The 57,671-nt window shown below is 68.3% G+C and carries 43 protein-coding genes and 1 other RNA gene (2 of these 44 running past the window's edge); 31 read left to right on the top strand and 13 right to left on the bottom strand.

Annotated elements, in window-relative coordinates; translation table 11 throughout:
- A protein-coding gene (locus SD37_RS35345; protein WP_418189835.1) for a sigma-70 family RNA polymerase sigma factor crosses the window boundary here: on the bottom strand, nucleotides 1-180 show its start. Its footprint begins 333 nt before the window's first position; 180 of the gene's 513 nt are visible here — the first part of the coding sequence; its start codon is at nucleotides 178-180; the stop codon falls past the left edge of the window.
- A 301-nt stretch (nucleotides 181-481) separates the two neighbouring features.
- Here SD37_RS35345 and SD37_RS35340 point away from each other — a divergent pair, with 301 nt between their 5' ends.
- The 14 genes from SD37_RS35340 (at nucleotide 482) to SD37_RS35275 (ending at nucleotide 14,458) form a co-directional block, all read left to right on the top strand.
- Nucleotides 482-1,132 carry a DUF4142 domain-containing protein gene (locus SD37_RS35340; protein ID WP_044854719.1) on the top strand — a complete coding sequence of 217 codons (651 nt, stop codon included), beginning with the start codon at nucleotides 482-484 and terminating at the stop codon, nucleotides 1,130-1,132.
- On the top strand, nucleotides 1,129-1,938 hold the full coding sequence (locus SD37_RS35335) for a 4Fe-4S domain-containing protein (protein ID WP_065913045.1): 810 nt from the start codon (nucleotides 1,129-1,131) through the stop codon (nucleotides 1,936-1,938). The genes SD37_RS35340 and SD37_RS35335 overlap by 4 nt, the downstream gene beginning before the upstream one ends.
- Complete coding sequence (locus tag SD37_RS35330) at nucleotides 1,935-3,218, top strand: NAD(P)/FAD-dependent oxidoreductase (protein ID WP_044854721.1); 1,284 nt, start codon at nucleotides 1,935-1,937, stop codon at nucleotides 3,216-3,218. Before SD37_RS35335 ends, SD37_RS35330 begins: the two co-directional genes overlap by 4 nt.
- On the top strand, nucleotides 3,139-3,726 hold the full coding sequence (locus tag SD37_RS35325) for a COG4315 family predicted lipoprotein (RefSeq protein WP_236725195.1): 588 nt from the start codon (nucleotides 3,139-3,141) through the stop codon (nucleotides 3,724-3,726). Before SD37_RS35330 ends, SD37_RS35325 begins: the two co-directional genes overlap by 80 nt.
- A 14-nt stretch (nucleotides 3,727-3,740) precedes the next feature.
- Nucleotides 3,741-4,139, top strand: an RNA gene (rnpB, locus tag SD37_RS35320) — RNase P RNA component class A.
- A 170-nt stretch (nucleotides 4,140-4,309) separates the two neighbouring features.
- Nucleotides 4,310-5,173, top strand: a complete 864-nt coding sequence (locus SD37_RS35315) for an SCO6745 family protein (protein WP_044854723.1) — start codon at nucleotides 4,310-4,312, stop codon at nucleotides 5,171-5,173.
- Nucleotides 5,174-5,615: 442 nt separating this feature from the next.
- Complete coding sequence (locus SD37_RS35310; RefSeq protein WP_005166545.1) at nucleotides 5,616-5,882, top strand: hypothetical protein; 267 nt, start codon at nucleotides 5,616-5,618, stop codon at nucleotides 5,880-5,882.
- 13 nt (nucleotides 5,883-5,895) lie between these two features.
- Nucleotides 5,896-6,372: a hypothetical protein gene (locus SD37_RS42285; RefSeq protein ID WP_081736522.1), complete on the top strand. Its 477-nt coding sequence runs from the start codon at nucleotides 5,896-5,898 to the stop codon at nucleotides 6,370-6,372.
- A gap of 3 nt (nucleotides 6,373-6,375) precedes the next feature.
- Nucleotides 6,376-9,336, top strand: coding sequence for an ATP-binding protein (locus tag SD37_RS35300; RefSeq protein ID WP_044854724.1), 2,961 nt, complete (start codon nucleotides 6,376-6,378; stop codon nucleotides 9,334-9,336).
- Nucleotides 9,333-11,423, top strand: coding sequence for a hypothetical protein (locus SD37_RS35295; RefSeq protein ID WP_044854725.1), 2,091 nt, complete (start codon nucleotides 9,333-9,335; stop codon nucleotides 11,421-11,423). Before SD37_RS35300 ends, SD37_RS35295 begins: the two co-directional genes overlap by 4 nt.
- 3 nt (nucleotides 11,424-11,426) lie before the next feature.
- Nucleotides 11,427-12,023, top strand: a complete 597-nt coding sequence (locus SD37_RS35290; protein ID WP_044854726.1) for a hypothetical protein — start codon at nucleotides 11,427-11,429, stop codon at nucleotides 12,021-12,023.
- 4 nt (nucleotides 12,024-12,027) lie between these two features.
- Nucleotides 12,028-13,026, top strand: a complete 999-nt coding sequence (locus tag SD37_RS35285; RefSeq protein ID WP_044854727.1) for a C40 family peptidase — start codon at nucleotides 12,028-12,030, stop codon at nucleotides 13,024-13,026.
- Between the two features lie 93 nt (nucleotides 13,027-13,119).
- The gene (locus tag SD37_RS35280; protein WP_418189795.1) at nucleotides 13,120-14,226 is read left to right on the top strand and encodes a hypothetical protein; all 1,107 of its coding nucleotides are present in this window, start codon (nucleotides 13,120-13,122) and stop codon (nucleotides 14,224-14,226) included.
- Between the two features lie 34 nt (nucleotides 14,227-14,260).
- Nucleotides 14,261-14,458: a hypothetical protein gene (locus SD37_RS35275; RefSeq protein ID WP_037303447.1), complete on the top strand. Its 198-nt coding sequence runs from the start codon at nucleotides 14,261-14,263 to the stop codon at nucleotides 14,456-14,458.
- Between the two features lie 584 nt (nucleotides 14,459-15,042).
- On the opposite strand, the gene SD37_RS35270 is transcribed toward SD37_RS35275, so the two are convergent.
- Entirely contained in the window at nucleotides 15,043-16,008 is a 966-nt protein-coding gene (locus SD37_RS35270) for an ATP-binding protein (RefSeq protein ID WP_044854729.1), read from the bottom strand.
- A 134-nt stretch (nucleotides 16,009-16,142) separates the two neighbouring features.
- Here SD37_RS35270 and SD37_RS35265 point away from each other — a divergent pair, with 134 nt between their 5' ends.
- Both SD37_RS35265 and SD37_RS35260 read left to right on the top strand, forming a co-directional pair.
- The gene (locus tag SD37_RS35265) at nucleotides 16,143-17,552 is read left to right on the top strand and encodes an RNB domain-containing ribonuclease (RefSeq protein ID WP_044854730.1); all 1,410 of its coding nucleotides are present in this window, start codon (nucleotides 16,143-16,145) and stop codon (nucleotides 17,550-17,552) included.
- On the top strand, nucleotides 17,549-18,310 hold the full coding sequence (locus tag SD37_RS35260) for a helical backbone metal receptor (RefSeq protein ID WP_044854731.1): 762 nt from the start codon (nucleotides 17,549-17,551) through the stop codon (nucleotides 18,308-18,310). The genes SD37_RS35265 and SD37_RS35260 overlap by 4 nt, the downstream gene beginning before the upstream one ends.
- Nucleotides 18,311-18,363: 53 nt before the next feature.
- Here the strand turns inward: SD37_RS35260 and SD37_RS35255 are convergent, their stop codons facing one another.
- Together SD37_RS35255 and gabT are read right to left on the bottom strand one after the other, a co-directional pair.
- Entirely contained in the window at nucleotides 18,364-19,794 is a 1,431-nt protein-coding gene (locus SD37_RS35255) for an aldehyde dehydrogenase family protein (RefSeq protein ID WP_044854732.1), read from the bottom strand.
- Nucleotides 19,791-21,122, bottom strand: coding sequence for a 4-aminobutyrate--2-oxoglutarate transaminase (gabT, locus tag SD37_RS35250; RefSeq protein ID WP_044854733.1), 1,332 nt, complete (start codon nucleotides 21,120-21,122; stop codon nucleotides 19,791-19,793). Before gabT ends, SD37_RS35255 begins: the two co-directional genes overlap by 4 nt.
- Nucleotides 21,123-21,230: 108 nt before the next feature.
- Between gabT and SD37_RS35245 the strand changes: the two genes are divergently transcribed.
- Nucleotides 21,231-22,706: a PucR family transcriptional regulator gene (locus tag SD37_RS35245; protein WP_044854734.1), complete on the top strand. Its 1,476-nt coding sequence runs from the start codon at nucleotides 21,231-21,233 to the stop codon at nucleotides 22,704-22,706.
- On the opposite strand, the gene SD37_RS35240 is transcribed toward SD37_RS35245, so the two are convergent.
- Both SD37_RS35240 and SD37_RS35235 read right to left on the bottom strand, forming a co-directional pair.
- Entirely contained in the window at nucleotides 22,687-23,424 is a 738-nt protein-coding gene (locus tag SD37_RS35240; RefSeq protein WP_044854735.1) for a cache domain-containing protein, read from the bottom strand. The genes SD37_RS35245 and SD37_RS35240 overlap by 20 nt on opposite strands.
- Nucleotides 23,425-23,456: 32 nt before the next feature.
- The gene (locus SD37_RS35235; RefSeq protein ID WP_044854736.1) at nucleotides 23,457-24,200 is read right to left on the bottom strand and encodes a FadR/GntR family transcriptional regulator; all 744 of its coding nucleotides are present in this window, start codon (nucleotides 24,198-24,200) and stop codon (nucleotides 23,457-23,459) included.
- A gap of 164 nt (nucleotides 24,201-24,364) precedes the next feature.
- On the opposite strand from SD37_RS35235, the gene SD37_RS35230 reads away from it, so the two are divergent.
- From SD37_RS35230 to SD37_RS35205, 6 genes are all read left to right on the top strand, one after another.
- Nucleotides 24,365-25,786: a gamma-aminobutyraldehyde dehydrogenase gene (locus tag SD37_RS35230; protein ID WP_044854737.1), complete on the top strand. Its 1,422-nt coding sequence runs from the start codon at nucleotides 24,365-24,367 to the stop codon at nucleotides 25,784-25,786.
- Complete coding sequence (locus SD37_RS35225) at nucleotides 25,783-26,901, top strand: ABC transporter ATP-binding protein (RefSeq protein ID WP_236725194.1); 1,119 nt, start codon at nucleotides 25,783-25,785, stop codon at nucleotides 26,899-26,901. Before SD37_RS35230 ends, SD37_RS35225 begins: the two co-directional genes overlap by 4 nt.
- A gap of 27 nt (nucleotides 26,902-26,928) precedes the next feature.
- Nucleotides 26,929-28,134 (top strand): ABC transporter substrate-binding protein, encoded by a 1,206-nt coding sequence (locus tag SD37_RS35220; protein ID WP_044854738.1) that lies wholly within the window; start codon nucleotides 26,929-26,931, stop codon nucleotides 28,132-28,134.
- 133 nt (nucleotides 28,135-28,267) lie between these two features.
- Complete coding sequence (locus SD37_RS35215; RefSeq protein ID WP_044854783.1) at nucleotides 28,268-29,152, top strand: ABC transporter permease; 885 nt, start codon at nucleotides 28,268-28,270, stop codon at nucleotides 29,150-29,152.
- Between the two features lie 9 nt (nucleotides 29,153-29,161).
- Entirely contained in the window at nucleotides 29,162-29,968 is an 807-nt protein-coding gene (locus tag SD37_RS35210) for an ABC transporter permease (protein WP_044854739.1), read from the top strand.
- Between the two features lie 132 nt (nucleotides 29,969-30,100).
- Nucleotides 30,101-36,172, top strand: a complete 6,072-nt coding sequence (locus SD37_RS35205; protein WP_052675073.1) for a polymorphic toxin-type HINT domain-containing protein — start codon at nucleotides 30,101-30,103, stop codon at nucleotides 36,170-36,172.
- 663 nt (nucleotides 36,173-36,835) lie between these two features.
- Here the strand turns inward: SD37_RS35205 and pip are convergent.
- The 3 genes from pip to panB all read right to left on the bottom strand — a co-directional run bounded on the left by pip (nucleotide 36,836) and on the right by panB (nucleotide 39,985).
- Entirely contained in the window at nucleotides 36,836-37,810 is a 975-nt protein-coding gene (gene pip, locus SD37_RS35200; protein ID WP_044854740.1) for a prolyl aminopeptidase, read from the bottom strand.
- A gap of 89 nt (nucleotides 37,811-37,899) precedes the next feature.
- Nucleotides 37,900-38,874: a right-handed parallel beta-helix repeat-containing protein gene (locus SD37_RS35195; protein WP_044854741.1), complete on the bottom strand. Its 975-nt coding sequence runs from the start codon at nucleotides 38,872-38,874 to the stop codon at nucleotides 37,900-37,902.
- A gap of 235 nt (nucleotides 38,875-39,109) precedes the next feature.
- Nucleotides 39,110-39,985 carry a 3-methyl-2-oxobutanoate hydroxymethyltransferase gene (gene panB / locus SD37_RS35190; protein ID WP_037303432.1) on the bottom strand — a complete coding sequence of 292 codons (876 nt, stop codon included), beginning with the start codon at nucleotides 39,983-39,985 and terminating at the stop codon, nucleotides 39,110-39,112.
- Between the two features lie 248 nt (nucleotides 39,986-40,233).
- Here panB and lysX point away from each other — a divergent pair, with 248 nt between their 5' ends.
- Nucleotides 40,234-43,551 (top strand): bifunctional lysylphosphatidylglycerol synthetase/lysine--tRNA ligase LysX, encoded by a 3,318-nt coding sequence (lysX, locus tag SD37_RS35185; protein WP_044854742.1) that lies wholly within the window; start codon nucleotides 40,234-40,236, stop codon nucleotides 43,549-43,551.
- A 144-nt stretch (nucleotides 43,552-43,695) separates the two neighbouring features.
- Nucleotides 43,696-44,292, top strand: coding sequence for a DinB family protein (locus tag SD37_RS35180; RefSeq protein WP_044854743.1), 597 nt, complete (start codon nucleotides 43,696-43,698; stop codon nucleotides 44,290-44,292).
- Here SD37_RS35180 and SD37_RS35175 read toward each other — a convergent pair.
- Nucleotides 44,289-44,825 (bottom strand): methylated-DNA--[protein]-cysteine S-methyltransferase, encoded by a 537-nt coding sequence (locus SD37_RS35175; RefSeq protein WP_044854744.1) that lies wholly within the window; start codon nucleotides 44,823-44,825, stop codon nucleotides 44,289-44,291. The genes SD37_RS35180 and SD37_RS35175 overlap by 4 nt on opposite strands.
- Nucleotides 44,826-44,932: 107 nt before the next feature.
- On the opposite strand from SD37_RS35175, the gene SD37_RS35170 reads away from it, so the two are divergent.
- Nucleotides 44,933-45,559 carry a VOC family protein gene (locus SD37_RS35170; RefSeq protein WP_044854745.1) on the top strand — a complete coding sequence of 209 codons (627 nt, stop codon included), beginning with the start codon at nucleotides 44,933-44,935 and terminating at the stop codon, nucleotides 45,557-45,559.
- Here the strand turns inward: SD37_RS35170 and SD37_RS35165 are convergent.
- Nucleotides 45,530-47,287, bottom strand: coding sequence for an NAD+ synthase (locus SD37_RS35165; RefSeq protein ID WP_044854746.1), 1,758 nt, complete (start codon nucleotides 47,285-47,287; stop codon nucleotides 45,530-45,532). The genes SD37_RS35170 and SD37_RS35165 overlap by 30 nt on opposite strands.
- A 223-nt stretch (nucleotides 47,288-47,510) precedes the next feature.
- Complete coding sequence (secA2, locus tag SD37_RS35160) at nucleotides 47,511-49,838, bottom strand: accessory Sec system translocase SecA2 (protein ID WP_044854747.1); 2,328 nt, start codon at nucleotides 49,836-49,838, stop codon at nucleotides 47,511-47,513.
- A gap of 150 nt (nucleotides 49,839-49,988) precedes the next feature.
- On the opposite strand from secA2, the gene SD37_RS35155 reads away from it, so the two are divergent.
- Both SD37_RS35155 and SD37_RS35150 read left to right on the top strand, forming a co-directional pair.
- The gene (locus SD37_RS35155; protein ID WP_201788933.1) at nucleotides 49,989-51,560 is read left to right on the top strand and encodes an alpha/beta hydrolase; all 1,572 of its coding nucleotides are present in this window, start codon (nucleotides 49,989-49,991) and stop codon (nucleotides 51,558-51,560) included.
- A 52-nt stretch (nucleotides 51,561-51,612) separates the two neighbouring features.
- Nucleotides 51,613-53,172 (top strand): alpha/beta hydrolase, encoded by a 1,560-nt coding sequence (locus SD37_RS35150; protein ID WP_044854749.1) that lies wholly within the window; start codon nucleotides 51,613-51,615, stop codon nucleotides 53,170-53,172.
- Between the two features lie 77 nt (nucleotides 53,173-53,249).
- Here SD37_RS35150 and SD37_RS35145 read toward each other — a convergent pair whose 3' ends face one another.
- Entirely contained in the window at nucleotides 53,250-53,930 is a 681-nt protein-coding gene (locus SD37_RS35145) for an LppX_LprAFG lipoprotein (RefSeq protein ID WP_044854750.1), read from the bottom strand.
- An 89-nt stretch (nucleotides 53,931-54,019) separates the two neighbouring features.
- Between SD37_RS35145 and SD37_RS35140 the strand changes: the two genes are divergently transcribed.
- From SD37_RS35140 to SD37_RS35130, 3 genes are all read left to right on the top strand, one after another.
- Complete coding sequence (locus SD37_RS35140) at nucleotides 54,020-55,285, top strand: MFS transporter (RefSeq protein WP_145926807.1); 1,266 nt, start codon at nucleotides 54,020-54,022, stop codon at nucleotides 55,283-55,285.
- Between the two features lie 68 nt (nucleotides 55,286-55,353).
- On the top strand, nucleotides 55,354-56,697 hold the full coding sequence (gene glnA, locus SD37_RS35135) for a type I glutamate--ammonia ligase (protein ID WP_037303423.1): 1,344 nt from the start codon (nucleotides 55,354-55,356) through the stop codon (nucleotides 56,695-56,697).
- Between the two features lie 14 nt (nucleotides 56,698-56,711).
- Nucleotides 56,712-57,671, top strand: partial view of an amidase gene (locus SD37_RS35130; RefSeq protein WP_044854752.1) — the 5' portion only. 603 nt of this gene lie beyond the right edge of the window; the window shows 960 of its 1,563 coding nt (coding positions 1-960); its start codon is at nucleotides 56,712-56,714; its stop codon lies beyond the right edge, outside the window.

Below are 57,671 nucleotides of genomic sequence, written 5' to 3'. Positions count from 1 at the left end.
CATTCCCGGCTCGCGGTTCAGTGTGTCCGAATGTTGCCAGGCGCGAATCAACGTCTCCTGGACGACATCCTCGGTCCACTGTTGGTCATGGCCGGTCAGGTACATCACCTGGCTGAACAGAGTCTCCCGAAAATCCTTGTACAGCAACGAAATAAGCTCGCCGGACGGATCGTCGGGCATGTCGGCGGCCTGGCGATCGTGGCCGAACCGGCACCCTCTGCCCAGTGCTTCCATAAAGTTTGCAACCTCCCCAGCGGTGGAGGATTTCACGAGTCCGTACACCGTAGCGCAGACTATCGCCGTGGACCATGTGCAGTAGTGGTTCATTTACCATTAGTTGCCCGGTACGTACGGCGGCGATAAACGGTTCTAAATGTGTCGTGTGATGCACGTCACACTGGCCTGCCTGGTGGAGATCGAACCGGCCGCTCCGGTTTCCCGTACTCCCAGTGAGGCACTTTGCTGAACGGGGACGGGTGAAATGATCTATCGACTGCTCGGAGTGGTGATCGCCTGCCTGGCGATATGGGCGGGAACGCCCGCCCATGCCCACGCGGAAATCGACGCCCATGATCGGGAACTGCTCGTCCGCGTCCGGCAGGCCGGTCTGTGGGAAGGCCCGGTCAGCCGTCAGGCGGAACAGCGCGGGACCGGGCAGCGGGTGCGCGAGGTCGGCCGCAAACTCGCGGACGACCACGATCGGCTCGACGTCCAGGTCCGCGAACTCGCGTCGAAGATCCGGGTCGAACTTCCCAGCGAACCCACCGAAGAACAGCGGTCCTGGGTCGAGGAGGTCACCGGTGCCGCCGGCGCCGACTTCGACCGTGTTTACGTCAACCGCGCCCGCGCCGCGCACGGGAGCATCTTCGGGCTCGCCTCCCAAGTCCGGGCGGCCACCCGCGACGACGCGATGCGGTCCTTCGCCCAGACGGCCGTCGACACCGTCATGCGGCATATGACCCTGCTCGAAAGCACCGGTATCGCCGAGACGACCTCGCTGATGGTCGTGCCCACCGGCGGCAACGAACTCGACGGCGGCGACATCGCGATCGGCGTGCTCATGGCGGGCCTCGCCGGGGGCGCGACCTTCGGCCTGGTGCGGGTGCTCGGCTCACCGGGCAGGCGCGCATGACCGCCTCGCTCCTCGCCGTCATCCCGGCCCCGTCGCCACACGACAGCGGGGTGCGGGACATCGCCACGCTCTCGGCCCGGTTCGCCTACGTGACGATGTGCCTGACGCTGGCTTGGGGCGTCTTGAGCGCCACCGGCTGGATCCGGCGGGGCACCGGGCACGAGGCACTGCGCGGCGGCCACATCGTCCTCGCCGCGTTCACCCTCGCCACCGGCGTGGTCCACGGGTTGTCCTATCTCTTCCTCGACGACGATTCCTTCGGTTTCTTCATGCTGCTGATCCCGTTCGCGGGCGGCGGGTTCGCGCGGCACGCGGCCGGGGTCGTCGGGCTGGAACTGTTCGTCGCGGTCTCGGTCACCGCCGCGCTGCGCCGCAGCGTGGTCAACCGCAGCTGGCAGCGTTTCCACCAGGTCAGCTATTTCTCGGTCGGCCTGCTGGCGATCCACTCCTGGCTCGGCGCGGTCGCGAACGGCAGCCTCGCGACGGTGTGGCTCGGCGGGATCACCGTGCTCACCCCGGCCGTCGTACTCACCGTGCTCCGGGTGCTCCCGCCGCGGGCGCTGGTCCGGCTCGGCCTGCTCGACGGCGACACCGGCCGGGCCAAACCGGTCCGGATCTCCGTCGACGACAAGAAATGCCACCGCTACGCGATCTGCCAGGCCGAAGCGCCGCAGGTCTTCCAGCTCACCCGTGACGGGCAGCTGCGGTATCTCCGGAAACCCGGCGCCAAACAGGTGTCGCGGGTCCAGGCCGCGGCCAGAGCTTGTCCGATGCGAGCCATCCAACTGCAAGGGGCGGGACAATGAGCGAACGGATCGTCGTGGTCGGCGGCGGACTCGCCGGGCTGCGGTGCGCGGAACGGTTGCGGGAACTGCGGTTCGACGGCGAACTGGTGATCGTCGGCAACGAGCCGGATCTGCCGTATCACCGGCCGGCGCTGTCCAAGCAGCTGCTGACCGGTGCCACGCATCCCGGCGAGATGATGCTGGCCCGGCTCGACGAGATCGACGCCGAATGGCGGTTCAGCACCCCGGCCACGCATTTGCAGCCGGGCCGCCAGGTCGTCCATCTGCCCGGCGCGGAGGAACTTCCTTACGACGGGCTCGTCATCGCCAGCGGCGTCGAACCGCGGCGGCTGTCCGGGATCCCGCATGGGCATCCGCGTGTGGTCGTCGTCCGGACGCTGGCCGACGCCGCCGCGCTGCGCGACAACCTCGCCGCCGACCGCGGGCCGGTCGCGGTGCTGGGCAGCGGTTTCATCGGCTGCGAGGTCGCCGCGAGCCTGTGCGAGATCGGGCGGGAGGTCACCATCATCGGCCGGTCGGCGAACCTGCTCGGCGAGGTCGTCGGCAAGCACATCGGACAGAAACTCTCGGCGCTGCACCGGTCGCGAGGGGTACGGCTCGCGCTCGGCGCGTCCATCGACAGCTGGCAGACCACGGCGGCGGGGCTGCGGCTGCATTCCTCCGACGGCTGGATCCTCGACGTCTCCTGCGTCGTCGTGGCCGTCGGCACGGTGCCGTCGATCTCGTGGCTGCGGGGCTCCAAGCTGCCGCTCGACGACGGCGTCGTCTGCTCGCCGACCTGTCACGTGCTGGGGATGAGCAACATCGTCGCCGCCGGCGACGTCGCGCAGTGGCCGAACCTGCGGTTCGACGAAACGCCGAGACGGGTCGAGCACTGGCTCAACGCCGTCGAGATGGGCCGCGCGGCGGCGGAGAACCTCCTCGCCGGGCCACAGGCTTCGCGGCCCTTCGCACCGGTGCCGCGGTTCTGGTCCGAACAGCACGGAGTGCGGATCCAGGCGGGCGGCATCCCCAAGCTCGGCACCGACACCGTCGCGCTCGCCTCACCGCTCGGCGGCGAGAAACCCGTCACCGGCTTCGTCCGCAAGGGCCGCCTCGTCGGTGTCGTCGGCCTCGACAGCCCGTCCGCCGTCCTCCACTGGACCAACGAGATCGCGGAGCAGAACCCCGTCAACCACCCAGGAGAAACGGAGAAGCCGGATGCGCCGATCGCGGTTGACCATGCTCGCCGTCATCGCGGCGCTCGTCGTGGGCGCCGCGATGTGGTGGCAGGCGGTTGATTCCGGGGATCAGGCGGCGCTGACGGCCGGGGCTCCGGTCACCGAAGCCCTGCCCAGCCCGCGCGTCCCGCCGTCCAGCACTCCCCGGCGAACCGGCACGAGTCCTCCTCCGGCGACTTCGGAGGCTCCGCCAGGTAGGCAGCTGACCGCCGTCTACATGACGAAGATGGGTCAGGCCGTCCTCGACGACACCGGCGCCGTCCTCTTCCGCTTCGAACGCGACAACCCGCACAAGGCGCGCTCGGCTTGTCTTGGCGACTGTGCCGCGGTGTGGATCCCGATCACGACCTCGGGCACGCCGCGGGTGACCGGCATCGATCCGGCGCTCGTCGGGACCGTCAAACGACCCGAAGGCGTCAAGCAGGTGACGTTGGCGGGCTGGCCGCTCTACAAATTCGCCAACGCGCGGCCCGGCGAGTGGACCGGGCAGGGCACCGACCACCTGTGGTTCGTCGTCAAACCCGACGGGCAGCGCAACCTGAACTGCCTGCCCGCACCCGTGCAGTAGGATTCGCCGACGGACGAGTCGGCGGGGCGGCCGCGAGCCGGGAGACCGGTTCGAGGAAAGTCCGGACTCCACAGGGCAGGGTGGTTGTTAACGGCAACCCGGGGCGACCCGCGGGACAGTGCCACAGAAAACAGACCGCCTCCGTGCGCTTCGCGGGCGGAGGTAAGGGTGAAACGGTGGTGTAAGAGACCACCAGCGTGCTGGGTGACCAGGACGGCTAGGTAAACCCCACCCGGAGCAAGGCCAAGAGGGAGCCGCGAGGCTCCTGCGCAGGCGATCGAGGGCTGCCCGTCCGAGCCTGCGGGTAGGCCGCTCGAGCCCGTCGGCGACGGCGGGCCTAGATGGATGGCCGCCACTCGCGGAGCCGCAAGGCGAAGCGAGGACAGGATCCGGCTTACACGCCGGCTCGTCCGTACTTCTTCCCTGGGACGCAAGTCCGTGAAGGCCTCCTTGAGGGACCCAGAGTCCCTCAAGGAGGCCTTCACGGACTTGCTTCTGGGAAGTGATAGCAAAGGTCCCTTGCTCCCCAGCTCGGCCCCTTTGGCCGCTGCGCCCTCTGTCTACTTGCCGGTAGGGTGCCCACATGGGTGAAGCGAGTCGGGTCACGGGACGGTTCCGCGGGACGTTCGATGTACTGCATTCCCTCACTTACTTCGCGCCCGAGACGGAGGCCGCGCTCACGGACGCGGGTCTCCGGCCGGGGCGCATGACCTACTTCGCGGGCCGCGCGGCGCCGATGGGCCCGGTGAGCCCCGGGGTCGTCGCCGCCACCTTCTACAACTTCAACCCCGAACTGGTCGCCCGCCACATCCCGCGCGCGTGGACGCTGGCGTCCCCCGACCGGATCATCGAGGCCCGGTTCGAAGCCGTCGACGCGGCGCTGACCCGGCTGCTCGGCAAGGACGTTCTGGACTCCGAAGAGGTCGCCGAAGCCGCCGAACTCGCCCGCGAGGCGACAGCGGGCTGCCAGGCCGACGGCCGCCCGCTCTACGCCGGGCACGCCGACCTCGACTGGCCGAGCGAGCCGCACCTCGTCCTCTGGCATGCCATCACCCTGCTGCGCGAGCACCGCGGCGACGGCCACATCGCCGCGCTCGTCCTCCACGGCCTCGACGGGCTCAGCGCCCTCGTCTCGCACACCGCCACCGGAAAGGGCTTCCTCGCCGAGGCGGCCAAGTCGTCCCGGGGCTGGAGCGACGAGCAGTGGAACGCCGCGGCCGACGCCCTCCGCGAGAAGGGTCTTCTCGACGCCGACGGCGGCCTGACCGAGGCCGGGAACGATCTCCGCGAGCAGATCGAAGCCGCCACCAACGCGGCTTCGGCCGGACCCTGGCAGCGCCTCGGCGAGGAGAAGACGAAACGCCTTCACGAACTGTGCGGACCTTTGAGCCGTCGGGCCGTCGAAGCGGGGGCTTTTCCCGCGAATGTGTTCTCGAGCCGCCGGTAATCACGCTATGTAGTGAAAATGCCCGGCCCGATTTCGCGTTGGGTAACGGAAGTGTGACTTTCCCTTGATCGGCACCCATGATTTTTGTCAAAGGCGAGCTCACCCAGCGGACTCGGAAGAAGCCACCGAACGAGTCATGTCACACTGGTCGCGGCCGGATTCTCCTCGGCCGGCCCGTACTCACAGTGAACAGGAACCTCGCAACCGGGTGAGTTCGTCAGCACACTGCGAAATACGGGTGGCCGGGGTTAATCCAGACGACCCTTGCAACGATGATGGAGACCGAGGATGGTCGTGGTGCTGTGCCTCGCTCTGTGATCAGTGGACAAATCGATATCTACAGAGCGCGCTTTGACCACTACCCCTCGTGACGCCATGATGTTCGAAGCACCACCGAGCCAGAACCGCGCGAACCCCCTCTCCGCGCACCGGGAGTAATGCGATGATGACCTTGACCACCCTCGACACGCTGGCCGCCGGCGAGCTCGGCACCGGCAACGTCCGCACCTGGCTGATCGACAACATCATCCCACTGGTGCTGCTGGCCGTCGCGCTCCTTCTGCTGTGGCTGGGCGGTGGCAAAGGGGACAACGCCGGTGTCATGCGCCGTCTCGCCGGTGTCGTGATCGCGCTGGCGATCATCGGCCTCGCGGTGAGCGGTGCCGGAGTCAACGTGGGCCAGTGGATCGCCGGCCTCTTCACGGGCTGAGGCAGGGCTCGCGTTGCGTATCCGCACCGATGACGAGGTTTACCGGGTCGATGCCGTGTGGCTCGGCCCGCCGAAAGCGACTTTTCCCTGGAGAGCCCGCTACGTCGCGTGGCTCGTCGGTATCCCGGTCTTCCTGCTCGTGCTCACCGTCGAACGGTGGGCGGGCTGGAGCTTCGGGTTCTTCTCGACCGCCTGGGCTTTCGTCGCCACAATCGTGATCACCAGATTGATCACGGCCAAGATCAGCCACGAGCGTCCGCTGGGCGCCGTGGCCGCGATGGCGGCGAAAGAGCTCAACACACCTAGAGAACGGACCACGGGCACAGGGGGCGCGGCCAGCGCCTCCCGTGTCCGGGTGCGGGCGACCCGCCCGCTGCCGAAGCACCGCAGGAGACGGCAATACCAGCACCACGGCTACGGCGGCGGCGCCGGAGCTCAGGGAACACCACGAGCGCGTCGGAGCCGCCCTGCGGCTCAGGCCGGGAGGTAGTCGTTGTTCGGTCGCGGCGGAAGCCGAGGAAAACGTGATCGTGACCTGCACCAAGGGGCCTGGAACCCGCCCCAGCAGGTTCGCTCCGCGCAGCCCAAAAAGGCTTCGGGCAAGGGGAGGCGGCTGCCCGGCGAGGCGGCCATACCGACCTATACCCCGTCGATCGCCGCGCGAAGCATCGACGGGCACCTGTTGCGCACCGGCTATGAGGTCTACGCCTGGTACCGGCTCGCGCCGCAGCGCTGGTCGTTCCGGTCGGACTCCCAGCGCCGCGACCTGATCGCGGCCATCGCCGGTCAGTACGCGGAGCTTCAGGGCCGCTGGCTGCACCTGCGCGTGACCAACCGGCCGTATCCGATCCGGATGTGGGCCGAGGCCCACGTCCACAACGCCGTCGGCCGTCCCCAGGATGTCCCGGGCGCGCTGTCCTTCGACGACTACCTCATCGGCGAGCAGCAGCAGCTGATGGGCCGCTCGATGGCCGAGAAGGAGGTCTATCTCGGCGTCCAGGTGCAGACGCGGCGGATGATCGACCGCGCGGTCGAGAGCGCCGCCCCGGTGCTGCGCAAGATCCTGCCGGAGGCCGTCGACGCCGAACTGGCCGCGCTCGACTCCGAGGTCGAGCATCTCGACCAGGTGATCGGCTCGGCGGGTCTCGAAGGCCGCCCGGTCCACGCCGAAGAGATGTCCTGGCTGATGCACCGCTCGTGCTCGCTGGGGCTGCCCGCGCCGCGCAACATGCCCGCGGTCCCCGGCGCCGCCTGGGAGCCGGAAGACCTCGCCAGCTTCACCGACGCGGCGGACTTCCACGCCGAGCCGTACGCGCCGACGGTCACCGTCCGCGGCCGCACCGGCTCGAACGCCGGGGTCTCGCGGCATCTCGCCGTCCTCACCGTCGGCCAGATGCACGGCCTGCAGATCCCCGAGGTCGACGACCCGTGGATCCAGCACGCGGACAGGCTGCCCGCGGCCGTCGAGGTGTCCGCGCGGATCTACGTCCGGCGCCCCGAGGAGGTCGCCGGTGAGCTGCAGCGCCAGATGAACAAGGTGCGCTCGCAGGTCAAGCACTACACCGACGAGCACGAACTGGAGCCACCGCAGTCGCTGGCGCGGCAGGCGGGCCGGGTGCTGGAGATCGACGACGAGATGACGTCGGGCTTCACCGCGCTGGCCACCCGCGTGCGCTCGTGGTGGCGGCTGGCGGTGTCCGGGCCGACCGAACGCGACGCGCTGCGCCTGGCCCAGCAGCTGCTCGACCTCTACAAGCCGAAGATCGCCGTCGAACATCCCGAAGCCCAGTACGCGCTGGCCAGGGAGTTCATCCCCGGCGAGCCGCTGGCCTCGGCGGCGTACATGCGCCGCGGTTCGGTCGTGTGGGCGTCCTCGGCGGTGCCGACGGCGACGGCCGAGGTGGGCGACCGCCGCGGCATCCTGCTCGGCGAGACGGTGACCGCGACCCGGCGCCCGGTGGCGTGGGACCCGTGGATGGCGCAGGAGATCCGCGACGGGTCCGGGCTGACCGCGATGGTCGCCGGACTCGGTGGCGGTAAGTCGTTCCTCGGCGGCGGCATCGTCTACAAGACGCTCCGCGCGGGCGCGCACTGGACGATCCTCGACCCGTCGGGCCCGCTGTCGCGGTTGTGCGACCTGCCCGAACTGCGGCCGTACGCGCGGAACATCAACCTGCTCAACGCGCAGCCCGGCATCCTCAACCCGTACCGTGTGGTCGCCGAGCCGCAGCTCGAACACTTCATGGACGAGGACGACCCCGAGCGCTCCTGGCGGCGGGAGAAGGCCCTCGCGGGTGCGACGCGACGCCGTCTCGTGCTCGACGTCCTCACCGGCGTCCTGCCGTACGAGGTCTCGCGGATGGCGCAGACCCGGATCGTGCTGCTGCGCGCCGTCCGCGCGGTCGGCGGCCGGTTCGAAGCCGATCCCGGCCAGGTCATCGACGCGCTGCGCCGGGACTCCAGCGAGCACCACGAGCACGCCGTCGTCGTCGCGGACTTCCTCGACGAGATGCGCGAGCGGATGGCGCTGCTCATCCCGGAGACCGACGCGGACCCGTACGCCGAGACCCGTGACGACCGGATGACCGTGCTGACCATGGCGGGGCTGACCCTGCCCAAGGACGGCGTCCCGCGCGAATACTGGACGGACGCGGAATCCCTCGGCGTCGAGATGTTGAACCTCGCGGCGTGGCTGACGCAGCGGTCGGTGTACGAGAAGCCGAAGGAACTGCGCAAGGGCGTCTGGATCGACGAGGCGTTCTTCCTGTCCGAGGTCCCGACAGGCCGCGTGCTGATGAACCGCTTCGCGCGTGACTCGCGTAAGTGGAACGTCCGGGTGCTGCTGTCCTCGCAGATCCCCGCGGACTTCCTGAAGATCCAGGGTTTCGTGGCGCTGCTGGACTCGGTGTTCGTCGGCCGTCTCGACGACGACGACGCCCAGGCCGACGCGCTGCGCCTGCTGAAGGTCCCGGTCGGCGTCGGCTACGAACAGGTCGTCGCCGCGCTGGGCCGCCGCCCCGGCTCGTCCCGCGATCTCCAGCGCGACGTCGAGCCGCGCCAGTTCATCTTCGGCGACGGCGCCGGTGGCGTGGAGCGGATCCGCGTCGACTTCTCCGGCCCGCACCTGGAACACCTGCGCCGGGTCATGGACACCACGCCGGGCTCGCCCGACGCCAAACCGTCCCGGCCGGGCAACGAACTGGCCGTTCCGGCGGAGAAGCAGTTCGTGGCGTCGCCCCCGGAGGAAGACGACTTCGAACTCGAAGAGGATCTCGAACTGGCGGCCGAACTCGAGGTCGGCCTCACCGACGAGCAGATGCTCGGCGCGCCCGACCCACTGGCCGCCGAGACGGGCGAAGTGCAAGGCACCGTCCAAAATGGACACAATGGTGACGGAGGAAAAGGCGAGCACGCGCGGGCCGGCAAGGGTGGCACCGGCAGGGATGCCGCATGAACACGGTGATCACGCTGGCGAGCGTTCTCGCGTTCGCCGCCGGTTGGCACGCGCTGCGCCGCCGTCTCAAAGAGGGGCCGAGACCGGGCAAGGCCACGCCGAGCCGCCGCGCGACCATGTTCGTCGTCGTGCTGATCCTGGGCCTGCAGGCCGTGGCGACCGCTCCGGCGGCGTCGGCCGCGGCGTGCGGTGAAGCGCCGAACCCGGAACGACCCGGCGCCGGCATGGTCGGAGCCATCGATCCCGCCGAGGGACATGGCGAGGCCGGAAGTCCCTATCTCGACTACAGCTACGCCGGCTTCGTCTGGCACACCTTCGAGACCGACTGCGGCCCGATGGCCGGGATCACCTCGCCGGATTCGACGATCGACACCTGGGCGGGCGGCCAGCTGTTCAACATCGGCAAGAACATCGTCGGTGCCACGAACTCGCTGCACTACACCGTGCTCGAAGGCGGTCTGCTCAACCCGATCTACAACGCGGTGAAGGCCGGCGCAGAGAAGGTCTACAACAACATCTACGCCCAGCTGTTCGGCTTGGCCGCGCTGATCATGTCCATCATGTTGTTCCGCAACATCTGGCGTGGCGACCTGGCCGCTGTCAGCAAAAAGGCGTTGTACGGCTTGGCCGGGGTGTGGCTGGCGGCGTCGTCGCTGGCCTTGCTGAGGTACTACGACCCGATCGACAGGGCGATCGTCCAGACCACGACGAACATCCAGGCGGGCTTCGTCGACGAGTCCTCGGACCGGGTCGTGCGGCACGTCCTGCCGACCAACCTGCACAACGAGGTCGTCTACAAGAACTGGCAGCGTGGCGAATTCGGCGCGCCCGACTCACCACAGGCGAAGGAGTACGCCCGCAAGCTCCTGGACGCGCAGGCCTTCACCTGGGCGCAGATCCGCAACGGCGATGACGCCAATGTGGCGGTGGTCGACGGTAAGAAGGCCGCCTACAAGGACATCTCGACGAAGCTCGGTCCCGCCACCGGGTACTTCACCGGTGAGGACGGCAGCCGGACCGGCGCCGGTTTCCTCGGCCTCGGCCAGAGTCTCGTCTACTCGCTGTTCCAGTTGCTGGCCAAGGCTTCGGTGCTGCTGGCGCAGGTGCTGATCCGGGTGTTCACGCTGACCGCGCCCCTGATCGGCCTGGTCGCGTTGTTGCAGCCCGAAATCCTGCGCCGGGTGCTCAAGGTCGCGGGCGCGGTGGCGTTCAACCTGATCGTGCTGTCGGTGCTCGCCGGCATCCACTCGTTGTTGCTGCAGGCCATCTTCGACGCGGGCAACAGCCTTTCGATGCTCACCCAGATGGTCATGGCGGGCATCGTCACCGTGCTGCTGTTCATGGTCGGCCGTCCCGTGCGGCGGCTGTGGCAGATGGTCGAGATGTCCGTCGGCATGGTCGGCGGTGCGGTGCCCTCGCCCCGCGGCGGCCTCTTTTCCCGCTTCCGCAGGAAGAACAACGAGCCAACACCGCAGGACGCGTTCTGGCAGAACGTCCGTGACACCGACGACGTCGTCGACGGTGACCTCCGCGGTCCGGTCGGCGCGACGGTCGGTGGCGGCCGGTTCCGGCCCGAGGCGACGATCTTCGCCAGTTCCCAGCGGCTCGACAACGGTTCCGGGGCGATCAGGCCCGCCGCGGCCTGGTCCGGGGCGCCGTGGCCGGGCGCGGTCGGCGGTGGCGGCGGTATGCCCGCGCTTCCCGCCGGTGGTGGCGGCGTACCGGTTTTCGGCCAGTACAACCCGTCCGCCGGTAACCCGGGCGACTCCATGTTCACCTCCGGTGGGCGGAGCCCTGTCCAGGTCCCGAGCCGCCGGGTCGACACCTCACCGGTCGCGGACAGGCGTTGGAGCGACGAGCCGGAGCCGGTCGTGGTGCCGTCGCGGATGAATTCCGCCGGTGGCGGCTACGCCACACCGGACTACTCGGGGGCCGTGCCGGTGCAACCGGGGCCGTCGACGCCGCATCCTCGCCGCGTCGATCCCGAAGTCGTCGCGGGCAAGCCGGTCTTCGTGCTGTACCGGCCCTCGCGCGGGCTCGAAGTCCGCGAGGAAGTCCGCGACACAGACCACGCAGTGGGTCGGTGACCCATGCCGATCCGGACCAATCGCGGGCGTGCCGCGGTCTACCGCAGACTGTGGGGCTGGCCGCTGCGCTCGCCCCGGCACCTCATCGGCACGCTGGTGGTCCTCGCGGTGGTGCTCACCGCGGTGGGCATCCTGCTGCCCAAGGCCATCGACAAACCGGGGCAGACGGCCGGCGGGCCGGGCACTTCGGCGACCGGCACCTCACGTCCCGGCGTCGCCGCGCCGGTGACCGTGACGTCGACGTTGCCGCCGAGGCTGACCACCCAGCCGCCGCCGTCGTCCGCACCGATCGACCAGGACGGGACCAGGGTCGCCAAGGAGTGGGTGACGGCATGGGCGAACCATCCGGACGGTACGACGACCGAACGCTGGCTGGCCGGATTGCGGCCTTACACCACCGAGGAATACCTGGCGGGGGAACTGACGACGGTGGACCCCGCCAACATCACCGCGACCAAGGTGACCGGCGAGCCGCAGGTCGTGTCCTCGGTCGTCGGGTCGATGGACGTGGACGTCCAGACCGACGGGCCCAAGGTCCGGGTCACCGTCGTCAAGACGAACCCGGGGTGGCGGGTCACCAAGTTCACTCAAGCGGACTGACCCGATGAAGATCGGGATCATCGTCGGCGTGCTGATCGCCGCGGTCTTCGCCGCGGTGGTCACCACGGGCACGGTCACCAAGGTGGTGACCGACCATATGGAGGCGCAGGCGGGCGGCGTCGTCAAGACCTCGTGCGACGCGTCGATCGGGCCGACTCTGCCCGGCCAGGTGGACCGCGGTTCTTCGGACATCAACAAACTGGACGAGGAGCAGAAGGGGATCGTCGCGCTGATCATCTCGATCGGCAAGCAGCGGTCGCTGTCCCCGCGCGCCTGGCAGGTGGCGATCCAGGCCGGGATGACGGAGTCCAAGCTGCGGAACCTGAACCACGGCGACCGCGACTCGCTCGGCATCTTCCAGATGCGGCCGTCGATGGGCTGGGGCACCGTCGCGGAGGTCACCCATCCGCCGTACCAGGTCAACAAGTTCTACGACGTGCTGCTCGGGGTGCCGGACTGGGAGAACATGCGTCCCGGCGACGCCGCGCAGCGCGTGGAGCGGTCCGGTTTCCCCGACCGGTATCACAACTGGGAGCCGATGGCGGCGCTCCTCGTGCAGAACGAGGGCCAGATCGTCGACGTCGTCGGCTGCGGTTCGAGTGTGGGCAGTGTGGTGCCGCCGAGCCAGGCCGCCGCGCAGGCCATCAAGTTCGCCCTCGGCGAGCAGGGGAAGCCGTACGTGTGGGGCGCCACCGGGCCGAACACCTATGACTGTTCCGGGCTGATGCTGCGGGCCTACGAGTCGGCCGGGATCGTCCTTCCGCGTGTTTCGCGGGACCAGTACAAGGCGGGCGCGATGCTCCCGGTCCGCGAGGCGCAGCCGGGTGACCTGCTGTTCCTGGCCACCGTCCCGTCGAATCCGGCGACCATCCACCACGTGATGATGTACCTGGGCGACGGCAAGATCGTCGAGGCGCAGCAGACCGGCGTGCCGGTGCACATCCGCGACTTCTCCTTCGACGAGGCCGAAGTGGTCGCGCAGGCGGTCCGTCCTGGCGTTTAGCATGGTGAACGGGTGGTTCCGCGACCGCGGGACCATCGGATTCACCCGAAGTGGCGGCCTGTCCACCGGCGAGCGGCCGCACACTGGCAGAGGATGAAGAACGTGGCACGGAAATTCGGAAGGCGAGGCAAGCCCGCGGCGGGCGTCGGCCCGGAGGTCGATCCCCGCGATCTTTTCGGTACCCCACAGCCCGCGCGGCAGGCCGCGCGGCCGGCGTCGAGCACGCCGCTGGCCGATCACCTGAACCGGGGCTGGCCGGGTGTCGACCCCGGTTACGTCGTGTTGCCGCGTTCCCTCGCCGAGGGGATGTCGCTGCCCTGGCAGCAGCAGATGGCGGCGTTGCTGGCGCAGTTCCACCACGAGAACGCCCAGCTCGCCTGGCCGATCTACCGGGTCGTCCCGTCGCGCTACGAAAAGCTCGTCGACCTCGATGAGGAACAGCTGGCGGAGGCCGGCTACCTGGTCGAGATGGACACCGAAGGCGAGATGATCTACCGCGAGCGCAGCGGGCGGAAGATCGAGGACCCGGCGAACACCACGGTGCTCGTCTCCTGCCTCGACCCGATCCCGAAGCCCGCGCAGCGTCAGGCGCCGCCGCCGTCCCAAGCCGCCCCGCCCGCGGCCGGTCAGCCGCCGAGGGCCCCGGCGCCGATGAACATCGGCCCCGCCCCGGTGTGGCGCACGGTCACCCCGCCCGCCGCTCCGCCGTTGCCGGGTCCCGCCGCATCCCAGGCGCCGCCGCCCGCGCAACCGCAAGCCGGGCCGCCTGTCCTGCCCCAGACGACGGCCGCGCCACCGCCCGCCGTACTCCAGACGCCTCCTCCGGCCGTCACGCCTCCGCCTGTCCAGCCTCCCGCCGCTCAGGCGCCGCCTCCGGCCGTGAGCGCGCCTCCGGCCACGCCGGAAGCGCAGTCCGCCACGCCGTCCCAGGCCGAGCCGCAGCCGGAACCGCCTCCCGCCGCTCCGCCGCCGGTCGCCCCTCCCGTGACCGGGCCGCCGCCGGCGCCCTTGCCACAGCCGGCGTCGCCCGCCTCCCCACCGGAGCCCGCGACCCCGCCGCGTGGCGTCCCGGTGCACCGCGGCTGGTTCGACGAACTGGCCGAGAACCCGCCGGAAAGCTCGAAACTGGACCCGCCGGAGGGCGGCGAGTTCGGCCCGACCGGCGAGCCGACGGAGATCCCGTACCGCTACCGCAAGTGATGACAGGACGCCCCGGTGATGTCAGGCTGGACGTATGTCGAGCGACCCGAACCCGGATCAAGGCTGGTACTACAACACCAAGACGAACCAGGTCGAGCATCTGGAACGCGGCCGGAGCATCGACCTCCTCGGCCCGTACCCGGACGAGGCGACGGCCCGGCGCGCGCTGGAGATCGCCAAGGAACGCACACGGCAGGCCGACGCCGAGGACGCCAAATGGAGCGGCGACTGAGCCGTCTCGGTCACCCTCGTGAGTGGTAATGACGGTTAGAACCGTTATTACCACTCACGAGGATCCGCAGGTCAGTGCGGCAATGCCGGTGACCACTTGGGATGGGCTGCCCCGGTGCTGATGCGCGTGAAGCCGACGCACCCGGAAGTCGCCTTCGGTTCTTACCCGAGCGTCTGTCCGTGAAGGCCTCCTTCACTACCTTCAGGGTCAGGGTCCCGGCAAAGTCGGCATCTTGCTGGTCAGGCACCTCTTCGTCGTGGCGCAGGCAGACGACGATGTAGGAATTGGGACGTTGAGTGTCCCAATTTCTTCATCGTCGCGGGGTGCGCCGGTCGCGTGGCTTGATCAACAGAGGGCGAGGACCTGTCCCGGAGCTCGGTACATCCCTGAGTGTGGAGGATTTGGGACGTTCAACGTCCCAAATCCTCCACACTTCCCTTGGCTCAGCCGAGGAAACTCGACCTTCACAGCTTTCCCAGCACATGAAGGGCCAAGACGCTGACACCAAGGCGCTCAGGCCTCGTGAGTGGTAATGACGGTTAGAACCGTCATTACCACTCACGAGCCACGAGAGGATCCGCAGGTCAGGCGCTTTGCTTGGCCGGTTCCGGGCCCAGCACGAACTCCGGGTCCACCTGCGCAGTGAGGTCTTCCCCGGCGCGCCCGCTGCCCCACGCCCGCGCGTTCCGGAGGTGGAACTCGACGCCCTGACGCTGATAACGCGCCCAGTCGCGCTGCTCGGCGTCGACGGTCGCGAGCATCGAGCCCAGTGTCCCGAGGTTGTGCGCCTCGAGTTCGCCGATCGGGCGTGCGCGGCCGCGTTCGGCGGCGCGGACGTGCCGCGAGTTCTCCATCCAGCCCAGCAGCGCGTCGCCGATCTCGTCGCGCAGGAAGTCGATGTCCTCGTCCTCGGTCACCTTGTTGCCGACGACGACCAGCCGCACCCCGAAGTCCCGCGCGTAGTCGGCGTACTGCCGGTACACGCCGACACTGCGCACGGTCGGCTCGCAGACCAGGAAAGTGACGTCGAACCGGGTGAAGAGCCCGGACGCGAACGCGTCGGCGCCGGCGGTCATGTCCATGACCACGTATTCGCCCGTGTCGTCGATCATGTGGTTCAGCAGCAGCTCCGCCGCGCCGACCTTCGAGTGGTAGCAGGCGACGCCGAGGTCGTCCTCGTCGAACTGCCCGGTGACGCCGAGCCGCACGCCGCCGAACTCGCGGAAGCAGGCCTGGAAGATCGGGTTGTCCTCGAACGGCCGGACCAGCCGTGACCCGCGCCCCGGCGGAGTCGTCTTGATCATCGAAGCCGCGTCGGCGATCCGCGGGTTGTCGCCGCGCAGGTACTCCTTGATCAGGCCCATGTTGTCGCCCAGCGTCGGCCACGCGATGGCCTCTTCCTCGCTCGCGCCGAGCGCGACGGCGAGGTGCTGGTTGATGTCCGCGTCGATCGCCAGTACCGGTTTCCCGGCACCGGCCAGGTACGCGGTGAACAGCGACGCCAACGTGGTCTTGCCGCTGCCGCCCTTCCCGACGAACGCGATCTTCACGCCACGGCCCTTCCTGTCGTTTTGAAAAGGGTATCGGTTTTCATTTCGGTCCGTAACGTACACCCGACCGGCCCGCACCCGAACGGGCGATCAACGGGCCCGGATCGGGATAGGGTTGGGTGGTGCCTCCACTCGTGATCAGGACACACACGGCCGGAGGGGACTTCGGTCGCCTGCGAGCCGAGTTCTTGCTGCCGGAGACGTTCGGGCCCGACGTCCTCGCCGAGGCGGAGGCGGCGGTCGTCGACCCGCTCGAGTCGGCGGGGGAACGCGAGGACGCCACCGGCCTGCCCTTCGTCACCATCGATCCGCCCGGTGCCAAGGACCTCGACCAGGCGATGCTGATCGAGCGCACCGAGGGCGGCGGATTCCGGGTCCACTACGCGATCGCCGATCTGGCCGCGTTCATCCCGCCGGGTGGCGCCCTCGACAAGGAGGCGCGCCGCCGCGGGCAGACGCTCTACCTGCCGGACGGGAACGTGCCGCTGCACCCGCCGGTGCTGTCGGAGGGCGCGGCCAGCCTGCTGCCGGGGGAGACCCGGCCCGCCGTGCTGTGGACGATCGACATCGACGCGGGCGGCGAACCGACGGAGACCCACGTCCGCCGCGCGCTGGTCCGCTCCACCGAGCAGTTCGACTACGAGACCGTCCAGGCCTCGATCGACGCGGGTACCCCGCATCCGTCGGTCGCCGCGCTGCCGGAACTGGGCCGCCTGCGCCGCGAACTCGCGGTCCGGCGCGGCGCGGTCGAACTGCAGTTGCCCGAACAGGAGATCAACGGCGATCCCGACGGCGGCTGGGTGCTGGTCCAGCGGCCGCGCAACGACGTCGACGCGTGGAACGCCGAGATCTCGCTGCTCACCGGGATGGCGGCGGCGAAGCTCATGATCGACGCCCGGATCGGGGTCCTGCGGACTCTGCCCGCGCCGGAACCCGAAGCGGTCGAATGGCTGCGCCGGTCCGCGCAGGCGCTGAACATCGACTGGCCCGAGGGCAAGAGCGTGTCGGAGTTCCTGGCCGCGCTGGACCCCGGTCAGCCCGCTTCGATGGCTCTTTTCGCCGACACGACACGGCTTTTGCGCGGCGCCGGGTACACCGCGTTCGACGGCGAACTGCCCGCCTTGACCACGCACGCCGGAATCGGCGGCGCGTACGCCCATGTCACTGCGCCGATCCGGCGGCTGGTCGACCGGTTCGCCACCGAGATCTGCCTGGCCGTGAGCGCCGGCCGCGAGGTGCCCGCGTGGGTCCGCGCGGCGCTTTCGGAGGTGCCGGAGCAGATGACCGCGTCCGACACGCTGGCGGCCAAGGTCGAACGGGCCTGCATCGACCAGGTCGAGGCCTGGGTCATGGCCGAGCACATCGGCGAGGAGTTCGGCGCGATCGTCCTGCGGGCGGACGAGAACAAGGCGGAGATCCTCGTCGAGAATCCGCCGGTGATGGGCAAATGCGCGGGTGAGCGGCTGCCCGAGGGTGAGCGGATCCGGGTCCGGCTCACCGCGGTGGACGTCGACAAGCGGAAACTGTCCTTCGAGCGCGCATGATCGACGATCTCGGCGAAGTGGTCCCGCTGCGCGCACCGGCGACGCGGGTGGTCTCGCTCGTGCCGTCGCTGACCGAGGCCGTCGAGGTGAGCGCGCCCGGAAGACTCGCGGGCGCCACCGACTTCTGCACCCATCCGGTGGAGCTGGACGTCCCGCGGGTGGGCGGTTCGAAGTACCCGAACGTGGACAAGGTGCTCGAACTCGAGCCGGACCTGGTGCTGGCCAACTCCGAGGAGAACCGGCCCGAGGACGTGGAACACCTGCGCGCCAACGGGATCCCGGTCTGGGTGATGGAGGCGTCGGCGACCGTGCCCGCCGCACTCGGCTCGATCCGGCGGATATTGACGCAGGCCTACGACCTCGCCGAGCCGGATTGGCTGGTCGAGGCCGAGGAGGTGTGGCGGGAGACACGGCCGGAGCGCTTCCGGGCGGTCGTGCCGGTCTGGCGGAAGCCGTGGATCGTGCTCGGCCGGGACACCTTCGGCGGCGACGTGCTGCGTCGCGTCGGAATCGGCAACGCCTACGAGGACCACGAAGAGCGCTACCCGCGTCCGAAGCTCGACGAACTCCAGGCGCGTTTCGCGGACGGAGACGCGAACCTGCTCGTACTGCCTGACGAGCCCTACGAGTTCACCGCAGACGACGGCCCCGAAGCGTTCCCCGGCGCGAAGTACGTTCTGGTCTCCGGACGTCACCTCACCTGGTACGGCCCTTCGCTCGTCGAGGCCCACTCCCACCTCACGCGTTTAGTCCTCTGAATGCGGTAGTTCGCATCACGAACCAGCGCATCCAGAGGACTAAACGCGGGTCGTCAGAGGGTCAAGCCGGTCAGGACGGTGACGCGCTCCTCGGTGAAGTCCGCCATCGCCGACGCGGGGCCCTCTCGGCCGACGCCGGAGTCCTTCACACCGCCGTACGGCATCTGGTCGGCCCGGAAACTCGGCACGTCACCGACGAGCACGCCGCCGACACGCAGCTTCGCGGACACGTCGAACGCGGTCGGCAGGTCGCGGGTGAACACGCCCGCCTGCAGTCCGAAGCGCGAGTCGTTGATCCGCCGCACCCCGTCGTCCACCGATTCGACGCGCGTGATCGACACGACCGGGCCGAACACCTCGTCGGCCATCACCGCCGCGTCCTCCGGCACGTTCGCGAGCACGGTCGGCTCGACGGTCGCGCCGTCGCGCTTCCCTCCGGTCAGCAGTTCGCCACCCGCGTCGACGGCCGCGGCGATCCACGACTCCACCCGGGAAGCGGCGGCGGTGTTGATCAGCGGCCCGACGTCCACGCCGTCCGCCCGCGGGTCACCGGTCCCGAGCGCGCGCACCTGCTCCAGCACCTTCGCGCGAAGCTCGTCGTAGACGTCGGCGTGCGCGTACACCCGCTGCACCGAGATGCACGACTGCCCGGCCTGGTACATCGCGAACGTCGCGATCCGCTGGGCCGCGAAGTCCAGGTCCGTCCAATCAGGACAGACGAGGACCGCCGCGTTGCCGCCGAGTTCGAGCGCGACGTGCTTGCGCGGCACGCTGTCCCGGATGCCCCAGCCCACCGGCACGGAACCGGTGAACGACACGACCGGCAGCCGGGGGTCGGCCACCAGCTTGGCCGATTCCTCGTTGCTCACCGGGAGAATCGACCAGCTTCCGGCGGGAAGATCCGTCTCGGCGAGGATCTCGCCGAGCAGCAACGCGGTCAGCGGCGTCGCGGGCGCGGGCTTGAGCACGATCGGCGCACCGACCGCGATCGCGGGCGCGACCTTGTGCGCCACCAGGTTCAGCGGGAAGTTGAACGGCGTGATGCCCAGCACCGGCCCCTTCGGCACACGCCGCACCAGCGCGAGCCGCCCGGTGCCGCCCGGGTCGGTGTCGAGCCGCTGCAGGTCACCGGAGAACCGGCGGGCTTCCTCGGCGGCCCAGCGGAACGTCGACGCCGCACGCCCGACCTCACCGCGCGCCCACTTCAGCGGCTTGCCGGACTCGGCGGTGATGAGCCGAGCCAGCTCTTCGGACCGCTCACCCAACACTCGGGACACGTGGTCCAACGCGCCCGCGCGGACGTGCGCGGGCAGTGTCGCGAACTCGTCCTGCACGTCGTGTGCCGCCTGAACCGCGGTCTCGATGTCCGAAGTGGACGGAACGTGGTGCGAGCCCGCCTCGCTGTCGTCGAAGGAGTGGCGGACGACGACGGTCTCGTCGCTGGTGACCGGCTTGCCGGCTACCCAGTACGGAAATGTGGTCACTTGGCGGCCTCCGTGCGGACAGCGTGCTCGAGGACGGAAAGACCCTCGTCGAGCAGTTCGGTGGACAGGGACAGCGGCGGCAGCAGGCGGACGACGTTCCCGTAGGTGCCGCAGGTGAGGACGACGACGCCCGCCTGGTGGCAGGCCTGCGCGATCCGCTTGGTCAGGTCGGCGTCGGGTTCGGTGGTGCCCGGCTTCACGAACTCGGCGGCCAGCATCGCGCCACGCCCGCGGACGTCACCGATCACGCCGGTCTCCTCGGCCAGCGCCCGCAGCCGAGGCAGCACCGCGTTCTCGATGCGCTTCGCCGACGCCGCGAGGTTCTCCTGGCGCATGACCTCGATCGAGCCGAGCGCGGCGGCGCACGCGATCGGGTTACCGCCGTAGGTTCCGCCGAGGCCGCCCGGTCCGACGGCGTCGAGCAGTTCCGCGCGGCCGGTGACGGCGGCGAGCGGAAGCCCGCCCGCGATGCCCTTGGCGGTGGCGATCAGGTCGGGCACGACGTCTTCGTGGGTGGACGCGAACCATTCGCCGGTGCGGCAGAAGCCGGTCTGCACCTCGTCGGCGACGAACACGACGCCGTTTTCGGTGCACCACCGGGAAAGCGCGGGCAGGAAGCCGGGCGCGGGCTCGATGAACCCACCCTCACCCTGCACCGGTTCGAGCACGACGGCCGCGACCTGGTCGCCGCCGATCTGCTTCTCGATGCGGTCGATGGCGATCCGCGCCGCTTCGGGACCGGAGAGGCCATCGCGGTACGGGTACGACCCCGGGACGCGGTAGACCTCGGGTGCGAACGGGCCGAAACCGTGCTTGTAGGGGATGGACTTCGCGGTCAGCGCCATCGTCAGGTTGGTGCGGCCGTGGTAGGCGTGGTCGAAGACGACGACGGCCTGCCTGCCGGTCGCGGCGCGGGCGATCTTCACCGCGTTCTCGACGGCTTCGGCGCCGGAGTTGAACAGCACCGAACGCTTCTCGTGGGTGCCCGGCGTCAGCTTGTCGAGCGCTTCGCACACCTCGACGTAACCCTCGTACGGCGTGACCATGAAACACGTGTGCGTGAACCGGCCCACCTGCTCACGTACCCGGTCCACGACGGCGGGCGCCGCGTGGCCGACGTTGGTCACCGCGATGCCGGAACCGAAGTCGATCAGGACGTTGCCGTCGGCGTCGGTGAGCAGGCCGCCTTCGGCCGAGGTGATGTAGACCGGCAGCACCGAGCTCACGCCCGCGGCGACGACGGCGGCGCGCCGCTCCTGCAGGGCGCGCGAGGCAGGGCCGGGGATCTCGGTGCGCAGCCTGCGCTGGGTCTCGGTGGTGACGGTCACGGCCAACTCCTGCGGACGCGAGGGACGGGGTCGCCCTCCAGGATGGGAGTCGCGCCGGTGCGCGTCAGCTCGACATCTTGTCGATATCGGGGCGTAGAGTTGGACAACATGGCACTGACGCTCCGCGCCCTCGCGGCCGAACGCCCGCTCGGGCTGCGCGTGCGGGCGGCCGAGAGCGGGCTCGACCGGCCGATCGGCTGGGTCCACCCCACCGAACTGACCGATCCGCAGGCCTTCCTCGAAGGCGGCGAACTCCTGCTGACCACCGGCCTCGCCCTCGATGAGACCACGTCACCCGCCTACCTCCGGCGACTCGTCGACGCCGGGGTGGCGGGGCTCGGGTTCGGCGTCGGGCTCAGCCACGAGACCATCCCGCGGTCCTTGGTGGAGACCGCGGAGGAGGTCGGGCTCCCGGTGCTCGAAGTGCCGAGGAAGACACCGTTCATCGCGATCACGCGCGCGGTCTCGCGAGCGGTCGCCGCCGACGAGTACGCCTCGCTCGTGCGCACCGGCAAGGGACAGCAGGAACTGACCAGGACCGCCGTCGGCAAGGGTGGTCCCGGCGGCGTGGTGCGCAAACTCGCGAAGCTGGTCGACGGCTGGGTGCTCCTGCTCGATTCGGCGGGCGCGGTCACCGAAGCCTCGCCCGCGTCGGCCCGGCATTTCGCCGACGAAATGCGTGAAGATCTCGTACGGCTGCGCGCGGGCACGTTGGTGACGGTGGCGGGGGAGGACGAGGTCGTCCTGCAAACGCTCGACACCCGCGCCCGCGGCGTGCTCGCCGTCGGCACCCGTGAGCCGTTGGACGCTGCGGGGCAGCACATCGTCAACACCGCGGTGTCGCTGCTTTCCCTTGCGCTGGAACAGAACCGGGAACACAGCGGTGCGCTGCGGCGGCTGAGGTCGGGGCTGTGCGAGCTGCTCGCCGCCGGCCACACCGAACTCGCCACTCGCACGATGAAGACGCTCTGGGGTGGGGTCCCGGAAGGGCCGTGGCCGGTCCTGGCCGTCACCGGTCCCGCGGGCGCGCGCCGGTCACTCGCCGACGCGCTCGACGCCGAAGTCGCCGGAGAGAAGGTCTTCTTCGGTGAATCCGGGGCGTTCGTGCTCGCGCTCGGCGAAGTGGAGGCGGTTCTCCGGCTGGTGTCGAGGATCGGCGGTCTGCACGCGGGTCTCGCCGAACCGGTGTCCACAGTGGATTTCCCGGCGGGGCTCCGTCAGGCGAAGCAGGCGGCGGAAGCGGCGAAGGCCGAGCGAACCGAGTTGGTCCGGTTCGCGGAGCACGCCGGACGAGGCTTCTTGGAACTGGTCGATTGCCAAGCGGCGCAAGCCTTCGCGGACAGTCTGCTGGCGCCTCTGCGGCACCACGACGAAACCGGCCGAGGCGAACTCGTGGCTTCGCTGAGGTGCTGGCTCGAACACCACGGTCACTGGGATCTGGCGTCGGCGCGGCTCGGCGTGCACCGGCACACTCTGCGCAACCGCATGCGCAAGGTCGCCGACCTGACCGGCCGGGACCTCGATTCCCCCGGCGTACGTGCCGAATTCTGGCTCGCGCTGCAGGTCAGCCCCCAGCGGACCTGACCAAGGCGATCGGTGAGTCCCCGCAGCGCCGGAGGTGGATGCCGTTCTCGGTCGTGACCGGTTCCGCGCCGGAGGACCACCAGGCCGGGACGTCGACGTCGCGCACCAGCGACCCGGTCGCCTGGCGCGCGTTGTTCGACACGATCACCCGGCCCTGGGCGTTGACCAGCGCCGCGCGGCCGCCGAGCGCGCGTAGTTTCGGCTGCAGCAGGCGCTCGACCTCGCGTACGTAGATGTCCGCGCCGACGACACCCGCGAACGTCCCGCTTCGCTGGACCGGGACGGTGAACGTCAGCGTGTACTCGTCGGTGCAGAGGTAATCGACGTACGGGCCGTTGATGTGGCGGCGTCCGGTGTCGCGCGGGACGGTGAACCACGACTGGCGGGTGTAGTCGAGGAAGTTCTCGCTGTCCGGATCGAGGCTGATGACCAATCGCGCGGGTTCGGCGTCGCCGGTTTCGGTCCACCACTCGAAGCCGAATTCCTGGTCGGCCAGCGCGTTCGGCGCGCTGATGAACCCGGCGCCGACGACCAGGCCGCCGAGAACGTCGAAGACCTGCGGCCGGAGCCGGGTCAGGTCGTCGGCGAGGGCATCGGAGGATCCGGCCAGCAGCCCTTCGGCCGCGGCCAGAACCGGCTTCAGTCGGCCGAAGACGTCCTCGACCAGGGCGGATACCTGGTCGACGACCTCGGAAGCGGCGGACGGTGTGTCGTTCACGATGCTCACCTCGGATGCGCGGATGCCGCAGCTTAAGGGCCCAGAAGGTCTAAATGCACGTCCGCCAGCCGGTCTATCGCTTCGAGGATGTGCTCCTCGGTGAGTTTCCTGGCCAGCTCGCCGTCGGCCTGCGCGATGGCGGCGGTGATCGCGCGGTGTTCGGCGTAGGCGTGCTCGCGGGTGCCGTGCGGTTCGAGCGGCAGCCACAGCAGCCCGCCCCGTTCGCTCTGCAACTGCACTTCCTCCCTCGTCAGTCGCGGCGACTGGGCGGCCGCCGCGACTTCGAGGTGGAACTGGCGCTCGGCGCGGGACGCCTCCGCGCCTGTCGCGGTGCGGATGTCCTCGGTCGCCAGTTCGAGCCGCTCGATGTCCTCGGGCGAACTCCGCTCGGCGGCGAGTTTGGCCGCGGCGCCGGCGATGGCCAGATAGTGGTCGCCGACGTCACGCAGATCCGACAGCGAAACCGTGCGAAGGCGTTCTCGCCACGAAGCGGCCGAAGGATTCACCGGGGTCTTCACGAAGCTTCCGCCGCCCCGGCCGCGACGGGTTTCGACGAGGCCCTGCTGCCGTAGGGCGACAAGCGCTTCGCGAACGGTCACCGTCGAGACGCCGAACTGGGCGGCCAGCTCGGCTTCGCTCGGCAGCTGTTCGGAGTCGGCCAGCAGTCCGAGCGTGATGGCGTCGACCAGCCGCGCGGTGACCGCTTCGGCCCGGCCGATCTGGTCGAGCGGCGCGAACATCGCTGACCGCGCGCTGTGCGACAACCCCTTACGCATGGTGGCCCTTCGCCCGTACCGCTACCCGATGGAACCAATCTTGCCCCATCGTCTTGTCATCTAACCTATGGAGTTATATGTTTTAGCCGTCCCGCCGCCCCACAAGGGAGCAAGGGACCTTTGCTATCGCCTCACGCCCCCAGGCCCAGTAGCCAGGAGCCCTCGTGCAGCAGTTGAAGCACTTCATCGGCGGTGAGTACACCGGATCCGCGTCGGGCCAGGTCTCCGACATCGTCGATCCCGTCACCGGCCGCCCGTATTGCACCGCCGCCGTCGCCGGCGCCGAAGACGTCGATCGCGCGCTCAAGGCCGCGGCCGCCGCCTTCGAGCACTGGCGCGAGACCACGCCCGCGCAGCGCCAGCTCGCGCTGCTGAAGATCGCCGACGCCGTCGAAGCGCGCGCGGAGGGCCTCGTGCTCGTCGAATCCGCGAACACCGGGAAGCCGATCGCGCTCACCGCGGCCGAAGAACTGCCGATGATCGTCGACCAGTTGCGGTTCTTCGCGGGCGCCGCGCGTGTCCTGGAAGGACGGTCGGCAGGCGAATACATGGAAGGACATACCTCTTTCGTCCGCCGAGAACCGATCGGCGTGTGCGCGCAGGTTACGCCGTGGAACTACCCGCTCCTCATGGCGGTCTGGAAGATCGCGCCCGCCCTCGCGGCCGGGAACACCGTGGTGCTCAAACCGGCCGACACCACCCCCGCGTCCACCTTGCTCCTGGCCGAGATCTGCGCCGAGTTCCTGCCGCCCGGCGTGCTCAACGTCGTCTGCGGCGACCGCGATACCGGCCGGGCGCTCGTCGAGCACGAGATCCCCGCGATGGTGTCCATCACCGGCTCCGTCCGCGCGGGGATCGAGGTCGCCGCTTCGGCGGCGAAGGACGTGAAACGCGTACACCTCGAACTCGGCGGGAAGGCGCCCGTACTGGTCTTCGCCGACGCCGACATCGAAGCGGCCGCGGAGGGAATCGCCGCCGCGGGCTACTTCAACGCGGGTCAGGACTGCACCGCGGCGACCCGGGTCCTGGTCGCCGACGAGGTCCACGACGCGTTCGTCGCGGCGCTCGCCAGGCAGGCGCGGGCGACCACCACCGGCAACCCCGACGACACTTCGGTCAGTTACGGACCGCTCAACAACGCCGCTCAGCTGGCCAGGGTCGCCGGTTTCGTCGACCGGCTGCCCACGCACGCGACAGTCCACTGTGGAGGGAAAAGGCATGGGGACGAGGGTTACTTCTTCGAACCGACGGTGATCTCCGGCGTCCGCCAGGACGACGAGATCAGCCAGACGGAGGTCTTCGGTCCGGTCATCACCGTGCAGCGCTTCGGCTCCGAAGCGGAAGCACTCGCGGCGGCCAACGGCGTCGACTACGCGCTCGCGTCGTCGGTGTGGACCACCGACCACCAGCGGGCGATGCGGCTGGCCGGAAAGCTCGACTTCGGCTGCGTCTGGATCAACACGCATATCCCGCTGGTCGCCGAAATGCCGCACGGCGGCTTCAAGAAGTCCGGCTACGGCAAGGACCTCTCGCTCTACGGCCTCGAGGACTACACCCGCGTCAAGCACGTGATGAGCGCGCTGTGACGACCACCGAAAGGCACGCCATGCCGCATCGAGCACCCATCGCCCCCGCCGAGGGGGAGCAAGGGACCTTTGCTATCACTTCGGCCGAGGACGGGGTTCCCGCGATCCGGCTGCGCGGGCTCCGCAAGGAGTTCGGCCAGGTCAACGCGGTCGACGGCGTCGATCTCGACATCCCGCCCGGCGAATTCTTCTCGATGCTCGGCCCCTCCGGCTCCGGCAAGACGACCGTGCTCCGCATGATCGCGGGCTTCGAACTGCCGACGGCGGGCACGATCGAACTGCACGGCCGCGACGTCAGCCGCCTCGCGCCCTTCGACCGCGACGTCAACACCGTCTTCCAGGACTACGCGCTCTTCCCGCATATGACCGTGCGGCAGAACGTCGAGTACGGCCTTCGGGTGAAACGTGTCCCCCGCGCGGAGCGCCGCCAACGCGCGAAGGAGGCCCTCGGCACCGTCAGGCTCGGTGAGTTCGGCGAGCGCAAACCCGACCAGCTCTCCGGCGGCCAGCGCCAGCGCGTCGCGCTCGCCAGAGCACTGGTCAACCGGCCGAAGGTGCTCCTGCTCGACGAGCCGCTCGGCGCGCTCGACCTGAAACTGCGCCACACCATGCAGACCGAGCTCAAGCAGATCCAGCGCGACGTCGGCATCACCTTCATCTTCGTCACCCACGACCAGGACGAGGCGCTGACGATGAGCGACCGCATCGCGGTGTTCAACGCCGGCCGCATCGAGCAGGTCGGCTCGCCGGTCGAGGTTTACGAACGGCCCGCGTCGGCGTTCGTCGCCGGATTCGTCGGCACCTCGAACCTGCTCAGCGGCGGCGGCGCCGAGAACATCATCGGCGAATCCGGCGTCTTCAGCATCCGCCCCGAGAAGATCCGCATCGACGCCGATCTCTCGAAATCGGCGGAGGACGGCGAAACCAGCGCCACCGGCACTGTCACCGACACCGTCTACGCGGGCGCGACCGTGCGCTACGAGGTCACGCTCGACGCCGGCGGCCAGCTCTCCGTGGTCCGGCAGAACACCGCCGAGCCCGCGGACTTCGAGGGCGGCCGCGTCCGCCTGAGCTGGCGGCACGAACACAGCTTCCGCGTCCCCGAAGCCGGCTAGCCCTCCCCAGCACCGAAAGGTTGTTCAATGAAGAACAGGAAACTCGCGCTCGCCGGGCTGCTCGGCGCCGGCCTGCTCGTGGCCGCCTGTGGCACCTCCGGATCCAGCTCGACCGCCGCGGCCCCCGGCGGTCAGGGCTTCACCCCGCCGAAGCTCGACGCGCTCGCGCAGCTCGGCCAGCCGGAAGGCCAGGTCAACGTCCTGGCCTGGCCCGGCTACGCGGAGAACGGCTCGAACGACCCGGCCGTCGACTGGGTGACCGGCTTCGAGAAGGAGACAGGCTGCAAGGTCAACGTCAAGGCGTTCGGCACCTCCGACGAGGCCGTGAGCCTGATGAAGACCGGACAGTACGACGTCATCTCCGCCTCCGGTGACGCCTCCCTGCGGCTCATCGCGTCCGGCGACGTCGAACCGGTGAACACCGCGCTCGTCCCGAACTACGCCGACGTCTTCGACTTCCTCAAGAACCGTCCCTGGAACAGTGTCAACAACGTGTCCTACGGCGTGCCGCACGGCTGGGGCGCGAACCTGCTCACCTGGCGGACCGACAAGGTGACCCCGGCGCCGACCTCGTGGTCGGTGATGTTCGACGCGAACAGCCCGTACAAGGGCAAGATCTCCGCCTACGACTCGCCGATCTACATCGCCGACGCCGCGCTGTACCTGCAGACGCACAAGCCCGAACTCGGTATCAAGAACCCGTACGCCTTGGACGACAAGCAGTTCCAGGCCGCGGTCGACCTGCTCAAGCAGCAGCGGCCGATGGTGGGGGAGTACTGGTCGGACTATCTGAAGGAGAGCCAGGCGCTCAAGAGCGGCGACTCCGTCGTCGGGACCGCCTGGCAGGTCACGGTTAACTTGACCAAGAGCGAAGGCGCACCGGTCGAATCCGTGCTGCCGTCCGAAGGCGCGACGGGCTGGTCGGACACCTGGATGGTGTCGGCGAAGTCGCCGCACAAGACGTGCTCCTACAAGTGGCTGAACCACATCGTCAGCCCGAAGGCGAACGCGCAGGTGGCCGAGTACTTCGGCGAGTCGCCCTCGAACCCCAAGGCGTGCGCGGAAACCAAGAACAAGGCGCACTGCGAGACCTTCCACGCCGGTGACGCCGCCTACGCCGCGAAGATCGCCTACTGGACGACGCCGATCGCGCAGTGCCTCGACGGCCGCACCGACGTCAAGTGCAAGGACTACGGCGAGTGGACGCGCGCCTGGACCGAGATCAAGGGCTGAGCCTCCCGAACTCCGGGAGCGGACGATGGTGCCCCCCAACTTCGTCCGCTCCCGGTCCCATCCCAAGCCCGGACCCCGCCCCACCACCACCCTCAACGGACAGGCTTCGCCTGACTGTCTGGAACTGTGGAAGATGACGACCACCCTCGATTCGCCGACGCGGAAAGCCTCCGCCTTCCTGTACCGCAAACCCAAGCTACGCCTGGGAATCCTGCTCTCCGCGCCGATGCTGTGGCTCGGCCTCGCCTACCTCGGCGCGCTGGCCGCGCTGTTCGTGACCGCGTTCTGGCACACCGACGTCTTCACCGGTCAGGTCGTCACCGAATGGTCGCTGGACAACTTCACCACGCTGTTCAGTGACGCGGTGTACCGCACCATCACCCTCCGGACGGTCGGGATCGCCGCGCTGGTCACGGTGATCACCGCGGTCCTCGCCTTCCCGATGGCGTTCTACATGGCGAAATTCGCGTCCCCCAGGGCGCGGCGCCTGCTGGTGATCGCGGTGATGACCCCGCTGTGGGCGAGCTACCTGGTGAAGGCGTACGCGTGGCGGACCATGTTGTCCGGCAACGGTGTCCTGCACTGGCTGCTCGACCCCTTCGGCCTCGACACCCCTGGCTACGGCGTTCTCGCGACCGTGATCACGCTGTCGTACCTGTGGCTGCCGTACATGATCTTGCCGATCTACGCGGGCTTGGAACGGCTGCCCGATTCCCTGGTGGACGCCTCCGGCGACCTCGGCGCCCGGCCGTTCAGGACGTTCCGCTCGGTGGTGCTGCCGGTGACCTTCCCGGCCGTCGTCGCCGGCTCGATCTTCACGTTTTCGTTGTCGCTGGGCGACTACATCGCGGTGAAGATCGTCGGTGGCACTTCACAGATGCTCGGCAACGTCGTCTACGACAACATCGGCGCGGCCAACAACCTGCCGTTCGCGGCCACCGTCGCGACCGTGCCCGTGGTGATCATGCTCGCCTACCTCGCCGCCGTGCGCCGCACGGGCGCGCTGGACAACCTGTAGGAGCGCGCGATGCGGCTTTCCCGGACGACCAAATACCTGCTGCTGGCGGCACTCGTGCTCGGGCTCGCGGTCATCTACTTCCCGCTGCTGGTGGTCCTGCTCAATTCCTTCAACGCGGACACCACATTCGGCTGGCCGCCGTCGAGCTTCACCCTCGAATGGTGGGGACGGGCCGCGGAGAACGAAGGCGCGTTGAACGCGCTGTGGACGAGTGTCCAAGCAGGACTCGCGGCCACCGCGATCGCCCTGGTCCTCGGCACGATGGCGGCGTTCGCGCTGCAGAAGTACCGCTTCTTCGGCCGTAACCAGGTGTCCCTGCTGATCATCCTGCCGATCGCGCTGCCCGGCATCGTCACCGGTATCGCGCTGAACAACGCCTTCCGCACGATCCTCGGCATCGACCTCGGCCTCTTCACCGCGATCGTCGCGCACGCGACCTTCTGCATCGTGGTGGTGTTCAACAACGTCGTCGCACGCCTGCGGCGGATGGGCGGGAACCTCGAAGAAGCGTCGATGGACCTCGGCGCCGACGGCCTCACGACGTTCCGCCTCGTGACCTTCCCGATGCTGCGCTCGGCCCTGCTCGCCGGTGGCCTACTGGCCTTCGCGCTGTCGTTCGACGAAATCATCGTCACGACGTTCACCCTCGGGACCGGGCTGGAGACCCTGCCGATCTGGATCCTGAACAACCTGTTCCGGCCGAACCAGGCACCGATCGTCAACGTCGTGGCCGCGGTGCTGATCCTGGCTTCGACGGTGCCGGTCTACCTGGCGCAACGGCTTTCCGGCGACACGACTTCGGGCGGACGGCTGTAAGGCAACGCCGGTGCGACCCTTTGAGGGCCGCACCGGCGTTTTCACTCAGTACCGACGGTCTTCGATCGCTCCCGTCGATCCGTTGTAGGTGATGTAGCCGTACTGGAAGTCACTGCGCTTACCGGTCGGGATGTGGGTGCCGGCTTCGTCTCAGGTAACTGGCCCGCCAAGCCCGGCAACGACCACGGGTACTTCGCCGGAGCGATCGACGAGGTCGCCGTCTACACCAAACCCTTGGGTGACAACGCGGTCCGCGAACAGTTCCAGGCGGCACAGCCGTCCGAGGGGCTCAGCAAGATCACGCTGCCCAGCGGCAAGATCGCCGCTGAGGTGGAATACGACACGGTCAGCGAGCGGGTCAAGAGCTACACCGACCGCAACGGCGGGACCTGGCGGCTCGGCGTACCGGTGATCACCGGTGAAGAGAACAACCTGATCCGCACCGTCCAGTTCTCCGATCCGGGAAACCGTAACCACACGTTCGACTACGACCCGGTTCGAGGCCGGATCCTGCGGACGGTCACTCCGCTGGGCCTCGGCGTCCGTCCGGAAGACCAGCCCGGTCAGCCCGGCGGGGAAGTCGGCTACGGGATCCGGACCTACGACTACGACGACGAAGGCAACCAGAACACCATCGTGTCCGAGAACCTCAACGAGGTCACGCTCGGATTCGATCAGCGGGGCAACGTGATCAGCAAGCGGACGTGCCTGCTCCCCGGCCGCTGCCACACCGAATACTTCGGCTACCACTTCAGCCCGGACAACCCGCTCGATCCGCGTAACGACAAGGTCGTCTGGAGCCGTGACGGAAGGTCCACGAACGCCGAGGACAACCGTTACCTGACAACGTACCTTTACAACGCCAAGGGTGACCTCGTCAGCCAGAAGATGCCCGATGGTGGTGAGGTCGTCCATCGCTACACCACGGGCACCGAGCAGTCGCTCGACAACGTCGCTGTCCCGGTACCGGCCGATCTGCTGCTGTCGACACTCAGCGCGACGGGTGAGAACACGAACTACCGGTACTACAGCACCGGTGATCTCGGTGAGATCCAGCAAGAGTCCGGAATGCGGACCCGGTTCGTCTACGACGCCGCCGGACGGCGGACCTCTTCCACGATCTACGTGGACGCGTTCCCCGACGGCATCACGACAACCTACGAATACGACGCGCTTTCGCGAGTTAAGGCCGAAACAGGGCCCGAGACCACGAACGCCGTCACCGGTGCCAAACATCGTGCCCGGACGGTCACGTCCTATGACAAGGACGGGAACATCGAACGGGAAGAGGTTTCGGACCTCGTCGGTGGCGACCCCAGCCGGGTCACCATCCGCGGGTACGACGATCACGGCCGTCTCGTGCGCGTCGTCAACCCCGAAGGCAAGGAGACGAGTTACGGCTTCGACGTCTTCGGCAACCGGATGTTCGAAATCGACGCGAGCGGTGTGAAGAAGTCCTACGCCTACACGGCCCGCAATGAAGTCGCCGAGGTCCGGCTGCACGGCTGGCACGGTGGTGTGGTCGACCCGGCCGACGGCGACGGCCGTCCCGGCGACGGGGAAGGGGACACCGATCCCGGGAACTCGAAGCCGACTGTGCTCGAGTCCTTCCGGTACGACGAGTCCGGGCGGCAGATCCTGCACGTCGACGCGATGGGCCGGGCGACGCGGAACAACTACTACGCCAACGACCTGGTCGCACAGGTCGTGGCGGAGGGCTACCGCGATCCGGTCACCGGAAACCTGCGCGATCTCCTGCTGGAGAACAACAGCTACGACGGCGCGGGGAACCTGGTCAAGCAGACCACGGCGGGCAACCGGACCACGACCTACGACTACGACACGGTCAACAGGCTCACGCAGTCCATCGAGGACGCGGGCGGACTCGATCGCAGCACGAGGTTCGCCTACGACCGCAGCGGCAATGTGATCCGCACCGAGAAGTCCGGCGATCCCTCGAATACCGGCGGTGGACAGGTGAACACCGCCGAGATCACCGAGTTCGAGTACAACGCCTCCGGTCAGCGCATCAAGCAGACCGTCCACAATGGTCAGGAACGCTTGATCACCACCTGGGCCTACGACGAGCGCGGCATGCCGGTGTCGGTCACCGATCCCCGGGGAAACCCGTCTTCGTCCCAGTACGCCACGACAATGGAGTACGACCAGCTGGCCAGGCCCATCCGGGCCACCGGCCCGCGAGTCCGCGTGGAGTCGAACGGTGGCGCGCCGGCGGACGTGCAAGCGACCATGATCACCGGTTACGACACGTTCGGTTCGGTCACGCACACGAAGGACCCGCTCGGCCGGGTCACCACCGCGGCGTACGACAAGCTCGGGCAGCTCGTGAAGGCGAGCCTTCCGTCCTACACGCCGCCCGGCGCCACGACGCCGATCACCCCGACCAAGGAGATCCGGTACGACGCCATGGGCCGGGTGATCAAGCAGATCGACGCCCGGCAGCATGCCACCGAGATGCGATACGACCAGCTGGGCAGGCTGCTGGAACGGCACGATCCGCAGGACTCCGGCACAGCCGCCGGTGTCTCGAAGTACTCGTACACGTTGACAGGCCTGCCCCTGTCCGCCACCTCTCCGACCGGCGCCCGGGTAGAAGCGACGTATGACGAGCTGGGCCGCAAGGTCACCTCGACGTCGGTCGAGCGGTTCCCGCAACCGGCCGCTTACACCACGAAGTACCGGTACGACGACGCGGGCAACGTCGTGTCGATCGAGAACCCGGCGGGCGAGACGACCAGGAACACCTACGACAAGCTGAACCAGCTGACCACCACGGTCGACCCGGCGGGGGTCGCCACCAAACGGGGGTATGACCGGCAAGGTCGGCTGGTCCGGGCCAGCGACGGCGCGGGTGCCACGAAACGGCTCAACTACGACCTCGCCGGGCGCGTGGTCGCCGAGTTCGACGTCGACGGCCTGTGGACGGGCTCGCAGCCGGTGTTGCGGGAGCGCAAGTTCACCTACGACCCGGCCGGCAACATGCGGACGTCGGAGGACTGGGAGAAGCGCGTCACCACGTTCACCTATGACGCGGCGAACCGCCTGTCCAGCCAGGTCGAGCCGGTCGCGGACGGCAAGACGATCACGACGTCCTTCGGCTACGACGCCGCGGGGAACCGCACCCGGTTCACCGACGGGCGGTCGAACAAGACCGTCTTCACCTACAACACCCTGAATCTGCCGGAATCGGTGATCGAGCCGTCCACCGCGGCCCATCCCGCGACCGCGGATCGAACCTGGACACAGTCCTATGACGCGACGGGCAACGCGACCCGGCTGACCGCGCCGGGGAACGTCAACCGCGACCGGACGTTCGACGCGTTGAACAGGATGCTCACCGAAACCGGGACCGGTGCAGAGACGGCCACGGTTTCGAAGTCGCGTACCTACGACGCCGACGGCCGACTGCGAGTGGCGGGGAGCAACGCGTACACCTACAACGACCGCGGTGGGTTGCTGACCGCGACCGGGAGTTCCGGCGCGGCGTCCTTCGAGTACGACAACGCCGGGCGCGTCATCACCCGGACGGACGCGGCCGGGACCGCCCGATACGGCTACCTCAAGGGACGGCTGGATTCCGTCACCGACGGCGCGACCGGCGGCCAGTTGACCTATCGCTACAACGAGGCGGGGAAGGTCAAAACCGTCGACTACGGCGGCGGCCGGGTCAGGAACTACGACTACGACGAACTCGCACGACCGAAGTCCGATGTCCTGAAGGAGGCGAGCGGGACGGTTCTCTCGTCCATCGCCTACACCTACGACCCGAACGACCGGGTCAAGACGAAGACCACCGCCGGACTGGCCGGAGCCGGTCAGAACAGCTACTCGTACGACTTCCAGGGACGCATGCTCTCCTGGACCGACCCGTCGGGTAAATCGACCGAGTACGGCTGGGACGACTCGGGCAACCGCGTCAAAGCGGGTGAGAAGACCGCTACCTACGACGAGCGGAACCGGGTTCTCGCCGACGGCGACTACACCTACGCGTACTCGCCACGAGGCTCACTGAGCTCGCGCACGTCCTCCGGGATGGAAGAAAAGTACTCATTCGACGCCTTCGACCGGCTGATCAAGTTCGGCTCGGCCGAATACACCTACGACGACTTCGATCGCCTCGCGACCCGAGGTGGCCAGCAGTTCTCGTACTCGGGAATGGAACGAGACGCTGTCAGCGACGGTGTCTCACGCTTCGGCCGCGGTCCCGACGGTTCCTTGCTGTCACTCTCGCAGGGATCCGACTCCCGGCTCACGCTTTCCGACCGGCACGGTGACGTCGTCGGCGCACTGGCACCCGCATCGGGTGGTGTTGTCGATTCGACGGCATATGACCCGTACGGCAAACGGATCGCGTCGACCGGAGCTTCGCGGTCGGTCGGTTTCCAGGGTGACTGGACGGATCCCGACAACGGGAACGTCAACATGGGGGCGCGGTGGTACCAGCCGGGTTCCGGCACTTTCGCCTCCCGCGACAGCATCGACTTGCCGTTCTCGCCGTCGATCAGTGCCAACAGATACTCCTACGTCCTCGGCTCGCCGCTGAACTTCTTCGACCCGGACGGTCACGGATGGTTCAGCGACCTGTGGGACAAGGCGGGCGGCATCGTGCACACCGCGCTGGACGTGGCGGGCATGATCCCCGGCGTCGGTGAGATCGCCGACTTGGCCAACGCCGCGATCTACGCGGCGGAGGGAGACTGGGAGAACGCGGCATGGTCCGCCGCGGGCGCCATCCCGTTCGGTGGCAACGCCGCGACCGCCGCGAAGTGGGCGCGGAAGGCGGGCGACTTCATCGGCGGCAGCCGCCGGGCCGGCCGGTACGCCGACGACGCCATCGACCTCGGCCGTCGTTATGGCGACGATGTCGCAGGTGCGGCCCGCCGAACCGCTGGTGACGCCGCCGCTTCCGCCGCCCGCAAGGCTTCGGCCGTCGCGGCTGCGCGTAAGGCGGCTGCCGCCGCAGCAGCCGCGGCAGCACGGCGCGCCGCGGCGATCCTGGCGAAGAAGAAGGCCGTCGCGGCCGCTGCCAGGGGCGCCGCGGAGAAGACGGCGAAACGGAATCCGATCCCGACGTTGAAGGCGGCGTTGAAGCCGGTCTTCAAGGGGACTGATCTGGTGTCGTCGTCGCCGTTGATGCCTGCCCGGATCGTGCAGTCGTTCAAGGCGAACGTGCAGGACGCCGGCCGAGTGACCGACTTCTTCAAGAAGCAGGTGGTCGGGGACGGGAACGTCATCCAGAACGTCGCCGAGACGGTGACGACGGTGTCGGAGATCGCGCAATCCGGTGCCACCCCTGATGACGCTCTCGATCTGGTCAGCAGCTTGGCCGGGCGCAACAAGGGACGGGGCAAGCATCACGACGAGTCGTCGAGCGGTCCGGATACGAGCTGTGTACGTAAGAACAGTTTCGATCCGAACACGCTGGTTGTGATGGGCGACGGGTCTCGTAAGCCGATCAAGGATGTCAAGGTCGGGGACAAGGTCCTGGCGAAGGATCCGACGACGGGGCGTACCGCGGTTCGGGTGGTGACGGATACCCGTTCGCACGCGAGCAAGCGGACTCTTGTCGAGGTCGGTGTCGCGAATGGCGCTGATCGTGGGTCTGTGGTGGCGACGGATGAGCATCCGTTCTGGGTGGAGTCGGAGAAGCGGTGGTCGAACGCCGTTGATCTGAAGGCCGGTCATCGGCTGGAGACCGGTGACCACCGGGATGCGACGGTCACGGGGACGCGGTCGTGGTCGGAGGTGCGGCGGGTCTACAACCTGACCGTCGACACCGACCACACGTACTTCGTTGTCGCAGGTCAGACGCCGGTTCTCACCCACAACTGCGATGACTCCACTTATCTTTATCGGACGTCGCCGATCGAAAGAGGGCGATCTGAGTTGGACCATGGCTTGGATGAGGCACACTTCCCTCGTAACGCAGACCGTGGAGATGACGGCGCTGCGCACTTTGGCAACGAGAAGGTTGCGACCGAATGGGCTCGTGGCTCTGAGGATACGCACGGCGTTGGGTTCAAGGTCAAGGTGCCGACCGCGTGGCTTCAGGAAAATATCAACAAGGGTATGATCGATGAATGGAACGGCTTAACTGAGCAGCATGTAGAATATGTGGTCTACAAGGAGCTCTTCGAAGAGCTAAACGCGCACCCGAGGTTTCCGTGGAACGGCAGAAGATGAGTAAGTTATTTCCTCGCCTGGAGCGATGGCAGATTGTTATGGGTGTGGTTGTCGAACAGAGGCCGTACGGATTGCGGGTCCGGGTTCCCTCTGGAGAGATTGGGGTTGTGGACCGAATTTTGATCAGCGATTTGCCTATAAAGCAGCCTGAGTGGCCTGCTGTGGGCACCGAGCTGCAGGTTGTATCAGGTGGCTACACTTCTTCGGGTGGGCAATTGAGGCTAAGTTCGAGAGAATCCGACTTGAATCTTGCGAAGGTGCGTCGCAATAAATCTTCCTGATGGCGGGTCTTGTTACTGTGCGAAATTAGAGGAGGGCGCTCTGCGGGAAATTGTGATCTGCTCGTCGAGGTGCTCTCGAAATCTGTTTTCAGTGCTTCGTCTAGAGTTCAATGTCGAGTGTAAGTCGCATGCGAGCGGGCGGACTCTTGTCGACGGTCTGTGGTGGCGACGGGTGAACTTCCTGGTGGAGCGGTCGAGAGAATTCAATTCACTATGCATGAACTGCGCAGGAATTCAGTGCCGCATTTCGCCAAGGTGCGACTTGTGGCCGAATCAAATATAACGAAGCAAGTGCTTCTGAGAAATGTCATCGATGCATTCGGTGATGATTGGGAAGATCGTGACCTTTCGGGCGTTACCGAGGATGAAGGGTCGGAATGTGCTATTGCTCCCCTAGCGAAGTGTGCCGAAAGAGATCCGTCGCGGCCCGAAGCGCCGCCAGCATCCCCGGATCCGTCACCGCGTGCCCGGCCGCCTCGACGAGGTCCAGCTTCGAGTCTGGCCAAGCCCGGTGCAGCTCGTACGCCGTCACCGGCGGGCACACCGCGTCGTAACGCCCCTGCACGATCACGCCGGGAATCCCGGCGAGCTTCCCGGCCTCCCGGATCAGCTGCCCTTCTTCGAGCCAGGCCCCATGGCAGAAGTAGTGCAACGCCAGCCGTGCGAAGGTGACGGCGAAGTCCGGTGACGCGTATTGGTTGTGGAAAGCGGGGTCCGGGCGCAGACACACCGTCGCGCCTTCCCAAGTACTCCAAGCGATGGCGGCCCGCTCCCGGATCACCTGATCGGGGTGATAGACGAGTTCGCGGTAGGCCGACATCGGATCGTCGCGTCGGTCTTCGGGGATCGGCGCGAGGAAGGCCTCCCACTCGCGCGGGAAGAGGTTCGCGGCGCCGCCGTTGTAGATCCAGTCGAGTTCGCTCCGCCGGACGGTGAAGACTCCGCGCAGGATGATCTCGCTGACGCGGTTCGGATGGGCTTCGGCGTAGGCGAGGGCGAGGGTTGCGCCCCACGAGCCGCCGAAGAGCTGCCATTGCTCCAGATTCAGCCGTTCGCGCAGCTTTTCCATGTCCGAGACGAGGTGCCAGAGGGTGTTGACCGACAGATCGACGTCCGGCGCGCTGATCTGCGGAGTGCTGCGGCCGGCGCCGCGCTGGTCGAACAGGATGATCCGGTAGACCTCGGGATCGAAATGCCGTCTGGTCATCGGAGAGATGCCGCTACCAGGGCCTCCGTGCAGGACGACGACCGGTTTTCCGTCCGGGTTGCCCGCCTCCTGGCAGTAGATCCGGTGCCCGTCGCCGACGTCGAGCATGCCCTCGGCGCGCACGTGGATCGGCGGGTACAGATCGTCCATACGGACACTCTGCCCGAATCGGCGAGTGTCCGAAGGGTGGGGGCCCGCCCCCGCCGCCGGGCTGAGCGGGCCCCCGGTCTTCGGTCGCGTCAGCAGCCCGCCGTGGCGGCCACGTTCGCGAATCCCTTCCCGGCGTTGGTCACCTTGTTGCTGGCGCAGACCTTGTTCCCCGTAGCGGCCTTCACCAGGTAGAAGCCGTACGCGTAGCTGGACTGCACGTCCGCGGTGTTGCCGGAGAAGGTGTTGCCGCGGCCCCAGCCGTCGAGCTGGACATGGACTTCGAAGCCGCCGTAGGTCGCGTTGTGCACGAAGACCTTGGTGCCCCGGTTGTCCGCGACCACGTAGTTGTTGCCCTTCAGGTCCACCCAGCTGTCGGCGAAGTGCTCGCCGCTCTGCCCGGTCCCGTCGAAGACGTTGCCGCGCAGTTCGCCGCCGGTGGTGCCTTCCTTGATGTCGATCGACTCGGCGCGCACGTTCGGGCCGATCTTGTTGTTCAATGCCTTGTTGCGGTCGCTGCGGTCGGGGATGCCGCTGGGCCAATTGCCGTTCGCGGAACCGAAGTAGATGCCTTCGCCGTAGCCCGCGTACTCGCGGCCGGTGTCGGTCACCTCGGAGTTCTTCACGACGTTGTCGGTGCTCGTGTACTGGAAGTGGATGCCTTCGTGGCCGACGCCGGTGACCTTGACGCCGTCGACGACAGTGTTCTTGACGCCGGTCGCCATCAGGCCCTTCTGGCCGCCGGTGATCGTGAAGCCGATCAGGTTCCAGAAGCTGCCGGTGAGTTCGAGCGTGCGCCCGGCCGCGGCCTTGATGACCGCGCTTCGCGGCCCCTTCAGCGTGATGCGGCTGCTGGAGGTGCCACTCTTCGCCGCCTTGAAGTTGCCGGTGAAGGTCGTGTCGGCTGCGAGTTCGATGACGGTGCCGGGAGTGACCGAAGCGAGCGCCGCCGACAGCTGCGCCGAAGTCCCTACGCGGACCGTCGCGGCCTGTGCCGGGTACGCCGCCAGGGTCGACAGCAGGGCGGCGCCGGCCGCGAGGGCCAGAACCCGCTCACGAACACGCATCCGTGGTCCTCCTCGTCGAGGGATCGAAGCTTGGTCGTGGCGGCGACGGCTAGACCGTAAAGCAGCTTTCGAACGCTAGTCAAGGACATGATTGAAGTTCATATACGTGAACAACTAAAGGAGGGTCCGCAGTCACCACCCACCCGAAAAGAGAGCAAGGGACCTTTGCTATCGCTCCAGCTGGGGAAGGCGATAGCAAAGGTCCCTTGCTCTCTTTGTGCAGGTCAGAGGCGGGTCAGTCGTGGAAGGAGTGCTCCGGAGCCGGGAACTCGCCTCGCCGGACGTCCTCCGCGAACGCCGACGCGGCTCCGGCCAGCACGCCCGCCAGATCGGCGTACTTCTTCACGAACCGAGGTGTCTTACCGCGCCGAAGCCCGGCCATGTCCTGCCAGACGAGCACCTGCGCGTCGCAGTCCGGCCCGGCGCCGATGCCGACGGTCGGGATCTTCAGCTCGTGCGTGATCCGCTTCGCCGCCTCGGCGGGCACCATCTCCATGACGACCGCGAAGGCGCCTGCCTCCTCCAGGGCGAGTGCGTCGGCGAGCAGCGCGTCGGCCGCTTCGCCGCGTCCCTGGACCCGGTAACCGCCCAGATTGTGTTCACTCTGTGGGGTGAATCCGATATGTCCCATCACGGGGACACCGGCCGACGTCAGTGCCTCGACATGGGGAGCGAACTTCCGCCCGCCTTCGAGTTTCACCGCGTGCGCGCGGCCTTCCTTCATGAACCGTACCGATGTCTCGAGCGCCTGCTGCGGCGAAAGCTGATACGAGCCGAATGGCAGATCGGCGACGACCAGCGCCCGCTTCACCGAGCGGGTCACCGCGCGGACCAGGGGAAGGAGTTCGTCCACGGTCACCGGAAGTGACGTGTCGTACCCGAAGACGTTGTTCGCCGCGGAATCCCCGACGAGCAGCACGGGAATGCCCACTTCGTCGAACAGTGCGGCGGTGTACATGTCGTAGGCGGTGAGCATCGGCCAGGTTTCGCCGCGCTCCTTCATGTCGCGAAGGTGATGTACGCGGACCTTTTTCCCGGGCGCGGCCTGAGGCGCCGCGCCGGTCCCGTACGGTGCGGCGAGTTCGCCGGAATCCTTTTCGCTGGCAGACATCTTTGTCGACCGTCCTTCCCTCGAGGCCTCGCGGAGGTCCCCGGGTCGTGGAGCTGAACAGTTCAAAGCGTGACACGCGCGGATGGGCCCCCCAAGGTCCTGCGACCAGCTTCACACCGCGGTGTCTCCCCCAGGGGCACGCCTGCGGACGACAAGATTCACGACCAGAGGATGATGATCGTTGACAACCACACGGGGTTGTGTGACGTCAAGTAAGGCAGCACCTGTGAGTACCGCGAAAGGCCAGTATGGGAAACCCAGCGAGCCGTGTCTCGCCGTGGAAGGCGAGGGCGGGCGGAATCGTCGCCACCCTCGTGCAGCTCGCGGCCGTGTTCTCGGTGATCCTTCTGATCGCCGGCGACGTGAAGGGGCCCCTGCTCAGGACGGGTGATGTCGCGTTCTCCGCGTTGAGCATCCCGACGAACGCGAGTCTCGTGATCGTCCTGCTGCTCGTCGTCCTCGGCGCCGCCCTCCGCCGCCGCAAACGCGCGGCCCTCTACACGCTGCTGCTGTTCCAGGTCGGCGGTCTCGCGATCACCCTGGCCTGGCAGGCCGCGTTGCTGTGGTGGCCGCACCTGCTGGCGCTGGGCCCCCGTCAGGTCCGGCACATCCCGCACCAGGTGTGGGCGCTGACCATCGCCGACCTGATCTCGATCGGCATGATCGCGTTCCTCTGGATCCTGCGCCCCGCCTTCCCGGCCCGCCTCGCGCCCGGCGCCTGGCGTGACGGCTTCACCGTGCTGTTCGGCGGCCTGGCCGCGGTCATCCTCGTCGGCTGGGGCCTGACCGAGGCATTCCCCGGACGACTCGCCGACACCTGGGAGCGGTTCGCCTGGGTCGTCAACCACACCACCGGCGAGAACATCCAGCTGCGCCGCGTCGGCATCGGCGAAGGGCCCGCGTGGCTCGATCTCCTGCTCGACCTCAGCGCGACCGCCGTCGCGACAGCCGCGCTGTACACACTCTTCCGCGGCGTACGCAGCCGGCGCCTGAGGACGGACGAGGAAGAACTGCGCGTACGCCGCCTTCTCGCCGAACACGGCGAAGACGACTCTTTGGGCTATTTCGCCACCCGCCGCGAAAAGAGCGTCGTCTTCTCGCCGAACGGCCGCGCCGCCGTGGCCTACCGCGTGCTCGCGGGCACCAGCGTCGCGAGCGCCGACCCCATCGGCGATCCCGACGCCTGGCCGGACGCGGTCCGCGCGTGGCTCAACGAAGCCCGCACCTACGGCTGGACCCCCGGCGTGCTCGGCGCCAGCGAACGCGGAGCCAAGGTGTACGCCGACGCGGGTCTGCGCGCGCTTGAGATCGGCGACGAAGCGGTCCTCGACGTCCGCGACTTCAGCCTCGCCGGTCCGGAGCGCCGGTCGGTCCGCCAAGCGGTCAAACGGATCGAACGGGCGGGGTACACCACGAAAGTCCGGCGCCACAGCGAGATCCCAACCGACGAAATGGCCCGGCTCCTGCTGCAGGCGCAGCAATGGCGCGGCGCGGAGACCGAGCGCGGGTTCTCGATGGCGCTCGGCAGGCTCGGTGACCCGAGTGACGGCCGCAGCGTGATGGTGGAGGCGTACGACGCCCAAGGCGAACTGCGCGGCATGCTTTCGTTCGTGCCGTGGGGCCGTCGCGGGCTGTCCCTGGACCTGATGCGCCGCGACCGCGAGGCCGAAAACGGCCTCAACGAGTACATGGTCGCGGAGGTCGTGGCGGCGAGTTCCCACCTTGGCGCACAACGGATTTCGCTGAACTTCGCGATGTTCCGCGCGGTCTTCTCCGAAGGCGAGCGGATCGGTGCCGGCCCGGTCCTTCGCGCGTGGCGTGCCGTGCTGAGCATGGCGTCGCGGTTCTTTCAGCTGGAATCGCTCTACCGCTCCAACGCCAAGTACGGACCCGACTGGGAACCGCGTTTCCTGTGCTATTCCTCGGCTCGGCGGCTGCCGCGGGTCGGCATCGTCGCCGGCGCGCTGGAAGGATTCGTCCCGACAGGACGGTCGGGACGGGCGCTGAAACTGGAGACGGTCACCGAGGAGTTCGTCGCCGAGGTCCACCGCATCGAAGCGAACGCGGCCACTCCCGCGCCGAAACAGGTGCGACGCCCCGACCAGGTCCGGGTACGGATGGCGAAGCTGGATCGCTTGCGGGAAGCCGGAATCGATCCCTATCCGGTCGGTTTCGCCCGGGAAGACCTGCTCGGCGACATCGTGTCGAAGTTCGGCGACCTGAGCCCGGACACCCAGACCGGTCATCGCGTCCGCGTCGCGGGCCGGGTGCTCGCGATGCGCAACCTCGGCGGGCTCTGCTTCGCGCGGGTCAAGGATTTCAGCGGCGAGATCCAGTTGATGCTCGACGCCTCCGTGCTCGACCTCGGTGGCTGGCGGCGAGGCATCGACCTCGGCGACCACGTCGGCGTCAGCGGGCAGGTCGTGACGTCGCGGCGCGGTGAACTCTCCGTGCTCGTCGACGAGTGGACGGTGACGGCGAAGAGTCTGCATCCGTTGCCGGACAAGCGAAAGGGCCTCACCGACCCCGAGACGCGAGTACGGCAGCGCTACCTCGACCTCGCGGTCAACCCGGATTCGACGGCGATGCTGCGGATGAGGTCGGCCGTGGTGCGCGCGGTGCGGGAACGGCTGCACCAGGACGACTATCTCGAAGTCGAGACGCCGATGCTGCAGACCGTGCACGGCGGAGCCAACGCCCGCCCGTTCGTCACCCACATCAACGCCTACGACATGCGGATGTACCTGCGGATCGCGCCCGAGCTGTATCTGAAGCGGCTGTGCGTGGCCGGGGTCGAGCGGGTTTTCGAACTGAACCGGAACTTCCGCAACGAAGGCGTCGACGCGACGCACAACCCGGAATTCACGATGCTGGAGGCGTACCAGGCCTACGCCGACTACAGCACGATGCGGACGCTGACCCGGGAACTGGTCCAGCATGCCGCGGAGGTCGCGTACGGCGCGCAGGTCGTCCGGCGTCCGGGTCCGGACGGGAAGATCGTCGAGTACGACATCTCCGGCGACTGGCCGGTGATCCCGGTCCACGAAGCCGTTTCGGTGGTGCTCGGGGAGAAGATCGACGCGGGTACCTCGGTCGCCGAACTGCAGCGGCTGTGCCGGGCCGCGGGGGTGCCGGTGAACGAGGACGCCGGGCACGGCGACCTCGTGCTGAAGGCGCACGAGCACCTCGTCGAGGGCGCGACCGTGCTGCCGACCTTCTACACCGACTATCCGACCGACGTCTCGCCGCTGACCAGGCAGCACCGGGTGGATCCGCGGTTGGCCGAGCGCTGGGACCTGATCGCGTTCGGCTCCGAGGTCGGCACGGCCTACACCGAATTGACCGACCCGCTCGAACAGCGGCGGCGGCTCGAGGCCCAGTCGCTGCGCGCGGCGAGCGGGGACGTCGAGGCGATGGAACTGGACGAGGACTTCCTGCTCGCGCTCGAACACGGCATGCCGCCGACCGGCGGGCTCGGTATCGGGGTCGACCGGCTGCTGATGATGCTGACCGGGGCTTCGATCCGGCAGACGGTGCTGTTCCCCTTCGTCCGGCCGCAGGGGTAGCAAGGGACCTTTGCTATCGCTTACTCAGCCTGCCTGAGCGAGCGATAGCAAAGGTCCCTTGCTCCCCTCCTGGGCCTTCCTCGCCGAATCGCCTCGGAGAGGCTGCCCCGGATGTAAGGATCCTTCCCAACGGAAGGAGCCACCATGGCTGGAAACGTCCCCCCGGTCGCCGACGAGCGCGAAGGCCTCCTCGCCTACCTCGAGCAGCAGCGGTATGTCCTGCGCATCGCCGCGCACGGCCTGACCGAAGAACAAGCCAGAGCCGTCCCGACGAGAAGCTCCCTGAGCGTCGGCGGCCTGATCAAGCACACCGCCAGCACGGAAAGCGGCTGGATCGACATCGTCCTCCAGAAGCCTTCGAAGCCTATGGACGAGGCGATGAAGGACTACGAAGCCGACTACGTGATGGCTGAAGGCGAGACCGTCGAAGGGCTCCTCGCACGCTACGACGAGGTCGCGCGCCGTACTTCGGACGTCATCGCGGGAATCGCCGACCTCGGACAGCCGGTCCCGGTGCCGAAGGGCGTGCCGTGGTATCCGCAGGACGTCGACGCCTGGTCGGTCCGCTGGGTGCTCTTGCACCTCATCGAGGAGACCGCGCGGCACGCCGGGCACGCCGACATCATCCGCGAGCACATCGATGGCGCGACCGCGGTCCCGCTGCTGGCCGCGGCGGAAAGCTGGCCGGAGACGCCCTGGCTCAAGCCGTGGTCACCCGCCGAGAAGGTCGAGAACGCCTAGAACAACGTCGGTTCGTCCGCCAAAGCGCCTTCGATGACCAGCATCCGGCGCTTGGTGGCGACCCCGCCGCGCGCGGAGAACCCGCCGTCCTTGCCGCCCGCGGCGAGCACGCGGTGGCAGGGCACGATGATCGGGAACGGGTTGCGACCCATCGCCTGTCCCACGGCCTGCGCCCCACCGGGCATGCCGAGGATGTTCGCGATGTCGCCGTAGGTCAGCGTCTTACCGGCGGGGATCGAGCGGATGAACTCGTAGACCCGGTGGTGAAAGTCCGGGACGCCTTCGTAGTCGAGTTCGACACCGGTGAGGTCCGTGCGCTTGCCGTCCATCAACGACACGACGCCGTCGATGGCGCGCTGGACTTCGGCCGGTGGTGCGGATTCGATCGCTTCGGGAAGGCGCGCGGTCAGTCGGGCCCGCGTCTTCTCTTCACTGCCCTCGGGTAGCTGGACCGCCATGACCCCGCGTTCGTTCCACGCGATGCCGCAGTCGCCGATCGCGGTGCCGAACACGGCGTAGCCCGGTGCCGTCATGAACCCAGGGTACGAGACAGGTCCGACAGTTTCGGCTTCACCGCGTTTCGGGCGGGAACACCGTGCCGCGGTGCCGCCGGGGCGCCGTCTGCGGTAGGAGTATGGACATGAACGACCTCGTGCTTGATCACCTCGTCTACGCCGGGCCGGATCTCGAAGAGGCCGTAGCGCGCGTCGCCGATCTGACCGGTGTCACGCCCGTACGCGGTGGCAGGCATGTCGGGCTCGGCACGGCCAACTATCTGGCCGATCTCGGTGCCGGCGCCTACCTGGAGGTGGTCGGGCCGGATCCGGATCAACCCGAGCACGTCGGGCCGCGACCGTTCGGCATCGACGAGCTGGCCGCGCCCGCGCTGGTCACCTGGGCCGCGCGAGTGCGGGACATCGACAACGCGATCGCCGAGGCACGCGAGCGCGGTTACGACCCGGGGGAGGCGTTCGAGATGTCGCGCGCCACCGACGACGGCGAACTGCTGACCTGGCGTCTCACCGGCGCCGGCGGCCTCGACGGGATCGCGCCCTTCCTCATCGACTGGGGGAGCACCCCGCATCCGACGACACGGGGACTCCCGTCGATCCCACTGCTTCTGGTCACCGGTGTCCACCCCGAGCCCGCCGCGGTGGAGACCGCGGTCCGGGCACTCGGGATGGACATGCTCGTCCGGCGTGACGACCGGCCCGGCCTGGTGGCCGTGCTGCAGAACTCAGCGGGGAAGCAGGTCGCGCTGAGCTGACTTGATCACGACCTGACCTTCACGCCAGCCGTTGGTCATCGGCAGCCGCCGGTCCCGGCCGAACGCCTTGAACGTGATCTTGGTGCCCGGCGGGTACTGGCGGCGCTTGTATTCGGCCTTGTCGACCATGCGCACCACCCGGTCGATGGTCTCCGGTTCGAAACCGGCGTCGACCAGGTCGACGTAGCCGCGGTCGCCCTCGATGTAGTCGTCGAGGATGTCGTCGAGCATCAGGTAGTCGGGCAGCGAGTCGCTGTCGAGCTGACCGGGCCGCAGCTCGGCCGACGGCGGCTTCGTGATCGAGTTCTCCGGGATGGGCGGGGTTTCGCCGTTCTTCTCGGCTTCCGCGTTGCGCCATTTGGCCAGATGCCAGACGTGCGTCTTGAACAGGTCCTTGATCGGCGCGAAGGCGCCCACGGCATCGCCGTAGATCGTCGAGTAGCCGACGGCGAGTTCGGTCTTGTTGCCGGTGGCGAGCACCAGGTGACCGTCCTGATTGGACAGCGCCATCAGCAGCATGCCGCGGACCCGGGCCTGGATGTTCTCTTCGGCGAGTCCGGTCAGCTGAAGCTGGTCGACGTAGACCTTGACCATGTCGGCGATCGGCTCGACGCGATAGTGCGCGCCGATGCGGCGGGCGAGGTCCGCGGCGTCGTCCTTCGAGTGGGAGGACGAGTACTCCGAAGGCATCGAAACGCCGTACACGTTGTCGCCGCCGAGCGCGTCCGCGGCCAGCGCGGCCACGACCGCCGAGTCGATGCCGCCGGAGAACCCGAAGGTCACCGACGAGAAGCCGTTCTTGTGCACGTAGTCACGCAGGCCGACGACGAGCGCGTGCCACACCTCGGCTTCGTCCGACAGCGGTTCGCTGATCACTGATTCGGTGCTCGGGGTGTAGGCGGGAACGGGATCGTCGCCGAGCACGCGGCGCCTTACCCGCAGACCGTCGAACTCGCCCTCGGCGGTGTGCCCGCCCGCGTCGAGATCCGTGTCGACCACGAGCAGATGCTCGACGAACTGCGGCGCACGCGCCAGCAACCGGCCGTCCGCGCCGACCACGATCGAGTCGCCGTCGAACACGAGGTCGTCCTGGCCGCCGATCTGGTTCGTGTACACCAGCGGCGCCCCGGCCTCGGCCGCGCGGCGGGCGATCAGCGGCAGGCGGATGTCGTCCTTCGCGCGCTCGTAAGGCGAGGCGTTGGGCGCGACCACGAGATCCACCCCGGCCTTGCCCAGCGCTGAGATCGGGCCGCCGTCCTGCCAGACGTCCTCGCAGATCACCATGCCGACGTCGACGCCGTGGAAGCGGACGATCTCGAGGTCATGGCCGGGCTTGAACCAGCGGTGCTCGTCGAAGACGCCGTAGTTGGGCAGGTGATGCTTGAACTGGCGGGCGACCACTTCGCCGCGGTACAGCGCGGCGGCCGCGTCGCGCGGGCCGGTCTCGTCGAGGTCGAGGTAGCCGATGTAGGTGAGCACCTCTCCGCAGCCCGCTTCGTCGAGGCGGCGGGCGAGGGCTTCGACCATCTGCTTCGAGGCGGAGGCGAAGGCCGGGCGGAGGGCGAGGTCCTCGACCGGATAGCCGGTGAGGGACATCTCCGGGAAGACCGCGATGTGGGCGCCCGCTTCGGCGGCCTTGCGGGTCCATGCGACGGTGAGCTCGGCGTTGCCCTCGAGGTCGCCGACGGTGGTGTTGACCTGGGCCAGTGCGATGCGCAGTTGCGGCATGCCGACATTCTCACCCACCGGCGTCCGCGGGGACGAGTGGATGTGTGGAATCGCCCACCCGGGTCTGGCTCGCCGGGCCGCGGTCAGGAGGGGAGCAAGGGACCTTTGCTATCGCCAGGCCGCTGACCTGGGAACTTGCCGGAAAAGAGAGCGGGGGACCTTTGCTATCGCTCTCCGGAAGAGAGTGATAGCAAAGGTCCCCCGCTCCGTTCCGGGCCCGGACCTACTTCCGCTTGATCATGCTCCGCACCTTCTTGATGGTCTGCTCGAAGTCGGAGTCGAACGGGTTGTCGTGCACCAGATAGGTCCACGTCGTGTTCGCCCGCCGCACACCCGCGTCACCGAGGTCGATCCCGTTCTCGGTGATCTCGGCTTCCTCAAGGGTCTTCGCCGCCCGCTCGGCCGCCTCCGGGATGATCTTGTGGAACTCGGGGATCGCCGCGCGGTGGAACTCGTCGATCGGCGTCTCCCGCGCCAACGCCCGCAGGTGGATGCTCTCCCGCACGTCGGTCAGGAACGCCAGGTGGTCCGACCACAGCTGGTCGATGTGGAACAGCAGCACCTCGCGGCACAGCTGCTCGACGCGAGCCTCGTCGTCGACGGCCTCCGACAGCTCCTTGAACTTCTCCGGGTGCGCCTTCTCCAGCACCTCCGCCGCGTGCGCCGTCCGCAGCACCTTGTCCCGGTGCTCGAGCAGCTCGCCGCGCTGCCGCTCGATCAGCCGCGTGTAGCGCCAGGTGTTCCGGTGGATCTCCAGGTCGACACCCTCGGCGACGCGCTGCGCGTGGTTGATCTGCCGCAGCGCCGCCGGGTCGGTGATCTCGCCGCTGCCCACGTCCGAGCTGATGCCCTCGGGGATGTCCGGCGCGTTCGACAGCACGAGTTCGTCGTTCAGGCTGGCGAAGAACACCGCGCTGCCCGGGTCGCCCTGCCGTCCGGACCGGCCGCGCAGCTGGCCGTCCAGCCTGCTCGACGGGTAGCGGGCGGTGCCGATCACGTGCAGGCCGCCCAGTTCGACGACCTCTTCGCGGCCTTCGCCGTCCTTGCCGCCGAGCCTGATGTCGGTACCGCGACCGGCCATCTGGGTCGAAACGGTGACCGCGCCCTTCTTGCCGGCGTCGGCGATGATCGCGGCCTCTTCGGCGTCGTTACGCGCGTTCAGCACGACGCATTCCAGATCCGCCTTCGCCAGCTTTTCCGCCAGTTCCTCGGATTCGGCGACGTCCTGGGTGCCGACGAGGATCGGCCGCCCGCTCTCGTGCACGCGCCGGATCTCCTCCTCGATCGCGCGCAGTTTCTGCGACGGCGATCCGAAGATCCGGTCCTCCTGGTCCTCACGGATGTTCGGCGTGTTCGGCGGGATGACCGCGACCTCGAGCTTGTAGAACTCGCGCAGCTGCTCGGCGACCGCGACCGCGGTACCGGTCATGCCCGCGACCTCGGGGTAGCGCGCGAGCAGGGCCTGCACGGTGATCGAGTCGAGGATCTCGCCCCGGTCGGTCGCCTTGACCTGCTCCTTCGCCTCGACAGCGGCCTGGAGGCCGTCCGGCCAGCGCTGCAGTTCGGCGACGCGGCCGCGCGCGGCGTTGATCAGCTGCACCTTGCCGTCACGCACGAGGTAGTCGACGTCGCGGGTGAGCAGCGCGTGCGCGTGCAGCGCCACGTTCACCGCGGGCAGCCGGTCCGAGCCGGTCTCGTCGTAGAGGTTGATGTCGTCGCCGAGTGCCTTCTCGACCACCGACGCGCCCGCCTTGGTCAGCCAGGCGTTGCGGCCGTCGGCGTCGGTCTCGTAGTGCAGACCGAGTCGCAGCCGCCGGACGATGTTCGCGACCTCTTCGTCGGCGTCGGTGTGGTCGATCGACCCCGCCATCACCAGCGGCACGCGGGCCTCGTCGACCAGCACGGAGTCCGCCTCGTCGACGATCGCCACCTCGGGAGCGCGCTGGACCAGGTCCTCTTCGCGAGTCACCAGCCGGTCGCGCAGTACGTCGAAGCCGATCTCGCTGACAGCGCCGTACGTGACTTCCTTCGCGTACGCCTCGCGGCGCTCGTCGCGGGAGTGGGCCGGCTCGATCCACCCGACGGAGACGCCGAGCAGGTCGTAGATCGGGCCCATCCACTCCGCGTCACGGCGGGCGAGGTAGTCGTTCACCGTGACGACGTGGACGTGCTTGCCGCGCAGGGCGTATCCCGCCCCGGCCAGCGCACCCGCCAGCGTCTTGCCCTCACCGGTCTCCATCTGCACGATATGCCCGCTGAGCAGGCCCATCGTGCCGAGCAGCTGCACGTCGAACGCGCGCTCGCCGAGTGCGCGCCGCGCGGCCTCACGGCCGAGCGCGCACACCTCGATCAGCTGGTCGTTGCCGAACGAGGCCGCGTCCCGAAGCTTGCCCGCCCGCTCTGTCAGCTCCTTGTCGGAAAGCTTCTCCAACTCGGGCTCGAGCTTCTCGATGGCCGGCAGCAGCGCCTCGTAGCGGGTCAGCTCGACGCTGCCCGGCCGCTGGATGATCCGGCGCAGCTTCTTGCCCACCCGGCTGATCAGTGCTGCCACCCCTGTGCTCCCGTCTGTTTCTTCTGCCGTCCGCACCCGTATCACCAACGCGGTGGTGGTGCGGCCGAGTTCCACGGCCGATGGCACGATCCAACCGTGTCCACTCATGTCAGCGCCAGGTCCCGTGCCCGCCGATTCGCCGCGATCTCGCTGTCCGGCCTGCTCGCCGTCACTTTCGCCGCGTGCTCGTCGGGAAAGGGTAGAACTCAGCCGCCGCCTCCGGCGACCGAATCGCACGCCCCGTCCGGCCAGGTGCCCGCGGGACTCGAAAAGTTCTACGGACAAAGCCTGACCTGGGCCGACTGTGCACCCTACGCGACATCCGATGACGCGAAAGCGGCGTTTCGAGTGAAGGACGCACAATGTGCCCGGCTGACCGTCCCGCTCGACTACGCGAAGCCTGAAGGCGACTCGATCACGGTCGGCCTGCTGCGCCGGAAGGCGCTGGAAACCGACGAAAGGATTGGGGCGCTCGTGGTCAACCCCGGGGGCCCCGGTGCCTCCGGCATGGCGGCCGCAGCCGGTCTGGCCTCCCGGACGGCGACGAACGAGCTGGGCAAACGCTTCGACATCGTCGGTTTCGACCCGCGGGGCATCGGTGCGAGCCAGCCGCAGATCCGCTGCCTGACCGACGCCGAACGCGACGCGGACCGGGCGGACGACAGCGAGACGGACGGCTCACCCGACGGGGTGAAAAAGCAGGAGGCCGAGTCCCAGGACTTCGCGGCCAAGTGCGCCCAGCGGACCGAACACGGCACGGCGATGCTCGCGAACGTGGGCACCCGTGACGTCGTCAAGGACATGGACATCCTGCGTTCGGTGCTCGGCGACCCGAAACTGAACTACGTCGGCTACTCCTACGGAACGCGCATCGGATCCGCCTACGCGGAGGCCTTCCCGGCGAACGTCCGCGCGCTGGTGCTCGACGGGGCCGTCGACCCGGAGCAGGACGCGGTGGAGTCGCTGGTCGCGCAGGGGCAGGGCTTCGGCAAGGCGTTCGGGGAGTTCTCCAACTGGTGTGCCGCGCGGGAGGACTGCGCGCTGGGACGCGACGCCGCAGGGGTGACGAAGGCGTTCCAGGACCTGGTGCGGCCGCTGATCGACTTCCCGGTCCCGGTCGGCGACGGCCGGAAGCTGTCGTACGAGGACGCGACCACCGGCGTGATCCAGGCCCTCTACCAGGAAGATCTCTGGGAAACGCTGAACACCGCGCTCAACGAACTGAAGCGTCAGCGCGGCGACGCCCTGGAAAAGCTGGCGGACCTCTACAACGAGCGCGGCGCCGACGGCCGCTATGGGACGACGCAGGACGCCTTCGTCGCGATCCGGTGCGTCGACGACCCGCGGGTCACCGATCCCGCGAAGATCCTCGACGCGCAGAAGCGGTACGCGCAGGCGGCGCCGTTCCTCGACGACGGCAAACCGGACGGTTCCGCACGCGATTCCTGCGCCTTCTGGCCGGTGCCCAACACCTCCGAGCCGCACCAGCCCCACGTCGAGGGTCTCCCGAAGACGCTGGTCATCTCGACGACCAACGACCCGGCGACGCCCTACCAAGCGGGCGTCAACCTGGCGAAAGCGATCAAGGGAGCTTTGCTGACGTTCGAGGGCAACCAGCACACGGTGTTCCTCCAGGGCGTGCCGTGCGTCGACCAGATCGGCATCAAGTACCTGGTGGACGGCGCCGTGCCGGACGAGGGCACACGCTGCGCGGCGAAGTAACGAGTTCGGCGCGAAGGCCTGCGACAGGCCGGGACGCTGCGAAGATCGCGAGATGAGCCTTCGCCGCGTCCCGGTCGTGCTCGCCGCCGTGCTGGTCGCTTCGTGCACGACGCAGCAACAGCCGCAGCCCGCGCCGTCGGCCCCTCCGCAGGCCCCGACGACCTCTGTGTCGCCGACTCCAGATCCGAAGGCACTCGAGAAGTTCACAGGGCAGAAGCTGGCATGGGGTCAGTGCGCGGGCTTCACGGACAAGGCGTTCGACTGCGCGAAGCTCACCGTCCCACTCGATTACCTGAAGCCGGACGGCGAGACGATCTCGATCGGCGTCCTCCGGCACAAAGCGAAGAAGGCCGATCAGCGGATCGGGTCGCTCGTGATCAACCCCGGTGGGCCCGGTGGCTCGGGCGTTTCGGCTGCGGCGCGCATCGCGAAGTCCCGTCCCGCGGCCACCTTGGCCACGCGGTTCGACATCGTCGGATTCGACCCGCGCGGCGTCGGGACCAGCGACCCGAAGCTCGTCTGCCTCACCGACGCCGAACGCGACGCGGACCGTGCCGAGGATTCGGAGAGCGACACGACCCCCGGCGGGATCGCGAAGCAACTCGCCGACGCCAAGGCGTACGCCGCGAAGTGCGTCGAGCGCACGAAGCACGGCCAAGAGATGCTCGCCAACATCGGGACCAGGGACGTCGTCCGCGATCTCGACGTCCTGCGCTCCGCCCTCGGCGACGAAAAGCTCAGCTACCTGGGCTTTTCGTACGGCACGCAGATCGGGACCGCCTACGCCGAGGCCTACCCGGACAAGGTGCGGGCGCTGCTCCTCGACGGCGCGGTCGATCCCGAACTCGACACCGCCGAATCGCTCGTCACGCAGATGGCGGGCTTCCAGAACACGTTCGCCGAATTCGGCAAATGGTGCGCCGCCCGCCAGGACTGCGCGCTCGGCCGCGACGCCGGCGCGGTGACGAAGGCGTTCCAGAACCTGGTCCGGCCGTTGATCACCAAGCCCGTGCCTGCCGGAAACCGCGAACTCTCGTTCGAGGACGCCGTCACCGGAACCAGCGCCGCCCTGTACTCACAGGACGCGTGGAAGTTCCTCAACGACGGGTTCGCCGAACTCAAGCGGGGGAGCGGCAAAACCCTGGTCGCGCTCGCCGACAGCTACTACGGCCGTGAGTCGGACGGCCGGTACACCGGGATCCTCGACGTCTACTTCGCCGTCCGCTGCGTCGACAGCACGCGGATCACCGACCGCCGCGTCATCGACGGCGCCCACGAGCGGATGTACCAGGGCGCGCCGTTCCTCACCGGTGGCACGCCGGACATGAGCGAACTCGACATCTGCTCGGTCTGGCCGGTCCCCGCGACCTCCGAGGTGCACAAACCGGACGTCAAAGGCCTGCCGCGGCCATTGGTCATCTCGACCACCGACGATCCGGCGACCCCGTACGCGTCCGGCGTGAACCTCGCCCGGGACCTCAAGGGAGCTTTGCTCACGTTCGAGGGCGCGCAGCACACCGTGTTCCTCGACGGCAACGAGTGCGTCGACGGCGCGGGCTTCGCGTACCTGATCGACGGCAAATTGCCCCCACCCGACACGCGCTGCACCTAGCGGGGAGCAAGGGACCTTTGCTATCGCCACACCCGCTGACCTGGCCTTTTCGCCCCCAGGGAAGCAAGGGACCTTTGCTATCGCCCGTCCCCGACGACCACCGCGTTATGCCTGGTCAACGCCAGTTCCAACATCACCGCGAACTCCTCCGGCCGCGTCGGCGGCACCTGCACCCAAACCCGCACCAGCCGCCGCGGCTCGTCCCGCGAAATCCACAGCTTCACGAACACGTCCGACTTGATCTCCGGCACGATCCCGCCGATCACCGCGGCCGGCACCTTCGCGCCGATCCGGAGCGAGTCGGTGTCCTGCACCCGCTCCCACCGCTCGCCCCGCAAATCGGTCGCCCCGAGCAGCAGCCGCCGCAGCCCACCATCGGCCCCGAGCATCGCGCGCGGCGTGTAAGGCGCCGAAGCCGGAATCACCCGCTCCACGTCAGGACCACTGAGCGTGATCTCCGAACCGGACAGCCGGTACTTGGCCTTCACCCGTTCGAAGTCATTCTGCAGATCGGCATTACCGACCGCGCTACCGTCCCGGCCGCCCTCAAGGCTGATCTCGCCGTCGAGCCCGCGCACGGGAAGCCCGGTGACGACGCCGTTCACCCCGAGTTTGAACCGCACACTGCGCAACGAGACGAGGGAGTCGGCCGCCGCGCTCACGAATTCCTGGGCAGGCGGCAACGGGGGAGACCCCGCGCAGCCGCCGATGAGCCCGATCGTGAGCAGCAGCGCCGGCACGAGGTGACGGCAGCGCATGGCCAGAGCCTATGGCCTTGGCCCGAATCTTTCGCATGGTGTCCTTCCAGCCGCTTCCGCCGGAAGCCACCGGCGATGACGCTGTACCCGTGCAACCTGAGACTCGACTCCACCGAGCGTGGTTCGTCGCCGCTGCCGCATTCATCGCCCTCCTCGCCGCCGCCGGTTTCCGCGCTGCCCCCGGCGTGCTCATCGACCCGCTTCACAACGAGTTCGGCTGGTCCCGCGCGACGATCGCGTCAGCCGTCTCCGTGAACCTCGTGCTCTACGGCCTCTTCTCTCCCTTCGCGGCGGCTCTCATGGAGCGCTTCGGCATGCGACGCGTCGCTTCGACGGCGCTCTTCGTCGTCGCGATCGGCGCGGGCGGCACGGTGTTCATGAGCGCGAGCTGGCAGCTCATCCTCTGCTGGGGTGTCCTGGTCGGCGTCGGCACCGGTTCGATGGCGATGAGCTTCGCCGCGACGGTCGCCGCCCGCTGGTTCGTCCGCAGCCGCGGCGTCGTCACCGGCGTCCTCACCGCCGCGGGGGCCACCGGCCAGCTGATCTTCCTCCCGATCGTGGCGAACCTCGCCATCGACGAAGGCTGGCGCACGGCGTCGCTCGTCATCGCCATCGCCGCCCTGGCCGTCGTCCCCGTCGTCCTTCTGGTGGTCCGCGATCACCCGTCCGACGTCGGCACGACCGCGTACGGCGCGGAGCCCGGCGAAGTCGCCCCCACCCCTCGTACGGGTGGTTCGGCCCGTCGCGCACTCTCGGTCCTCGGCTCGGCGGCACGCACGAGGACGTTCTGGTTGCTCGCGGCCGGTTTCGCGATCTGCGGCGCCACGACGAACGGCCTGGTCAGCACCCACTTCGTCCCCGCGGCGCACGACCACGGCATGCCACAGACCACCGCCGCCGGCCTGCTCGCCCTTGTCGGGATTTTCGACGTCGTCGGCACGATCGCCTCCGGCTGGCTCACGGACCGGGTCGATCCGCGGATCCTTCTCGGCGTCTACTACGCCCTTCGCGGTGTCTCGCTCGCCCTGCTTCCGCAACTGCTGAGCGGATCGGTCGAACCGAGCATGTGGGCGTTCATCGTCTTCTACGGCCTCGACTGGGTGGCGACGGTCCCGCCGACGGTCGCGCTCTGCGTCCGCCAGTTCGGCGCCGCCGGACCGATCGTCTTCGGCTGGGTCTTCGCCAGTCACCAGCTCGGCGCCGGTCTCGCGGCCTTCGGCGCCGGCGCGATCCGCGACTCTTCCGGCAGCTACGCGCTCGCCTGGTACATCGCCGCGGGTCTCGCCGTGCTCGCTTCGGTCGCTTCGCTGTCGATCACGAAGGCGGCAAAACCCGAAGCGGTTCTCGTGGCGTGATCAACCACTTCCGGTCGAACGGCGCGTCGCGAAACATGTCGTTAACACGTTCTCGTTAGGGTGCGGCCATGGATCGCCAGCAGGAGTTCGTGCTCCGCACCTTGGAAGAGCGCGACATCCGTTTCGTCAGGCTCTGGTTCACCGACGTGCTGGGGTTTCTCAAGTCCGTCGCCGTAGCGCCCGCCGAGCTCGAGGGCGCCTTCAGTGAGGGGATCGGCTTCGATGGATCGGCCATCGAAGGATTCGCGCGCGTCTACGAATCCGACATGGTCGCGAAGCCGGACCCGGCCACGTTCCAGGTGCTGCCCTGGGAGACCCCGGACGGCGGCCCGTACTCGGCACGCATGTTCTGCGACATCGCGATGCCCGACGGCTCCCCGTCCTGGGCGGACCCCCGGCATGTCCTGCGCAGGCAGCTCTCGAAGGCGGCCGAAGCGGGTTTCACCTGCTACGTCCACCCGGAAATCGAGTTCTTCCTGCTCGCGAGCCTGCCGGACGACGGCAGCGAGCCCGAGCCGGCGGACAACGGCGGGTACTTCGACCAGGCCAGCCACGCGACCGCGACGCACTTCCGCCGTCACGCCATCGAGACGCTCGAGGCGATGGGGATCTCGGTCGAGTTCAGCCATCACGAGGGCGCGCCCGGCCAGCAGGAGATCGACCTCAGGTACGCCGACGCGCTGACCATGGCCGACAACGTGATGACCTTCCGTTACGTCGTCAAGGAGGTCGCGCTCACCCAGGGGGTCCGGGCGACCTTCATGCCGAAGCCGTTCACCAACCAGCCGGGCTCGGGGATGCACACCCACGTGAGCCTGTTCGAGGGTGACCGCAACGCCTTCTACGACGCGGAAGACCCGTACGAGCTGTCCGCGACCGGAAAAGCCTTCGTGGCAGGGCTGCTGCACCACGCGAAGGAGATCTCGGCGGTCACCAACCAGTGGGTGAACTCCTACAAGCGGCTGATCAGCGGCAGTGAGGCACCGACCACCGTGTCGTGGGGCCGGGCCAACCGCTCCGCCCTGGTCAGGGTGCCGATGTACTCGCCGGGCAAGGCCTCGTCACGCCGCGTGGAGATCCGCACGCTCGACTCCGCGTGTAACCCGTATCTGGCCTACTCGGTCATCCTGGCCGCCGGCCTCAAGGGCATCGAAAAGGGCTACGAGCTGCCGCCTCCAGCCGAGGACAACATCTGGCAGCTGTCCGACGCCGAACGCCGCGCGGCCGGATACGCCCAGCTCCCGCAGAACCTCGGCGAGGCGCTGTCCGAGATGGAGAAATCGGAACTTCTGCCCGAAGCGCTCGGAGAGCACGTTTACGACTTCTTCCTGCGTAACAAACGTGTTGAATGGGATAACTACCGCAGCGCGGTGACCCCGTACGAGCTGCGGACCCTGCTTCCGGTTCTCTAGACGAAGGAGACCTGATGGTGCGGCGACCGATGTTCCGAATCTTCACCACATCGGTCGCCGTGGCCATCACGGTGGGCATCGCGCCTGCCGCTTCCGCGGCACCGAAACCCTTCGATCTCGACGCCGCCGATATCCCCGCACTTCAGGCGAGGATGTCCTCCGGAAGGCTGACGGCGGTCGGTCTGACCTCGGCTTATCTCGATCGCATCCGGAAGCTGGACCGGAAGGTCAACGCGGTCATCGCGGTCGATCCGGCGGCGATCGCGCAGGCCGCGGAAAGTGACGGCCGCCGCCGGGCCGGTAAGACGCGAGGCCCCCTCGACGGCATCCCGGTCCTGGTGAAGGACAACGTCGACACCCGCTCGATGCAGACCACCGCCGGATCACGAGCGCTGCGCAGCAAGCCCGCGAAAGACGCCACCTTGATCCGCCGCCTGCGTGCCGCGGGCGCGGTGGTCATCGGCAAGGCGAACCTGTCCGAATGGGCGAACTTCCGCGCCGCCAAACCCACGTCCGGGTGGTCAGGCGTCGGCGGGCAGACGAACAACCCCTACGTGCTCGATCGCAATCCTTGTGGGTCATCCGCCGGATCCGCCGCGGGGGTGGCCGCGTCGCTCGCCCAGGTCGCGATCGGCAGCGAGACCGACGGCTCGATCGTCTGCCCGGCCGGGATGACCTCCACCGTGGGACACAAACCGAGTCTCGGCCTGGTGAGCCGCACCGGCGTGGTGCCGATCTCGGCCGAGCAGGACACCGCCGGCCCGATGGCCAGGCACGTCGTCGATGTCGCGCTGACCCTGTCGGCACTGCAGGGCCGGGACCCGAGCGATCCGGCCACCGGCGAGTACCCGCCCAATCAGCCGACCGATTACGCGTCGCACCTGAGGCCCGGCGTGCTGAAGGGCTCGCGGATCGGCCTCTGGCGGCTGCCGGTCCTCGGCCCCGACGTGGACACGATGATGACGCGGACCAGG

The organism is Amycolatopsis orientalis (assembly GCF_000943515.2).
Lineage (GTDB): Bacteria > Actinomycetota > Actinomycetes > Mycobacteriales > Pseudonocardiaceae > Amycolatopsis > Amycolatopsis orientalis.
This window is presented reverse-complemented; position numbering and strand designations above follow the sequence as displayed.

Excerpts from the sequence above, each read along its gene's own strand:
- SD37_RS35340 (WP_044854719.1), top strand. The coding sequence starts at position 482 with ATGATCTATCGACTGCTCGGAGTGGTGATCGCCTGCCTGGCGATATGG.
- SD37_RS35335 (WP_065913045.1), top strand. The coding sequence starts at position 1,129 with ATGACCGCCTCGCTCCTCGCCGTCATCCCGGCCCCGTCGCCACACGAC.
- SD37_RS35330 (WP_044854721.1), top strand. The coding sequence starts at position 1,935 with ATGAGCGAACGGATCGTCGTGGTCGGCGGCGGACTCGCCGGGCTGCGG.
- SD37_RS35325 (WP_236725195.1), top strand. The coding sequence starts at position 3,139 with ATGCGCCGATCGCGGTTGACCATGCTCGCCGTCATCGCGGCGCTCGTC.
- SD37_RS35315 (WP_044854723.1), top strand. The coding sequence starts at position 4,310 with ATGGGTGAAGCGAGTCGGGTCACGGGACGGTTCCGCGGGACGTTCGAT.
- SD37_RS35310 (WP_005166545.1), top strand. The coding sequence starts at position 5,616 with ATGATGACCTTGACCACCCTCGACACGCTGGCCGCCGGCGAGCTCGGC.
- SD37_RS35295 (WP_044854725.1), top strand. The coding sequence starts at position 9,333 with ATGAACACGGTGATCACGCTGGCGAGCGTTCTCGCGTTCGCCGCCGGT.
- SD37_RS35290 (WP_044854726.1), top strand. The coding sequence starts at position 11,427 with ATGCCGATCCGGACCAATCGCGGGCGTGCCGCGGTCTACCGCAGACTG.
- SD37_RS35285 (WP_044854727.1), top strand. The coding sequence starts at position 12,028 with ATGAAGATCGGGATCATCGTCGGCGTGCTGATCGCCGCGGTCTTCGCC.
- SD37_RS35280 (WP_418189795.1), top strand. The coding sequence starts at position 13,120 with ATGAAGAACGTGGCACGGAAATTCGGAAGGCGAGGCAAGCCCGCGGCG.
- SD37_RS35275 (WP_037303447.1), top strand. The coding sequence starts at position 14,261 with ATGTCGAGCGACCCGAACCCGGATCAAGGCTGGTACTACAACACCAAG.
- SD37_RS35260 (WP_044854731.1), top strand. The coding sequence starts at position 17,549 with ATGATCGACGATCTCGGCGAAGTGGTCCCGCTGCGCGCACCGGCGACG.
- SD37_RS35245 (WP_044854734.1), top strand. The coding sequence starts at position 21,231 with ATGGCACTGACGCTCCGCGCCCTCGCGGCCGAACGCCCGCTCGGGCTG.
- SD37_RS35235 (WP_044854736.1), bottom strand. The coding sequence starts at position 24,200 with ATGCGTAAGGGGTTGTCGCACAGCGCGCGGTCAGCGATGTTCGCGCCG.
- SD37_RS35220 (WP_044854738.1), top strand. The coding sequence starts at position 26,929 with ATGAAGAACAGGAAACTCGCGCTCGCCGGGCTGCTCGGCGCCGGCCTG.
- SD37_RS35215 (WP_044854783.1), top strand. The coding sequence starts at position 28,268 with ATGACGACCACCCTCGATTCGCCGACGCGGAAAGCCTCCGCCTTCCTG.
- SD37_RS35210 (WP_044854739.1), top strand. The coding sequence starts at position 29,162 with ATGCGGCTTTCCCGGACGACCAAATACCTGCTGCTGGCGGCACTCGTG.
- pip (WP_044854740.1), bottom strand. The coding sequence starts at position 37,810 with ATGGACGATCTGTACCCGCCGATCCACGTGCGCGCCGAGGGCATGCTC.
- SD37_RS35195 (WP_044854741.1), bottom strand. The coding sequence starts at position 38,874 with ATGCGTGTTCGTGAGCGGGTTCTGGCCCTCGCGGCCGGCGCCGCCCTG.
- panB (WP_037303432.1), bottom strand. The coding sequence starts at position 39,985 with ATGTCTGCCAGCGAAAAGGATTCCGGCGAACTCGCCGCACCGTACGGG.
- lysX (WP_044854742.1), top strand. The coding sequence starts at position 40,234 with ATGGGAAACCCAGCGAGCCGTGTCTCGCCGTGGAAGGCGAGGGCGGGC.
- SD37_RS35180 (WP_044854743.1), top strand. The coding sequence starts at position 43,696 with ATGGCTGGAAACGTCCCCCCGGTCGCCGACGAGCGCGAAGGCCTCCTC.
- SD37_RS35175 (WP_044854744.1), bottom strand. The coding sequence starts at position 44,825 with ATGACGGCACCGGGCTACGCCGTGTTCGGCACCGCGATCGGCGACTGC.
- SD37_RS35170 (WP_044854745.1), top strand. The coding sequence starts at position 44,933 with ATGAACGACCTCGTGCTTGATCACCTCGTCTACGCCGGGCCGGATCTC.
- SD37_RS35165 (WP_044854746.1), bottom strand. The coding sequence starts at position 47,287 with ATGCCGCAACTGCGCATCGCACTGGCCCAGGTCAACACCACCGTCGGC.
- SD37_RS35150 (WP_044854749.1), top strand. The coding sequence starts at position 51,613 with ATGAGCCTTCGCCGCGTCCCGGTCGTGCTCGCCGCCGTGCTGGTCGCT.
- SD37_RS35145 (WP_044854750.1), bottom strand. The coding sequence starts at position 53,930 with ATGCGCTGCCGTCACCTCGTGCCGGCGCTGCTGCTCACGATCGGGCTC.
- glnA (WP_037303423.1), top strand. The coding sequence starts at position 55,354 with ATGGATCGCCAGCAGGAGTTCGTGCTCCGCACCTTGGAAGAGCGCGAC.